General features: G+C 46.7%; 54 protein-coding genes, 1 riboswitch and 1 other annotated feature (1 of these 56 running past the window's edge). Of the genes, 14 read left to right on the top strand and 40 right to left on the bottom strand.

Translation table 11 applies throughout. The annotated features are described in order from the left end of the window. Nucleotides 1–1,031 carry the 5' portion of an aminotransferase class I/II-fold pyridoxal phosphate-dependent enzyme gene (locus tag LUCIF_RS09775; RefSeq protein ID WP_122627706.1) on the bottom strand. Its footprint begins 91 nt before the window's first position, so only the first 1,031 of its 1,122 coding nucleotides appear in the window; it begins with the start codon at nt 1,029–1,031; its stop codon lies off the left edge, out of view. Between the two features lie 156 nt (nt 1,032–1,187). Here LUCIF_RS09775 and LUCIF_RS09770 point away from each other — a divergent pair, with 156 nt between their 5' ends. Beyond that, on the top strand, nt 1,188–2,639 hold the full coding sequence (locus LUCIF_RS09770) for an aminotransferase-like domain-containing protein (protein ID WP_122627705.1): 1,452 nt from the start codon (nt 1,188–1,190) through the stop codon (nt 2,637–2,639). A 72-nt stretch (nt 2,640–2,711) separates the two neighbouring features. Here the strand turns inward: LUCIF_RS09770 and eutJ are convergent, their stop codons facing one another. Continuing rightward, complete coding sequence (gene eutJ, locus LUCIF_RS09765; protein ID WP_122627704.1) at nt 2,712–3,527, bottom strand: ethanolamine utilization protein EutJ; 816 nt, start codon at nt 3,525–3,527, stop codon at nt 2,712–2,714. Nucleotides 3,528–3,774: 247 nt separating this feature from the next. Beyond that, the gene (gene dapB, locus LUCIF_RS09760) at nt 3,775–4,593 is read right to left on the bottom strand and encodes a 4-hydroxy-tetrahydrodipicolinate reductase (RefSeq protein ID WP_122627703.1); all 819 of its coding nucleotides are present in this window, start codon (nt 4,591–4,593) and stop codon (nt 3,775–3,777) included. Nucleotides 4,594–4,809: 216 nt separating this feature from the next. On the opposite strand from dapB, the gene LUCIF_RS09755 reads away from it, so the two are divergent. Then, nucleotides 4,810–5,073, top strand: coding sequence for a GlsB/YeaQ/YmgE family stress response membrane protein (locus tag LUCIF_RS09755; RefSeq protein WP_207857366.1), 264 nt, complete (start codon nt 4,810–4,812; stop codon nt 5,071–5,073). Nucleotides 5,074–5,274: 201 nt separating this feature from the next. Here the strand turns inward: LUCIF_RS09755 and LUCIF_RS09750 are convergent, their stop codons facing one another. The 4 genes from LUCIF_RS09750 to aroF form a co-directional block, all read right to left on the bottom strand. Next, a complete protein-coding gene (locus tag LUCIF_RS09750) occupies nt 5,275–5,811 on the bottom strand; it encodes an ECF transporter S component (RefSeq protein ID WP_122627702.1) in 537 nt (178 codons plus the stop codon). 44 nt (nt 5,812–5,855) lie between these two features. Further along, nucleotides 5,856–6,770 (bottom strand): pyridoxamine kinase, encoded by a 915-nt coding sequence (locus LUCIF_RS09745; protein WP_207857364.1) that lies wholly within the window; start codon nt 6,768–6,770, stop codon nt 5,856–5,858. A gap of 208 nt (nt 6,771–6,978) precedes the next feature. Then, nucleotides 6,979–7,350, bottom strand: a complete 372-nt coding sequence (locus LUCIF_RS09740) for a hypothetical protein (RefSeq protein WP_122627700.1) — start codon at nt 7,348–7,350, stop codon at nt 6,979–6,981. 86 nt (nt 7,351–7,436) lie between these two features. After that, a complete protein-coding gene (aroF, locus tag LUCIF_RS09735; RefSeq protein WP_122627699.1) occupies nt 7,437–8,450 on the bottom strand; it encodes a 3-deoxy-7-phosphoheptulonate synthase in 1,014 nt (337 codons plus the stop codon). 521 nt (nt 8,451–8,971) lie between these two features. Here aroF and LUCIF_RS09725 point away from each other — a divergent pair. Then, a complete protein-coding gene (locus LUCIF_RS09725) occupies nt 8,972–9,229 on the top strand; it encodes a hypothetical protein (protein ID WP_122627697.1) in 258 nt (85 codons plus the stop codon). 53 nt (nt 9,230–9,282) lie between these two features. Here LUCIF_RS09725 and LUCIF_RS09720 read toward each other — a convergent pair whose 3' ends face one another. Further along, nucleotides 9,283–9,951: an HAD family hydrolase gene (locus LUCIF_RS09720; RefSeq protein WP_122627696.1), complete on the bottom strand. Its 669-nt coding sequence runs from the start codon at nt 9,949–9,951 to the stop codon at nt 9,283–9,285. 154 nt (nt 9,952–10,105) lie between these two features. Between LUCIF_RS09720 and LUCIF_RS09715 the strand changes: the two genes are divergently transcribed. Continuing rightward, nucleotides 10,106–10,675: a xanthine phosphoribosyltransferase gene (locus LUCIF_RS09715; protein ID WP_122627695.1), complete on the top strand. Its 570-nt coding sequence runs from the start codon at nt 10,106–10,108 to the stop codon at nt 10,673–10,675. A 42-nt stretch (nt 10,676–10,717) separates the two neighbouring features. Here LUCIF_RS09715 and LUCIF_RS09710 read toward each other — a convergent pair whose 3' ends face one another. After that, nucleotides 10,718–12,016 (bottom strand): aspartate aminotransferase type Ic, encoded by a 1,299-nt coding sequence (locus tag LUCIF_RS09710; RefSeq protein WP_122627694.1) that lies wholly within the window; start codon nt 12,014–12,016, stop codon nt 10,718–10,720. 393 nt (nt 12,017–12,409) lie between these two features. On the opposite strand from LUCIF_RS09710, the gene nrdJ reads away from it, so the two are divergent. Further along, nucleotides 12,410–14,419, top strand: a complete 2,010-nt coding sequence (nrdJ, locus tag LUCIF_RS09705; protein ID WP_122627693.1) for a ribonucleoside-triphosphate reductase, adenosylcobalamin-dependent — start codon at nt 12,410–12,412, stop codon at nt 14,417–14,419. A 142-nt stretch (nt 14,420–14,561) separates the two neighbouring features. After that, nucleotides 14,562–14,924: a hypothetical protein gene (locus tag LUCIF_RS26485; protein ID WP_207857362.1), complete on the top strand. Its 363-nt coding sequence runs from the start codon at nt 14,562–14,564 to the stop codon at nt 14,922–14,924. A 94-nt stretch (nt 14,925–15,018) separates the two neighbouring features. On the opposite strand, the gene nadC is transcribed toward LUCIF_RS26485, so the two are convergent. The 3 genes from nadC to nadA are packed head-to-tail and all read right to left on the bottom strand — an operon-like array spanning nt 15,019 to nt 18,318. Beyond that, nucleotides 15,019–15,849: a carboxylating nicotinate-nucleotide diphosphorylase gene (nadC, locus tag LUCIF_RS09695; protein ID WP_122627692.1), complete on the bottom strand. Its 831-nt coding sequence runs from the start codon at nt 15,847–15,849 to the stop codon at nt 15,019–15,021. Continuing rightward, nucleotides 15,842–17,398, bottom strand: a complete 1,557-nt coding sequence (nadB, locus tag LUCIF_RS09690; protein WP_122627691.1) for an L-aspartate oxidase — start codon at nt 17,396–17,398, stop codon at nt 15,842–15,844. Before nadB ends, nadC begins: the two co-directional genes overlap by 8 nt. 17 nt (nt 17,399–17,415) lie before the next feature. After that, entirely contained in the window at nt 17,416–18,318 is a 903-nt protein-coding gene (gene nadA, locus LUCIF_RS09685; protein WP_122627690.1) for a quinolinate synthase NadA, read from the bottom strand. Nucleotides 18,319–18,699: 381 nt separating this feature from the next. Here nadA and LUCIF_RS09680 point away from each other — a divergent pair, with 381 nt between their 5' ends. Further along, nucleotides 18,700–19,398 (top strand): hypothetical protein, encoded by a 699-nt coding sequence (locus LUCIF_RS09680; RefSeq protein WP_165865951.1) that lies wholly within the window; start codon nt 18,700–18,702, stop codon nt 19,396–19,398. 98 nt (nt 19,399–19,496) lie between these two features. On the opposite strand, the gene LUCIF_RS09675 is transcribed toward LUCIF_RS09680, so the two are convergent. The 6 genes from LUCIF_RS09675 to LUCIF_RS09650 form a co-directional block, all read right to left on the bottom strand. Next, nucleotides 19,497–19,958, bottom strand: coding sequence for a hypothetical protein (locus LUCIF_RS09675; protein ID WP_126720587.1), 462 nt, complete (start codon nt 19,956–19,958; stop codon nt 19,497–19,499). 409 nt (nt 19,959–20,367) lie between these two features. Further along, nucleotides 20,368–21,510, bottom strand: a complete 1,143-nt coding sequence (locus tag LUCIF_RS09670) for an HD-GYP domain-containing protein (protein ID WP_207857360.1) — start codon at nt 21,508–21,510, stop codon at nt 20,368–20,370. 71 nt (nt 21,511–21,581) lie between these two features. Then, nucleotides 21,582–22,142: an NUDIX hydrolase gene (locus tag LUCIF_RS09665; protein ID WP_122627687.1), complete on the bottom strand. Its 561-nt coding sequence runs from the start codon at nt 22,140–22,142 to the stop codon at nt 21,582–21,584. Between the two features lie 177 nt (nt 22,143–22,319). Continuing rightward, nucleotides 22,320–23,207, bottom strand: coding sequence for an AraC family transcriptional regulator (locus LUCIF_RS09660; RefSeq protein ID WP_122627686.1), 888 nt, complete (start codon nt 23,205–23,207; stop codon nt 22,320–22,322). Nucleotides 23,208–23,257: 50 nt separating this feature from the next. Next, nucleotides 23,258–24,499: a beta-ketoacyl-ACP synthase II gene (gene fabF / locus LUCIF_RS09655; protein ID WP_122627685.1), complete on the bottom strand. Its 1,242-nt coding sequence runs from the start codon at nt 24,497–24,499 to the stop codon at nt 23,258–23,260. Nucleotides 24,500–24,787: 288 nt separating this feature from the next. After that, a complete protein-coding gene (locus tag LUCIF_RS09650; protein ID WP_122627684.1) occupies nt 24,788–25,216 on the bottom strand; it encodes a GNAT family N-acetyltransferase in 429 nt (142 codons plus the stop codon). A gap of 130 nt (nt 25,217–25,346) precedes the next feature. On the opposite strand from LUCIF_RS09650, the gene LUCIF_RS09645 reads away from it, so the two are divergent. After that, nucleotides 25,347–25,589, top strand: coding sequence for a hypothetical protein (locus LUCIF_RS09645; protein ID WP_122627683.1), 243 nt, complete (start codon nt 25,347–25,349; stop codon nt 25,587–25,589). 75 nt (nt 25,590–25,664) lie between these two features. On the opposite strand, the gene LUCIF_RS09640 is transcribed toward LUCIF_RS09645, so the two are convergent. The 5 genes from LUCIF_RS09640 to LUCIF_RS09620 all read right to left on the bottom strand — a co-directional run bounded on the left by LUCIF_RS09640 (nt 25,665) and on the right by LUCIF_RS09620 (nt 29,544). Continuing rightward, a complete protein-coding gene (locus LUCIF_RS09640; protein ID WP_122627682.1) occupies nt 25,665–26,123 on the bottom strand; it encodes a GNAT family N-acetyltransferase in 459 nt (152 codons plus the stop codon). A 55-nt stretch (nt 26,124–26,178) separates the two neighbouring features. Then, nucleotides 26,179–26,985 carry an ATP-dependent sacrificial sulfur transferase LarE gene (gene larE, locus LUCIF_RS09635; RefSeq protein WP_122627681.1) on the bottom strand — a complete coding sequence of 269 codons (807 nt, stop codon included), beginning with the start codon at nt 26,983–26,985 and terminating at the stop codon, nt 26,179–26,181. Nucleotides 26,986–27,041: 56 nt separating this feature from the next. Continuing rightward, nucleotides 27,042–28,205: an aldo/keto reductase gene (locus LUCIF_RS09630; protein WP_122627680.1), complete on the bottom strand. Its 1,164-nt coding sequence runs from the start codon at nt 28,203–28,205 to the stop codon at nt 27,042–27,044. Nucleotides 28,206–28,239: 34 nt separating this feature from the next. After that, nucleotides 28,240–29,040: a DUF2971 domain-containing protein gene (locus LUCIF_RS09625; protein WP_122627679.1), complete on the bottom strand. Its 801-nt coding sequence runs from the start codon at nt 29,038–29,040 to the stop codon at nt 28,240–28,242. 168 nt (nt 29,041–29,208) lie between these two features. After that, on the bottom strand, nt 29,209–29,544 hold the full coding sequence (locus tag LUCIF_RS09620) for a hypothetical protein (protein WP_122627677.1): 336 nt from the start codon (nt 29,542–29,544) through the stop codon (nt 29,209–29,211). Between the two features lie 367 nt (nt 29,545–29,911). On the opposite strand from LUCIF_RS09620, the gene LUCIF_RS09615 reads away from it, so the two are divergent. Next, nucleotides 29,912–33,208 (top strand): DEAD/DEAH box helicase, encoded by a 3,297-nt coding sequence (locus tag LUCIF_RS09615; protein WP_122627675.1) that lies wholly within the window; start codon nt 29,912–29,914, stop codon nt 33,206–33,208. 316 nt (nt 33,209–33,524) lie between these two features. Continuing rightward, nucleotides 33,525–33,887: a response regulator gene (locus tag LUCIF_RS09610; RefSeq protein ID WP_122627673.1), complete on the top strand. Its 363-nt coding sequence runs from the start codon at nt 33,525–33,527 to the stop codon at nt 33,885–33,887. A 117-nt stretch (nt 33,888–34,004) separates the two neighbouring features. Here LUCIF_RS09610 and LUCIF_RS09605 read toward each other — a convergent pair whose 3' ends face one another. The 5 genes from LUCIF_RS09605 to LUCIF_RS09585 are packed head-to-tail and all read right to left on the bottom strand — an operon-like array spanning nt 34,005 to nt 38,572. Next, a complete protein-coding gene (locus tag LUCIF_RS09605; protein ID WP_122627672.1) occupies nt 34,005–34,247 on the bottom strand; it encodes an NAD(P)H-dependent oxidoreductase subunit E in 243 nt (80 codons plus the stop codon). Nucleotides 34,248–34,270: 23 nt separating this feature from the next. Next, the gene (locus LUCIF_RS09600; RefSeq protein WP_122627737.1) at nt 34,271–34,522 is read right to left on the bottom strand and encodes a (2Fe-2S) ferredoxin domain-containing protein; all 252 of its coding nucleotides are present in this window, start codon (nt 34,520–34,522) and stop codon (nt 34,271–34,273) included. A 5-nt stretch (nt 34,523–34,527) separates the two neighbouring features. Beyond that, nucleotides 34,528–36,216, bottom strand: a complete 1,689-nt coding sequence (locus LUCIF_RS09595; RefSeq protein ID WP_122627670.1) for a [FeFe] hydrogenase, group A — start codon at nt 36,214–36,216, stop codon at nt 34,528–34,530. Between the two features lie 3 nt (nt 36,217–36,219). Then, entirely contained in the window at nt 36,220–38,094 is a 1,875-nt protein-coding gene (locus tag LUCIF_RS09590; RefSeq protein ID WP_122627669.1) for an NADH-quinone oxidoreductase subunit NuoF, read from the bottom strand. Between the two features lies 1 nt (nt 38,095). Next, complete coding sequence (locus LUCIF_RS09585) at nt 38,096–38,572, bottom strand: NADH-quinone oxidoreductase subunit NuoE family protein (RefSeq protein WP_122627667.1); 477 nt, start codon at nt 38,570–38,572, stop codon at nt 38,096–38,098. A gap of 200 nt (nt 38,573–38,772) precedes the next feature. Here LUCIF_RS09585 and LUCIF_RS09580 point away from each other — a divergent pair, with 200 nt between their 5' ends. The 3 genes from LUCIF_RS09580 to LUCIF_RS09570 all read left to right on the top strand — a co-directional run bounded on the left by LUCIF_RS09580 (nt 38,773) and on the right by LUCIF_RS09570 (nt 43,687). Continuing rightward, on the top strand, nt 38,773–39,312 hold the full coding sequence (locus LUCIF_RS09580; RefSeq protein WP_207857358.1) for a folate family ECF transporter S component: 540 nt from the start codon (nt 38,773–38,775) through the stop codon (nt 39,310–39,312). 244 nt (nt 39,313–39,556) lie between these two features. Beyond that, nucleotides 39,557–39,651, top strand: a riboswitch (glycine riboswitch). 217 nt (nt 39,652–39,868) lie between these two features. Continuing rightward, nucleotides 39,869–41,038 carry an ABC transporter substrate-binding protein gene (locus tag LUCIF_RS09575; RefSeq protein ID WP_122627666.1) on the top strand — a complete coding sequence of 390 codons (1,170 nt, stop codon included), beginning with the start codon at nt 39,869–39,871 and terminating at the stop codon, nt 41,036–41,038. 441 nt (nt 41,039–41,479) lie between these two features. Continuing rightward, the gene (locus LUCIF_RS09570) at nt 41,480–43,687 is read left to right on the top strand and encodes a HelD family protein (RefSeq protein WP_122627665.1); all 2,208 of its coding nucleotides are present in this window, start codon (nt 41,480–41,482) and stop codon (nt 43,685–43,687) included. Nucleotides 43,688–43,763: 76 nt separating this feature from the next. Here the strand turns inward: LUCIF_RS09570 and LUCIF_RS09565 are convergent, their stop codons facing one another. The 9 genes from LUCIF_RS09565 to LUCIF_RS26040 all read right to left on the bottom strand — a co-directional run bounded on the left by LUCIF_RS09565 (nt 43,764) and on the right by LUCIF_RS26040 (nt 52,836). Further along, entirely contained in the window at nt 43,764–45,503 is a 1,740-nt protein-coding gene (locus LUCIF_RS09565) for a BamA/OMP85 family outer membrane protein (RefSeq protein ID WP_122627664.1), read from the bottom strand. Nucleotides 45,504–45,575: 72 nt separating this feature from the next. Then, nucleotides 45,576–46,181: a hypothetical protein gene (locus LUCIF_RS09560; RefSeq protein WP_122627663.1), complete on the bottom strand. Its 606-nt coding sequence runs from the start codon at nt 46,179–46,181 to the stop codon at nt 45,576–45,578. A 261-nt stretch (nt 46,182–46,442) separates the two neighbouring features. Then, on the bottom strand, nt 46,443–47,033 hold the full coding sequence (locus LUCIF_RS09555; protein WP_207857356.1) for an outer membrane beta-barrel protein: 591 nt from the start codon (nt 47,031–47,033) through the stop codon (nt 46,443–46,445). 201 nt (nt 47,034–47,234) lie between these two features. Beyond that, on the bottom strand, nt 47,235–47,921 hold the full coding sequence (locus tag LUCIF_RS09550; RefSeq protein ID WP_122627661.1) for an HAD family hydrolase: 687 nt from the start codon (nt 47,919–47,921) through the stop codon (nt 47,235–47,237). Between the two features lie 20 nt (nt 47,922–47,941). Then, the gene (locus LUCIF_RS09545; RefSeq protein WP_207857354.1) at nt 47,942–49,018 is read right to left on the bottom strand and encodes an HD-GYP domain-containing protein; all 1,077 of its coding nucleotides are present in this window, start codon (nt 49,016–49,018) and stop codon (nt 47,942–47,944) included. Between the two features lie 219 nt (nt 49,019–49,237). Then, the gene (locus tag LUCIF_RS09540; RefSeq protein WP_122627660.1) at nt 49,238–49,984 is read right to left on the bottom strand and encodes a bifunctional DNA primase/polymerase; all 747 of its coding nucleotides are present in this window, start codon (nt 49,982–49,984) and stop codon (nt 49,238–49,240) included. Next, entirely contained in the window at nt 49,969–50,520 is a 552-nt protein-coding gene (locus LUCIF_RS09535; protein ID WP_122627659.1) for a hypothetical protein, read from the bottom strand. The genes LUCIF_RS09540 and LUCIF_RS09535 overlap by 16 nt, the downstream gene beginning before the upstream one ends. 82 nt (nt 50,521–50,602) lie before the next feature. Beyond that, the gene (locus LUCIF_RS09530; protein ID WP_122627657.1) at nt 50,603–52,264 is read right to left on the bottom strand and encodes a tetratricopeptide repeat protein; all 1,662 of its coding nucleotides are present in this window, start codon (nt 52,262–52,264) and stop codon (nt 50,603–50,605) included. Nucleotides 52,265–52,677: 413 nt separating this feature from the next. Continuing rightward, entirely contained in the window at nt 52,678–52,836 is a 159-nt protein-coding gene (locus LUCIF_RS26040; protein ID WP_165865949.1) for a hypothetical protein, read from the bottom strand. A gap of 426 nt (nt 52,837–53,262) precedes the next feature. Here LUCIF_RS26040 and LUCIF_RS09525 point away from each other — a divergent pair, with 426 nt between their 5' ends. After that, complete coding sequence (locus LUCIF_RS09525) at nt 53,263–53,448, top strand: SAP domain-containing protein (protein ID WP_122627656.1); 186 nt, start codon at nt 53,263–53,265, stop codon at nt 53,446–53,448. A gap of 162 nt (nt 53,449–53,610) precedes the next feature. Here LUCIF_RS09525 and serA read toward each other — a convergent pair whose 3' ends face one another. The 3 genes from serA to LUCIF_RS26035 all read right to left on the bottom strand — a co-directional run bounded on the left by serA (nt 53,611) and on the right by LUCIF_RS26035 (nt 57,592). After that, nucleotides 53,611–55,191 carry a phosphoglycerate dehydrogenase gene (gene serA, locus LUCIF_RS09520; RefSeq protein WP_122627655.1) on the bottom strand — a complete coding sequence of 527 codons (1,581 nt, stop codon included), beginning with the start codon at nt 55,189–55,191 and terminating at the stop codon, nt 53,611–53,613. Between the two features lie 58 nt (nt 55,192–55,249). Further along, nucleotides 55,250–55,454: a binding site (T-box leader), on the bottom strand. A 47-nt stretch (nt 55,455–55,501) separates the two neighbouring features. Then, entirely contained in the window at nt 55,502–57,064 is a 1,563-nt protein-coding gene (locus tag LUCIF_RS09515) for an ATP-binding protein (protein WP_122627654.1), read from the bottom strand. A 357-nt stretch (nt 57,065–57,421) separates the two neighbouring features. Next, on the bottom strand, nt 57,422–57,592 hold the full coding sequence (locus LUCIF_RS26035; RefSeq protein WP_165865948.1) for a hypothetical protein: 171 nt from the start codon (nt 57,590–57,592) through the stop codon (nt 57,422–57,424). Between the last annotated feature and the right edge of the window lie 79 nt (nt 57,593–57,671).

Below are 57,671 nucleotides of genomic sequence, written 5' to 3'. Positions count from 1 at the left end.
CCCAGTTCAAATACATTTCCCGGAGCAATCAGCAGGTTCTTTTTCGCCAAAACTATTTCACAGAAGCGCTCAATGGGGATATTGAGCGTTAACTCCGCTAACGCCACCGAACCGGCTTGAGGTGGCAGCCAATTAAAATAGCGATTGTAGTGAGCGAAAAAATCCCGGGCAACGGCTAAATTATTTTTAATAATTTCCCTGTTCCCGGCAAGAATCTGCTCTCTGGCCCGCAACGCAATAAAAGCCAGTATTTCATCGGGAGCGCCGGAACAGATGGTAGTATAATCTTTTCTTGACCGCAACGCCTGTAAAAGCTCCCTGTCTTTTGTCATCAGCCAGCCCATTCTTAACCCCGGCAGTCCAAAGGACTTGGACAATCCGGCAAGGGTAATCCCTCTCTCATAACAACTTCCCACCGGCTTCAGACGTTGGTCTGGATCATATTCCGAAAGGCGGTACATTTCGTCCGAAAAAAGGTAAATTTCCCTTTCCCGGGCCAGGCTGATCAGGGCATCCAACTCGCTTTGGGATGGCAAAAACCCCGTAGGATTATGAGGGAAATTAATGACAATCAGTTTTGTTTTCCTGTTAATTTGGCTTCTCAGCCGGTCTACATCCAAAGTCCACCGATTATCTTGCCGTATTAGCGGCCATTTGGCAAGCGAACAATTCAGAGCACGCGGGATTTCATATAGTGACTGATATGCCGGGTCAATTACAATCACATGGTCGCCGGCCTGCAAAACCGTACTCAGCGCAATCAGGATTCCTTCTTCCGGAACAGTAACCAGAATATCCTCCGCCGTTATGCCCCGGTAAAGTCCGGCTATTTCCTCCCGCAGCAGCGGATGTCCCTGGGACTGAGTATATCCCAGCCGCAACCGGTTCCACAGTTCCAACCCTTCCACATCGGCCAGGGCAAGCAATTCGGATAGGCCCATACTTTCACAATCGGAGGTGCTCAAAAGGTATTGCGCTTTAAATTCGTATTCGGCAAAATAACGCTCCAGTTTAAATTCCCGCAAGTTCATGGTTGTCTTCCTCCTGTTATTAATTCATTTCTTTTCATTATAAAAAGAACAGTTCCTATCGTCTGCAACCAATTTTTCAATTGATAACCCAACCAATCCACTCAATCTTTTGCTATAATGAAAGCAATTATAACGCTAAATTGGAGGACTAATAAGGTGCTGGCTATTCATTGGAAACCCTGCCGGGAAGACAGGGTGCCGTTACATAAACAAATTGTCGCCTATATCACGGGCAAGATTGCCAGCGGTGAATGGCCCGTAGGTTGTAAATTACCATCTCAGCGCCTTTTAGCAGAAATTTTCGGTGTTAACCGCAGCACTCTAATCAACGCGCTGGACGAACTTTGTGCCGACGGTCTGTTAGCAGGCAGGCAGGGCAGCGGTATCCGAATCGCCAACAATACCTGGTCCCTGCTAACAGCAGCCCGTCCCGTTAATTGGGACGCTTACGTGGATAACGGAGTCCAACTGCCCAATTATCCGGTTATCCAGGAAATCAACCGTGCCGAATTTCTCCCCGGTGTAATCCGGCTGGGAACCGGTGAGCTTTCGCCAGCCTTCTATCCCCAAGAAATTATGACGGAATTAATGCACAACCTTCCTGCCAAAATCCCGTCCCTTGGTTATGAAGAACCGCAAGGTCTCTTTTTCCTGCGCCAACAAATCAGTTCTTACCTCCATACTCATGGTATTTACACCACGCCGGCATCTATATTGATCGTATCCGGCGCATTGCAAGCTTTGCAATTAATCAGTTTCTCGCTCCTGCCGCCGCAGGCAGCCGTATTGCTGGAGACTCCCTCCTATCTTTTTTCTCTCCGGCTGCTGCAGTCCATGCACATTACAGTACGCGGCCTCCCTATGGACAGCGCCGGCCTAAAAACCAGCGCCATCTCCGGTCAGATCCGGCCTAACCAGCCGGCCCTCCTGTATACGATTCCCTGCTTCCATAATCCCACCGGCATCTCCATGACGGCAAAACGGCGCCAAGAACTTCTGGCTTTATGCCGGCAAAAACAACTGCCCATTATCGAAGACGACGTTTACCGCGAATTATGGCTTGATTCACCGCCGCCTCCGCCCTTAAAAGCGCTGGATAAGGAGGGTCTTATCCTTTATGTCGGCAGTCTGTCCAAAACATTAAGCCCCGGTCTCCGCATCGGCTGGATTGCCGGCCCGGAACCCGTTATCGCCCGCCTGGCAGATATTAAAATGCAATTTGATTATGGATCCAGTTCTTTATCGCAATGGCTGGCGACAGAATGGCTGGCAGGAGACTTCTATCGCTGCCATCTGGAAAATGTGCGACGGCAGTTGAAAATTCGCCGGGATACGATGTGTAAAATACTGGAAGACCATTATACCGGTCTCGCGACCTGGGACATTCCGGCGGGAGGTTTTTATGTCTGGCTTAAATTAAATCGGCCGGCATCCCTGGCAAAACTTTTCAAGGCCGCTTTGAAAAATGGTCTTTTGCTCAACCCCGGAAATCTTTATGATCCTTTCTCACAGCAACATCTGCGCCTGTCTTATGCTTATGCCGGCCTTGCTGAAATCGAGGCGGGCCTTCTCCGTCTTAAAACCCTTCTCCGGAATTTATTAAAATGATCTCATGTCCCCAGAGCGCAAAAAAAACGCTGCGCATTTTTTTCAGCGCAGCGTTTTTCTCTTGGGTCTTTCTTACCCAAATAAAGCAATTCCCAAGGGGGTTACCAGTAAAGGATGCGGCGGCACTTCGACCTGCCTGCCGAAGGCTTTACTGAAGGCGCCGGCAAAACCGCTTAAATAAGCTGTCCCGCCTACTACATAGACCGGATATTCGGCATATCCGTCAAAGCCGGTCAACATGTCTTTCACAATGGTCGCCATTTTTTCGATAACCGGCATGATGACCGGAGTAATTTCACGATGGCGCCGGGAATCCTGTTTCATTTTCTCCGCTTCTTCGAAGGAAATATGATAAGCCCCCGCCAAAACCAGCGAAACGTGAGTTCCACCGGTAGGCTCATCAGCCGTAAAAACCAGTTCGCCATTTTTAAGAACGGCTATCCCCGTAGTCCCGCCGCCGATATCAACAACAATGCCATCCTTTATTTGCAGCACCTTCGCCGCTGCAACCGGCTCATCCACCTGGCAGACCGGCTCTAATCCCGCTCCGGCAATAACATGACTGCAGGCCTGAGCGTTGCGCCCTACCGTTCCCGGCGGAACCGCCGTGGCTCCCTTATCCAGCTTTACTCCCATAATTGTTTCCACTTCCGCCCTTAACTCCGCCACGATATTTATTGCCCCCCGGAAATCAACCACCAACCCGTCCTTCACTACCGAGGCCCAGCGCATACTGCCTGCCACGGGCATGCCGTTGCTGTCGGTTACCACCAGTACAATATCCGCAGTACCAAGGTCTACACCAACCTTATATGGGCCTGGCAGAGCGGCCGCCGTTTTGGATTCAATCCGCCGGTATAGCTCACAAATTTTTTCATATGGTTCCACATTATCCCCCCTGTTCTCTGCGGCAATTCAGGAATTTATTATGATAGATTCCGTAGGGGAAAATTAAATCCTGTTGCTAAACCGGTACTATTCTAATAAGTTATGGTATTCTGTTGCTTAAAAACACAAAGGCTACCAATCCCCTCTTTTTACAAGGTTGGTAGCCTAAACTGTATATTGGCCGCTTATCTCACTGTCATGATCCATGATGTTTTTTCATTACACCTCGGTTGTGAAAAAATTTCAGCTAAGCTAAGTCCAGTTCTTCAGCATGTTTTTCGTCATAAGATGCACTAACCTGCTTTTGTCGCTCCTGTCTTTCCTGTTCAAAAATATCCGTCATTTCATAAAAACCGGTTTTGCCGGTAATAAACTGCGCCGCCTTATAGGCCCCTTGCGCAAAAGCCACCCGGGAAAAAGATTCGTGCGAAATCTCAATCTTGTCAAACTCACCGCAAACCAGTACCTTGTGCTTGCCGATAATGCCGCCTGCCCTAACGGCCTGAGCCGGCACTTCCTGATTATTCATCAATTTAACTCGAATCTTATCGGCTATTTTTTTCGCGGTCCCGGACGGACGGTCTTGTTTATGCTTATGATGCTCTTCCAAAACTTCGAAATCATAATCACTCATCAATTCGGCGACAATCTCAGCCATTAGCATTAGAACATTCACACCATAGGTAATATTAGGAGCCATGATGACACCGATATTACCTTTTTCAGCAAAATTCCGTATCTTTTCCACTTCCGCCGGTTCATAACCGGTTACGGCAGTAACTACATTAGTTCCGGATTTAGCCAACGCATGAATGTTATCCTTAAGAAAATTGCTACTGGAAAAATCAATCAATACATCGGGCTGGTTCTGAAACAGCTTTCGTTCCAAATGATCACTCGTTTCAACTAAAATTCCCGTATCTTTGCAATTTAGTATTTCGCCTAGGTCTTTGTGGGCTTTACTGCTTTCCGGCCGGCACAATACCATATTCAATACCTTTTTTTGCCAAAGATACTCTGCCACGATTTTTCCAGTCCGACCCAAACCAACAAGTGCTATCTTCATGTATCTACCTCCCATCTTTTTACTGACAACCTAATTATACTATGCAGGATGTTAGACTGTCAAGAATTACCGTCCTTTATATTCATCTCAATTTTCCGACAATCTTCATCAGGTAAAATTTTCCCTGCCTAGAAAAAAATTTACGGATAAAAACTTGCTTGACCATCCAAACTATCTATAGTGTATTTTCTCAAATTTTAAAGGAGGAGCTTTTACATGATAACATCACTGCTATACTCAGCAATTATCGGCATTGTCGCCGGCTGGCTGGCCGGAAAAATTTCCCGCAACCACGGGTTTGGCGTCTGGGGAGATTTGGTTGTCGGCATTATCGGCTCATTTATCGGCAGCTTTGTATTGAACCTGGTAGGAATGCATACCTATGGGCTGATTGGCTCTATTATTGCCAGTACTTTAGGTGCCGTAATTTTGCTTTGGCTGATCCGGTTGTTCACCGGTGAGAAAACAGCACATGAATAGCAACAAAAGACCGCTAACGCGGTCTTTTGTTCATTTATCCCAAATTTCGCACCCCGAACTTATAGCGACAATATTTCTCCCAAATTATAGCCACAAAGTAATAATGAGTTTATATTTCGTTTAAAAATTTCTCAGTTTATCTTTCCCTGGAGAACTATTGCCGAATGAAAGATGCGAAAAGTGGGATTTATATGATTATTTTCAGCTCAATAGTTTCCGCAGTTTAGGCGATACCAGAAGAGCAATAACCAGCCCCGCGCCGGAAGTCATTAACGAGCTGGGTATATTGGCCAACGCGGTGGCCAGACTGCCCGTGACCTGCCACCAAGCGGCGATATATCCACCCAGAGTCCAAACAGCAGCCAGCAAACAACCTAAAAAAGCCCGGAGAAACCAGGTAGTTCGAAGCTGCCAGGCCGACGCCGCAGTTTCCGGCCATTTGCCCTTAGCAACAAGGCCGGCAATCAATCCGGCCACACCTTTAATAAAAAAGGACCACAATGTGTACGGCGAAAATCCCAGCACTAAGTCATACAGGGCGGAACCAATAGCGCCGGAAAGACCGGCATATACACCACCAAATACAATAGCCGTCATAAATAGAAACGCTGTTCCCAAATGAACCATGGCGCCGACGCCAAAAGGAATTTTTATAGCGGTTGCCACCGCGCACATGGCCGATAGTACTCCGATATATACCGAATCCCGTCCGTCCAAATTTCGTTTTTTTCTTATCATATAAAACCCTCCTCGTAATAAAGGCTGCCCCCCCATTAAGTATTTTAAGGATATAAGAATGGCAGTACCTTCTCCAGCAAAACGCCCTCCCGGACCGGCATCCCGGCCTGAAAGGTCGTCTTTACGGCCAATGCTACAAAATCAGACGCCTTAGTTATCGCTTGCAATAAATCCTCCCGGCGGAGCAAACAGCCCAGTAAAACACTGGCAAAAATATCGCCGGTACCGGGATAACGCACTGGAATCCAATCGGCGGAAACCTCCCAGAAAACGTTTCGCTCCCGTTCATATCCCAAATTCATTATTTTCTCATCGTAACAAGGTATACCGGTGATCACTACTTTCGCCGGTCCGAATTCGGCCAGCCGGGGAAGCCAGTCTCTGACTCTGTCAAGCTGCAGGACTTTATCCTGATAGGATTCACCCAGTAAAAAACAAGCTTCCGTATAATTGGGAGTAATCACATCTGCCTTACGGACCAAAGCCTTCATTTTCTTCTGCATTGCCGGTGTATACGTCGTATAAAGCCGCCCTTCATCCCCCATTACCGGGTCGACAACAATCAAGGGCCGGTTCCGGGAAAACTCGCTAATAAAGCGTTCGACAATCTCTATTTGCTGCTGAGAGGCCAGAAACCCGCTATAAATGCAATCGAAGAAAACGCCCTCCTTTTTCCAGTGAGCTAAAAAGGCCGGCATCCGTTCGGTGAAATCACAAAACTCCCAATCGGCAAAACCACCTAAATGAGTGCTTAACACAGCGGTCGGTAACGGGCACGCCTGGATTCCCATAGAAGCAAGGACCGGCATAATCACAGTTAACGAACAGCGACCAAAACAGGATATATCGTGAACCGCCGCTACCCGCGGCACTGAATGTTGCATGAGTTCTCTCCCTTCATACGTATAAATCATTTTCTTGCCAACTTCTTCTCTCAATAATTCTTCAATTCTTTCCAATTCTGCAACCCGTTCTTTAACTTAGTCACTTCCATAGCCGAACGCGATCCTTTCCCGCCATGAGGCAGACTCCGGTTTGTTGTATCGATTCGACACAACAAAACAACTTCCTTTTCATTCCAGTACCACAATTTTTAGAAAGGGGCATTGCATTAGCAAAAACACAGGGGTGAATCGTTAAGGACCCGCAAGCAGCGGGTCCTTAAGCTTACTCTTCCGATTGATCCGGCAAAGTTCCGGTACAGGTCATGCAACGCCGGTACAGCCGTCCGCATTGACGGCGCTGCTCACCCGTCGTCGCCGAATCCAGGCACTGTTGATACAACGACCGGCAACGGTGCAGGCAAGTTTCCGGCTCCGTCACAATTCCCCGCTGCAGTCCCTGATAATGATATTGCAATTCATCCATAGACAACCGATAATGCCAAAAAGCAAAACCGGATAAATGATTTGCCAGGGCAACCTGGAGCAAATCGGCATAATCCGAAGGCAGGCCGCCGTAATAACCTGCCGGGGCGTAGTAGCCGCTATAATTCGCGTACGACTGATAAGGATAGTTATAATAGGAACCGTTTGGCATCGTAATCTCTCCCCAATCTGCTGTCTACTTCATTTTATGAAAAGAAAACCGGAAGTGACACGTTAACGGAAAATGTAAAACAATCTTTATACGGCCCGGTTTTCAATGCGGGCAATCTGCTGTAAGGAAGACATCAGAGTAGCAAATCGTTCGGGTTTGATGGATTGCTGCCCGTCACATCTGGCATTGGCGGGATCATTGTGTACTTCAATAATTAAACCGTCGGCTCCGACTGCCACGGCGGCCTTCGACAGCGCCTCCACCATCCACCACATGCCGGCTGCGTGGCTGGGATCGACAATGACCGGTAAGTGGCTTAATTTCTTAATGGCCAGTACTGCGCTGATATCCAGTGTATTACGGGTATAGGTTTCAAATGTGCGGATGCCCCGTTCACACAAAATAATATTTTCATTTCCCTCGGCCATGATGTATTCGGCAGACATGAGAAATTCTTCAATGGTGGCGCTCAAACCCCTTTTTAGCAATACGGTCTTATTGGTCTGTCCCACAGCCTTCAGCAAATCAAAATTTTGCATGTTGCGGGCGCCAATTTGAATCACATCGACATCTTCTACGAATTTATCCAGCATATTCATAGACATGATTTCCGTTACAATCGGCAGCCCGGTAGCCTCCCGTGCTATTTTTAGCAGTTCCAGTCCTTCTTCCTTTAAGCCTTGGAAACTGTAAGGCGACGTACGGGGTTTAAAAGCGCCGCCCCGCAAAAAGCCTGCTCCGGCCGCTTTCACTTGCTGCGCAATTGTAACAATCTGCTGCTCGCTTTCCACGGAACAGGGCCCGGCAATAATGGCCAGCTTTTCTCCGCCGACAGATCGGCCGGCCACCTGAATAATTGAGTTTTCCGGATGAAATAAACGATTGACTTTTTTATACGGTTCCTGCACAAGCAATACCTTCTCCACATATTCTTTCGTAAGCAACCGGTCCCGGTCGATCTTCCTGGTTTCGCCCACAACACCGAGGATATTCTGGAAAGTTCCGTACGTGGGCCAGGCCGTACACCCTTCCCGTTCAATTTCCTGTTTCAATTCTTCCATTTGTTCCGGTGTAACAGACGGGTGCAATACGATTACCATAATCATTCCTCCTGCTTATTTTTTGCTAATGTGACCAAAAAAAATAAGACTCTCATGAGTCTTATTCAGTGTGCTTAAAATCGTTTAATTGATTCGCGGCATCTTCCGCTAAGTTCCACATAAGTACTCATGTCTAAACAATATATTGATTTTTTTCCAAGCAAAATAACCGGCGCTAAAAAAGTAGCCCCAGCTAAAAAAGTAAAACCATTGTTTATTTGTGACATTGAGCATGTGATTCAGCATAAGAGACCCTCCGCCTGTCACAAAGACAGTAAAACTTGTTGCGATTATTTTACCAAAACCGCCCATCACTGTCAACACCCATAGGCAGCGAAAATACATTCGGCAGCAAAACGTTAATACAAATAGCAAATTAAAACAACTTTGTCTTCAGGGCAGATACACCCGGCAAAACCGCGGAAGCACCACGCAAGAGAATACTATCATCCCGCAATGCCAGTCACTTTCCCACCCTTAATGCAATAGTATGTATAAAGAAAAAAAAGGAGGTTATTCGTTTGAACTCTTATGATAAAATGCTCAAATATGTGGTCGAAAAATTTCAGGCCGGAGTCTCACCCCTGCAGCAAATCGCCCGGAATCAGGAAACCCTGATTTCGCAAAATAGTCAAATCATCCATTTGCTGCATGCAATCTCATCAGGCCGCCAGCTTGTGCCGGAACCGGCAACCAGCGATGTGACGGACAGCAGCGCTGAGACCGCTGCCGTCGATGAGCCGGCAGCCGGCGAGGAAACTGCCGCCGTAAAATTCTAATAATCCCGCATTCTGTTTGCGCCCATTGACGCCCGGTTGTCAGGGCGTTTTTTTTATTTTTCCGGCAGTTTGGTAAGCAAAAGATTTCTTAGTTCCGCAATGGATTGCACCAGATGCGTGGGATGGGCCGCAGTCAGTTCCGCCAGCGACCCATAGCCGTACGCTACAGCGATGGAGTCAATTCCTGCCTCGTCCGCGCCAATAATATCATGTTTACGGTCCCCGACCATGACCACCTTGCTTTTCTCTACTCCGGCAAGCTGTTCCAAAATATATTCGATCACTTCCGCCTTTTTAATCCGGGTACCGTTCAGATTGCTTCCCGCTACCAGCGCAAAGTAAGGATCCAAGCCCCAATGCCTGATAATAATCTCCGCAAACTCAGAAGGTTTGGAGGTGGCCACAATCAGTTTTTTCTCTGCATCCCGCAATTGGTCCAACAGTCCGTCCATGCCGGGATATACCTTATTTTCATATACCCCTTTTACGGAAAAGTATTCCCGGTAATACAGCACGGCCTGGCGGGCCTGTTCCGGGGAAAAACCATAGTATTCTTCAAAGGAATCCGTAAGGGGCGGACCAATAAACGGGGTAAGCTCATCCAAATCGTGAACGGCAATACCGAACTTTTCCAAAGCATAATGAACAGACTTGGTAATCCCCTCCTTGGGGTCGATCAATGTCCCGTCCAAATCAAATAAAATGACCTCGTAATTTTTCATAACGTCTCCCATTAATTAGCTTAACTAATATGTAGTATTAGAAGCATTAATTTTTCTCAATAACCGGGGTATGCTACAATCCCATTATAATCAGAATGTCCCACTGGCTGTCAATATCTAGTTTCCTACCATTCATCGCACAAGGAGGTTCCTTATGGAACTATTAAAAAATAAAATTCGCCAGGAAGGTACCGTTCTTAATAATTCCGTCTTAAAAGTAGACTCTTTTTTAAACCACCAGATCGACCCGGTTCTTATGTTTCAAATGGGTGAAGAATTTGCGCACCGCTTTCAGGACGCGGGGGCGACTAAAATTTTAACGATTGAATCTTCCGGTATTGCCGTAGCCTTGGCTACCGGTTTTAAAATGGGCCTGCCCGTTGTATTTGCCCGCAAAAAAAAGTCGGTTCTCATGAATGAAGCAGCTTATACCGCCAAAGTTTTCTCCTTTACCAAAAAAGAAAGCAGTGAAATCACGGTGCTCAAAAAATTCCTGGCTGCCGGCGAAAAAATTCTCATTATTGATGATTTTCTGGCCAGCGGCGAAGCCGCTCTGGGCCTCACGGAGATTGTCCGGCAAGCCGGAAGCACCGTAGCCGGCATTGGCATTGTCATTGAAAAATCCTTTCAGGCCGGTGCGGCAAAACTCCAGGCTGCCAATTATCATCTGGAATCGCTCGTACGCATCGGTTCCTTCGAAAATGGCCAGGTCCTTTTCTTATAGCAATCCTCTTAAATATGGTTCCCCTACCAGGAGGCCTTGCCGCTAATTCGCGGCAAGGCCTCTTTTTGCCAGTTCCTGTTCTGTACTGACCATTTGAATACAAAGCACCAGCAGCTGCACGGCCTGCTTCAGTTCCGGCAGCGGCGGAAAGGTAGGCGCAATCCGGATATTTTTGTCTGCGGGATCTTTACCGTACGGAAATGTAGCGCCGGCAGCCGTAAGCGCGACTCCGGCAGTTGCAGCTTTAGCGACCACATTTTTGGCGCAGCCGGGCAACGTGTTCAAACTAATAAAATAGCCACCCCGGGGCTTGCTCCAACTAGCCAGTCCCTTACCGCCCAGTCCGGATTCCAGAAGCTCCAATACCAGCTCAAATTTCGGTTTAATAAGCGCCGCGTGCCGGTGCATCTGCGCCTCGATACCGGCCATATCCCGGAAAAACCGGACATGACGCAGTTGGTTCAGCTTATCCGGTCCAATGGTTTGGGCAAGCATTTGCTTCTTAAGCCAGCTAATATTGGCTTCGCTGCTTGCCAGCATGGCGATCCCGGCACCGGGAAAGCTAACTTTTGACGTTGAACTGAATACAAAAGCCCGGTTGGCATGCCCTGCCTGCTTGCAGGCAGCCAGTATATTCAGCAGCCGGTCCGGAGTGTCCGTTAGATGATGGACCGCATAGGCATTATCCCAAAAAATCCGGAAGTCCGGCGCTTTAGCCGGCATAGCGGCCAATCGCTTCACAACCGTATCGGAATAGGTAATACCAGTTGGATTGCTATATTTCGGTACGCACCAGATGCCTTTAATGGCGGGATCTGCCGCCACTAATTGTTCAACCTGGTCCATATCCGGCCCGTCATCCAGATAGGGGACAGAAATCATAGCAATACCGAAATGCTCGCAGATACCAAAATGCCGGTCATAACCGGGACTGGGACAAAGAAACTTTACCTGCGGCAATTTGCTCCAGGGCATCTCACTGTCCGGCAGACCGCACAATAACGCCCGGACGATCAGATCGTGCATCATAATCAGGCTGGAATTGCCTCCGACAATCACTTCCCGGGACTCGGCCTCCAAAATCGATGCGCAAAGCTCCTTTGCTTCCCGAAGGCCGTCCACGCCGCCATAATTCCGGCAGTCTGTCCCGTCAAAGCTCCGGTAGTCGTCTTCAGCCAGACAGGTAATCAGCCCGTTGGAAAGGTCCAACTGCTCCACACAGGGTTTTCCGCGTGACATATCCAGGGTAAGCTTTTGCTCCCGAAATTTTTCGTAATGGCAGGATAATATGGAATAATGTTCTTTTAGTGCCAAATCCGGCATTTTCTCCAATACATTCATTATGCATCGCTCCTTTTATTCTTACTTATTATACGGGATTGGTTAAACCGGAAACAATAGATTGACGCAATGTATCCTGTATTCTCGGCACATGGCGCAGGGCACGAGGCGCTGAAAAACCGCTAAGAATGATAGCCAAGTGCTTATCCCTATAGAATAAATAGTCTTTTTGTCAGTTCCGTTTATTTACTTCACTCATCTACAGCACAATATATATGGTTATAATACTAAAACAAATACAATATATTGAGTACAATGCTGAAAAAAGGCTAAAGTTGCCACAAAAGTGATTATTTGAGACTTTCACCCGGTTTGCAAAATCCACGGACTTGCATTAACCTTGAACTAGTGTTATCTACTAATAAGGAGTATCGTTTGAGGAGTGAATGATCCATGTTAAGTTTGTCCGCAGCAGAAATTGAAGAGTTAAACAAAAAAGTTCAGTTCGGAGTCTTGGGCAAAGCCGTTTATGAGCGTACCTATTCACGGATTAAACCGAATGGAGAAAAAGAAACCTGGCCGGAAACCGTCCTGCGGGTCGTAAACGGTAATTGCAATTTAGTGCCGGAAAGATATATCGAAGCAGGAGAACGGGAAAAACTGTTTCAACTGATTTATCAGTTTCAGGCCATCCCGGCCGGACGCAGTTTATGGGTTTCCGGCGTTCCGGGACGGCAGTTTCTGTTTAATTGCCACAATAGTTCCTGGACAGAAGACATTTCCGGGCATTTTACCTTTTTATTTGACGAACTATGTAAAGGCGGCGGCGTCGGCAGTAATTATTCCTGCCGTTATATACAACACTATCTCCCGGTTCAAAACCGTTTCGACTTGCATATCGTTTGTTCGCAAAATCATCCCGACTATCTGTCGGTACAAGATAAATTGTCCACCAAATTTTCAGCGGACTGGACAGGTTCTATTTCCATAGAGGATTCCCGGGAAGGCTGGGTACAGGCATTAAAAACTTTATTGCAATATTTTTGGTCCGAACCGTTTGAAGAAAGAGAAGTCATTTTTGATGTTTCCAATATCCGGGCCAAGGGTTCGCGGATTAAAGGCTTCGGCGGCATCGCCTCCGGGCCGGTCCCGCTCATCGTCATGCTGCAGAATATTGCCGCTTTATTAAATGCCCGTTATAGTCAAAAGCTGACCTCCCTCGATTTTATGCTGCTGGACCATTTAATCGCCGCTTGCGTTATTTCCGGCAATGTCCGCCGCAGCGCCCGTATGAGCATCAAGTCCTGGAAAGATCCCGACATTCTGGATTTCATCAATTGTAAACTGGACGAGTCTTCTCATTGGACTACCAATATTTCCGTAGAAATTGACGACGATTTTTTTAAAGCCTGGAAAAAGGGCAATAAGCATGCAAAAACAGTTTTTAATAAAGCCGTCGAAGCAATGCTGACCCGGGGTGAACCCGGCTTCTGGAACCGTTCTTTATCTCAGGTCGGCGAAACCGAACCGGAACGGATTGAAAGCACCAATCCCTGCGGTGAAATTGCTCTGCAGGGATTTGAAAACTGCAATCTGGGGCATATCAATCTGGCCGGTTTTGATGATGAGCAGCAGCGACAGGAAGCATTCCGCCTCATGGCCCGTTTTTTAATCCGTAATACATTCGGCGACATTCTTAATAAACGGCAAAAAGAAATTGTGAGTAGAAACCGCCGTATCGGCGTTGGTTTCTTCGGCTATCAGACCTGGCTGGTCAAAAACGGCATCAAATATTCCGAATCTCATCACAATCAATTTGTCATTCATTCCCTGAAAAAATATTACCAGGTCGTGCGCAACGCCGTACGGGAGTATGCTTTCGCCCTACGCATTCCCGAACCGGTAAAAGTAACGACCATCGCACCTACCGGTACGATTGCACTGTTGCCCGGTGAAACAACCGGCATTCAGCCTATCTATACCCGGTACGGAATTCGCCGGATCCGTTATGCCGATAATGATCCGCAACTGACCGAATTTGCCCCCCAGGATATCGAGCAGGACATTTATTCAGCAACCACCAAAGCGGTAAAATTTTATTATAAAGACCGGCTGGTGGAAATCGCCGAACACTTAAACTTTGACGTGAAAGACCTAGTAGAACAGCAGGATGAAATTCATTTGGCGGATATGCTGAGTGTTCAGGCCATGATTCAGGATGTCTATGCGGATAATGCCGTTAGCTTTACGGCCAATATTCTGCCGGGTTCACTGACCAAAAAAGAAATTAAGGGAATTTTACTTTCTTATTTACCACGGCTGAAAGGTACAACCATTATGGTTGATGAAAGCCGGCCCCAAGCCCCGTATGAACGTGTCAGCGCTGCGGAATTTGAAAAACATAACGGCTTAATCGGGCATGGCAACCTGGAATGTACCAATGGCGCCTGCCCGATAAAATAAGAAAGACCGCATAAACGGTCTTTCGGCTCGTGACGCAGGGCTCAGGGCATTTCCTCCAGCTCTTTTTTTACATAACAAATTCTTGGCACTGTGCATAAGATATAATAACGGATCTATAAATTTTTATGTTGGAGGTATTGCGATGCAACCTTGTATGCCCAGTTGCCGGAGAAGATGTGTGGGAAGATTTACGACGGAATACAAAGTCTACGAAAACTGCTGCTATGACGTGGTAAAAGTATGTTGTCATTGTGGCTGCGAGTATAGCCATGATCATGAATGCTGCCCGCGCTGCGGTATGACCGCCGATGATCCTCCCCGTTTCGGCTTTGGCCGATTCGGCGGCTTCGGCCGGTTTGGCGGCTTCGGCGGTTTCGGAAGATTTGGCCGGTTCGGGCGATTTGGTTTTCCTTTCCGAAGAAGATTTTTCCCGCCCTTTGCATTTTCTCCCTTTTTCTTTCCCTTTTTCCCTTTTGAAGAAGAAGAGGAAGAAGATTTTTACTAAAAATTCTGTTGTTCAACAAAAGATTTACCAAAAGGAATCATCTGCTTCTCAAAACCTCCCGGTTCTAATAAGCCGGGAGGTTTTCAGTCTGTCACTATTCCAGTTTCATGCTGATATCGGCCGCTTTTACGGAATGCGTCAATGCTCCGCTGGAAATGACATCCACACCGGCAATACCCAGGGCGGCTACCTTTTCCAGCGTCACATTGCCGGAAACTTCAATCAGGGCCCTGCCGTCCACCATTTTTACCGCCTGTTGTATTGCCGCCAGCGGCATATTGTCCAGCATAATCACATCCACTCCGGCCGCCAATGCCTCAAGGATCTGTTCAGGCTTCTCGGTTTCGACCTCAATTTTTACAAACGGGGAAACATGGCGGCGAACCTTTTCTACCGCCGGCAGAATTCCGCCGGCAGCCTGAATATGGTTATCTTTAATCATGACCATGCCGTCCAGTCCGTACCGGTGATTCTTGCCGCCGCCCATTGTTACGGCGTACTTTTCCAGCATTCGTAAGCCAGGTGTTGTTTTGCGGGTATCAACAATCACCGTACCGGACCCCTGGAGTGCTTCCACATAACGGCTGGTTTCCGTGGCAATGCCCGACATGTGCTGCAACAGATTCAGTGCCACCCTTTCCCCTGCCAGCAAAGCCCTGGTAGGTCCCTCAAGCAAAGCAATCCTTTCTCCCCCGTTGACCCGGTTACCGTCCGCAAAATGCGGTATAACTCTTACCCGCTCGTCGAGGAGAGCAAAAACGGCGGCGAACACGCCGATTCCCGCTAAAACGATTTTTTCTTTCGCCAGCAAGTATCCCCGGGAAACATGCTCCTCACCGAAGATTGCCTCGCTTGTAATATCACCCAGACCGAGATCCTCATTCAGAGCCCGCCGTAATAATTCATCCAAGGCCAGTTTATTCATCCAGCACCGCCTTCTTTCCCCATTGATGTATAATATGCCGGTTAAAATCCGCGTCATTTTTCCGGGGATAGTCGGACCGGTAATGCGTTCCCCTGCTTTCCCGGCGGATTATGGCCGCCTCCAGCAGCATTCTCGCCAGCAGCAATGAGTTGAACTCCTGATACCATTCAGCAGTTAAAGACACATCATATTCTTCCGGCCGGCATTGCAACTGCTCCAGTAAAGATTTCATCGCTTCTTCCCTGCGGACGGCCCCGGCAGCTCGTTCCAATTCCGCCCCCAGCCTTTGACAGTTAATCCGGCAGCCTTTCTCCCCGGTTTTGTCGGGAATTTCCGGTCGAACCGTCCGGCGCAGTTCCTGTTCGATCGCTATGGCGGCTCTGCGACCGAATACAACGCTTTCCAGCAGGGAATTGCTGGCCAGCCGGTTGGCGCCATGCACCCCCGTAGCTGCGGCCTCCCCGCAGGCATATAACCCGTCTAATGTCGTTTTGCCCCAAAGGTCGGTCAAAATACCGCCAATTGCATAATGCGCCGCCGGCGCGACGGGTATCAAATCCCGTTCCAGCAAATATCCGGCGGACTCTAGTTCCGCGTAAACCTGCCGGAACCGATCGGTCAAAAATTTCCTGCCAAGATGTCTGGCGTCTAAATAAACAAATTCTTGCCCTGCCTGCTTCATTTCTTGCAGGATGGCCCGGGAAACTTCATCCCGGGGCGCCAATTCCCCATCCGGATGATATGCCGTCATAAACCGTTCGCCAGCCGCATTACGCAGCAGCGCGCCTTCTCCCCGCAAGGCCTCGGTCAAAAGAAATACTTCGCGGCCGGGAGCTGTAAAGGTAGTCGGATGAAATTGGACAAATTCCATATCGGCAATCACCGCTCCCGCCCGGTAGGCGGTGGCGATTCCGTCACCGCCGGCAGCGGGATTGGTTGACCGGGCAAATAATCCGCTATAGCCGCCGGTGGCGACGACAACCGCTCCGGCCTGCAAAACGACAACCTGGCCGTTATATAACAAAGTACAGCCGCAACACTGCCTGTCTTGCGTTAAAATCCCGGTCAGAAAACAATTCTCCCACCGGTCTATATTTACCCGCCCGGGCATCGCTGCCGCCATAATTTCGGCAATGTGCTTCCCCGTATAATCGTAATAGTGGACAATACGGCGGCGGGAATGACCGCCTTCCCTGGTTAAATACAAATCAGTCTCCTTATGATTAAAATCCGCGCCAAGAGACTGCAAAAACTTCAGTGCTGCCGGTCCTCCTTCCACCATCACTTTTACTGCTTCCGGCCGGCATAAACCCCGGCCAACCCGCAGCGTATCGGCAATATGTTCCTGGAAACTATCTTCCTTGCCGATAGCGACCGCCATCCCTCCCTGAGCCTTATAAGTACTGCTGGCACTAAGCCGCTCCTTACTGACCAGCGCCACCTTCAGTCCGGGATTGAGGGATAAAGCGGCTGCCATCCCGGCAATCCCGGAACCAATAACCACCACATCATAAACCTGGCGGTCTTCTGCGGAATTCCTGTAAAACATATCTCACCACTCCGCCGTTATGCTAATTCCAGCATCTTATTCAACATACTTTGAGCCCTGTATGCCAGTTCCGCCGGCACTTCGATTTCATGCCGGCTGGTAAGCAGCGCTTGATATACGCTGTTTAGTCTGGTCATTTTCATATTCGGACAGATTAACCCGGGATGCAATAAATAGAATTGCTTTTCCGGACAGGAATCGTTTAAATTATGTAAAACCCCGGCTTCGGTGCCTATAATAAAGACTTTGGCAGTAGATTGTTTGGCATAATTGATAATCTCCGAGGTACTGCCGGCAAAATCGGCCATCGCGACGACCGCCGGCTCACATTCGGGATGAATTAGAATTTTGGCTTCCGGATATCTGGCCCGGACGGATTCGACATCCGCCGGCTTTACTTTGGCATGGGTGCGGCAGTGGCCCTGCCAAAGAATCAGTTCTTTATCGGGAACCTTTTGGGCAACATACTGCCCCAAATTTTCATCCGGCACAAAAAGAATCCGGCGCTCCGGCAGAGACCTGACAATTTTTACCGCATTGGACGAAGTGCAGCAGATATCGCATTCCGCCTTCACCTCCGCCGAAGAATTAATATAACAAACAACCGGTACGCCGGGATACCGTGCTTTCATTTCCCGCAAGCCCTCCACCGTAATCATATCCGCCAACGGGCAACCGGCGCCACTCTCCGGCAACAGCACCGTTTTTCGCGGCGACAATATTTTGGCAGTTTCGGCCATAAACCGAACGCCGCAGAAAACAATCACATCTTCTTTCGTATTGGCCGCAATCTTGCTTAAATAGAATGAGTCCCCCACATAATCGGCGACTTGCTGTACTTCCTCCAACTGATAGTTGTGGGCTAAAATCACCGCATTGCGTTCTTTTTTAAGCCGACGCACTTCCGTTTGCAAATCCATACCTGTGACACTCCTTTTAGCCGGAGACACCGCCGGACTGCTGCGGTTCCCGCGGACAGTCCCCCATAGCTGACTCTTAGGCTAAATTTACGCTAAATCATAGCATATGTAATTTATATATTATTCTATACATATGTCATTACAGCTGTCAATACATATTACTCAAAAACTGTTTGTTAAAAATTTATGACCTCTCATCCGGCAGCAATAGAAATTAAACGTTTATTTTCTATTGCCGGCATGCAAATAAAGGGAATATAATCCAGGAGAAGGAATTATATATAATTATATTCCGGTTATGCTGTGCCGGAGTGCAATATTAAGGAGAAAAGAGTGATTGCAATGATAAAAAGTCTGATCCGTACCCTACTCTGCTGCATAATGCTTTGTTTTCTTTTCGTAGGACCGGTCTACGCGGCTGCGGCCGGCACCAACGAATGGGATATCCCCTTCCTGGGCACGATGGCCAAACCGGATGGATTCGTTGCCGTGGATATTGAACAATGGGCCAAAGACCTTACTGCTTTATATCCGGCCAAAAAAGATAAAAAAACACAGCCGGCGGCAGCAGTCAAGGTGCCTGCCAATTCCCCGGTAAAAATGCCCACGGATTTGAAACTTTATCAGCTACAGGTAAGCGACGGCAAAGTTTATCATATTGCCGGTGCCGTCGCCCTAAGAGATGACACCATGGACGGAGCGAATTATTTTTTTTCGGCGTTTAAAACCGTGCAGGCACAACGGATTGAAGAAATCAACCGCAATATTACCGCAAATATCCGGTCCATTCAAGACGCCGTTGCAAAAACAAATCTATTTACCTTCCAGATTTTAGACCTGTCGCTGTTTAGCCGGCTAAACCCGAACGGCGGCAACGACGCAATTTACACTGCCAGCGGCCGCGTAATTGTCAACATGAACGGTTTGATTATGCCGATGCATGGGAAAGTATATGTCGCCAAAAGAGATGGCAGGCTGGCTGCGTTGCTTATATTTACCTATGACTCAGACGGAAAATTCTGGGATACAACGGCAGATCGATTAATGACTTCTTTAAAATACAACAAGAAAGACCGCTGACGCGGTCTTTCAGTCTGTGGCGCAGGGCTCGCTCCTTGATTGGTAAGGACTTTCGGCTCTAACTTATAAATTCCAGTGTATCTAAAAGAAAACCGGAACTACCTCTCAAATTCTATGGCGGTAAAAGTAACCGGGCCAATTACCGTTGCGGCACTGCCGGCATCCGGTAATTCCGCTGTGAGGAAGTAAGAGAACGGTCTTGTTAACAAGGTATCAACATGACTAAAAGAGCTAACCCGGCTGTTGTCAGCAGTGCTTGACGCGCTGTCATCGGCACTGAAAATTAAAGCGCCTGTCACAGGGGCACCACGCCAGATTCTAAATAACACATCAACCCGGGCTAATCCCGTACCGTTAGTTACAGCCAGCCAGCCGACAGTTGCCGATAATAATACGGTATTCCGGCAGTCGGAACGCAGGGTAAGTGAGGCCAAGGTGGTCGGCGTAGGCGACAATGTGAGAGGAATGGCTACACTGCCGCTGACATTATTAGGCAGGACAAAAAACCGGAACCGCTCAACTTCATTATGATGATGAGTCATCTCATCGTGTCGATTCACCCTTAATCACCTCCGTTACTATATCTATTAACATAATATTCATCGCTCCTGTCGATTGTTACGGAAGGTCCGCATGAAAATAATTTTTCCCGACACAGTATCCTTGTTATCAAGAAAGACCGCTTAGGGCGGTCTTTGCAATCGGTTCCAATCCAATTCCAAGAATCGTGTAATAAACTATAAATGCTCGCTGAATATATTATTCTATTTGCCCTCCTTTTTAGAGGGCTATTTTTTATTTAAAAAATCTTTCTTTTTACAAATCTTTACTTCAATGAGGGTTTGTCACATTTTTGTCACAATTTGCCGTTAAGATAATAAATGCGATAACAATTACACACGTTTTCTACGATTGACCCCCCACCGTTTGATGGGGGGTACTTTTTTTAATCTGGGAAACCGGCTCTTATCAGGCATCAGCCCCTCTTTTGGTATTGTCGTTATAGACGCGGTCGGCATATGCCTTAGTGTAACTGAAATAAGGATCCTCAAAATCAACAATGAACAGTTCCGGATTCTTTAAAAGATCCAGTTCAACGACCTGATTGACTGGTTTACCATCCTTGTCTGAAGTAATGCGAACGATGGGAGTTGTTTTATTTTTTATGCCTACACCAAGAATCACGCCGTTCTGCTGATTGTTAAGCCGTACCGTCTTACCCATCGGGTAAATGGCCACATTTTGGTTAAAATGGTCGATAATAGCCGGGTTAAAATAGTCTCCCGCGGCTCTATTCAGAATGGCAACGGCAAAATATACCGGCGTGGGCAGACGGTGCGGCAGCCCCGTAATTAAACGGTCATAAACATCGGCAATGCCGATAATCTGCGCATACTCGGAAATGGCTTCTCCCTTAATGCCCATGGGATAACCGCTGCCGTTCCAGCGTTCGTGATGCTGAAAACAGGCGTTAATGACATTATCGGACAAAGCGGGGTTTTCCCGTAGGATCTCCAAAGAGTAGAATGAATGCCGCCGGTATTCCTCCCTGGATTCTTTTGACAAATATTCAGGAAACTGCAGCGCTAACTGCCGGGAAAATTTAATTTTCCCAATATCATGGAGCATGGCTGCCAACCCCAGCTCATTTAACTGGCTAGCGTCATATCCCATACCCATTCCGGTCATAACTGACAAAATGCAAGTATTAACGGCATGAGAAAACATATATTCTTTTTTGCGGCGGATGTCCAGAAGATAAAGCATCTTTTCCGGGTCCCGGCCAACCCGGTTAATTATGTCGGCGACAATGTCCTTTACTCCCTCTAGATGTATTCCTTTACCAACCCTAAACTGATTGACTTGCTCCCGGGCAGCTTTCACGGCTTCCTGCCGTTGTTCCTGGTCATAGATATTTCCTTCCCTATCAGCCGTGCCTTTAACTTCCGGGTCCCCAATAAACAGGGAGGTAATTCCGTTTCTACGCAGATATTCAATATACCGTTCCTTCATTTCTATGCCCTCATGAAGTAAAACCGTACCATCATCTGCAATAAGCGGTCTTGTTAAGGACACGCCCGGCCGTATCTCCTCCAGCGTTATTTTTTGCATAGAACCACCTCCCACGATAAGCATGCCGTCCACCGGTTCTACTATATATATCGAAAATTAAGGAAAAATACTTAAAATAATTTCCTAAGCTTGGCAATTATTTTGTTGTAGACTTTCCGCATATGTGGTTCATTGGAATATATAGTTATCTCGTCCATAGGAATCCACTGAACACCGCTATTCTCGTCGGCTTTAACAATAAGCCTTTCTTTCTCATCCGCCTCAATCAGAAAGGCAACTGATAAATGCACATGAGCCGACACATATTCTTCTCTTTTGATATGCCCGGCTACCGGGAGTACATCCAAGGAGAAGATCTTCTCCGTCAACGGGCGAATCCGTTTCACACCGGTTTCTTCCGTTAATTCTCTCATCGCGACGGCTAATAAATCGGTCTCTCCGTCCGCGTGGCCGCCTGTCCATGACCAGCTATTATATATATTATGATGTACCATTAACACTTTATTTTTGGTTTTATTAACAGCAAAGGCCGAGCTTGTTATATGGGCAAGCCGGTTATTCCGGGTCAAAATATCGTCAAAACCGGCAATACAATCTAAAATCATTGCCTGGTCCTTTTTTTCCTGTTCATTGAAAGGGTCGTATTCTTTTATTAATTCAATCCAATCCATTTCTTTTTCCCGCTTTCATCTAAAATTCACCAAAAACAGGACGATACAATAAGTATTATATAATTTTCTGTAAAAATACAAAACGCCTGCTAAATCAAACTAATTTTCACAGGCGTTTTGTAGTCAATACACTGCACATCTTCTTGAAATTGGATTCCTTTTTTCAATTTTGGCCATTTAATTTTTATTGGCATCTGCAATCGGCTGATATATATCCAACTCACAGTAATTATCTTTGGATAATTGGGTATCAATATATTCAAACCGGAATGTATCGGCAAATTTATAACCCGACTTAAAAATCCATTTAGAATACATGTGAACCAGCAGGCGTCCTACCTGTCTGCCGTTTATGTCGTCGGGACGAAAAAAGCCGACAAAACGAAAAACTACGTATTTATGGGCGGGTATGGAGATTCCTTCCATTCCCGCCGGTATATGATTTAGATCCTGCACTTGAATGGACGGCATATAATAGATACAGCCGTTTTCATTATCACTCCAGTCCGTATAGCCGAAGTAAACTCGCGAATCAACCGGATTGGGAATCCGCTGCTTATGATTATAGAAGAAATCCCGCCCATAAAGGTTGGCAACTTTGTCGCCGGACTTGCTCATAATCTTATGCTTTACACCAGTCAGGAAAAATCTTTGTTTAAACATAAATGACGGTTTGTATACCACCGAATTACTGACTGATAAAATTTCATCTACGTTTATTTTCTCTTGAATGTTGAGTGACACCGGTTCCGACCTGACTTTCAGGGGTGTAACCCCAAATTTTTTCCGGAATGCTCTAATATAGGACTGTTCATAATCAAAACCATAATCCATGGCAATGTCTATGATCCGTTTATTCGTATCTTTCAGTTCGCCTAGGCTGGATGAGAGTTTGCGGGATTGGACATAATCCATTAATGGTTCTCCCGTCAATGATTTAAACATCCTATGCAAATAATATTTTGATATTCCACAATACCCGGCGACGTCATCCAGGGAAATCTTTTCATAAAGATTGTCTTCAACATAACGAATACATTCTGCGATGGTTGCCTTTAAATCCATTGGACATCCTCCCTCCTTTAAACAACTATCGCCCAGTAGCGGATAAACGCTTATAACATTTCACACGCTTTTAGAACCAAAGTTGCATTCTGTCCCCCAAAGCCAAAGGAATTCGTAAGCGCATGGGTAATCGCCGCTTTTTTCCCCTGGTTCGGAACATAGTCAAGATTACATTCCGGATCGGGACTTCTATAATTTATCGTGGGCGGTATAAAACCGTCTTTAATGGCATAGGCGGTAACAATCGCCTCAACAGCTCCGGCAGCTCCCAGCAGATGGCCGGTCATTGATTTTGTCGAGCTTACGGCCAACTGACCGGCGTGACCGCCAAATACAGACTTTATGGCGGCTGTTTCGGCTTTATCGTTTAACTCCGTTGAAGTACCATGAGCATTAATATATTGAATATCCTCCGGCGGCAAACCGGCATCAGCCAAAGCCAGCCTTATACACTCGGCGGCGCCTTCACCGCCCGGGGCAGTTGCCGTTATATGGTAGGCATCATTGGTACAGCCATAACCTGCCACCTCGGCAATAATATCCGCCCCTCGCTTCAGGGCATGATTCAATTCTTCGAGAATCAGCACTCCTGCTCCTTCCCCCATAACAAATCCATCCCGCTCCCTGTCGAAAGGCCTGCAGGCAGTGTTAGGGTCCGGGTTCCTGGTCATCGCTTTGCTGGCGCAGAACCCGGCCATAGCCAGGCGGGTAATCGGCGCCTCCGTTCCGCCGGCGATCATAATGTCGGCGGCATTTCTTTGGATTAATTTATAAGCATCGCCAATGGCATTGCTGGAAGAAGCACAGGCGGTCACAACACATTCAACAAATCCTTGAATTCCATACTTAATGGCAATCATTCCCGCCGCTATATTGGGCAGCATCATCGGCACCATGAAGGGACTGATCCGGTCCGCCCCCTTTTCCAGTAACACACGGTGCTGATTCTCCAGTGTTTCCAGTCCCCCTATGCCCGAACCGACTATCATGCCGGTCCGCCGTGACTTAATTGCAGCATCGCTTAATCCCGAGTTTTCAAGCGCCATTTTCGTCGCCGCCACGGCATATTGGGCAAACCGGTCCATTCGCCGGGTTTCTTTTTTATCCATAAAATAACCGGGATCAAAGTCTTTTATTTCCGCCGCAACCTGCGTAGGGAAGTCCGCTACATCAATCCTTTCAATCCGGCTGATGCCGGAATTCCCGCTTTTTACGGAATGCCAAAGTTTATCCGCCCCCATCCCCAGAGAAGTAACCGCTCCCATTCCCGTAATTACCACACGTTTATGCATCGTCTAATCCTCCTTTATTTGACTCTGGTCTTACCAAATAGGCCCCAAACTGAAATCCTTACTTACTGTAACACGCAGCCGCAATTAAAAATGAACAACTTTTGCTTTTTGTTTATTCAAGAAAGCCCCAAAGGGTCTTTAAGTGGAAGGAAAGTATTTTACTTTTCGATTGTAAGAAGAATGTGTTATTTTTAGAAACAACCCGAAAAGTTATACTTTCCGATCCCATAAAGGAAAGGCCCGAACCTCAAGATGGGTTCGGGCCTTTATTCCTTTGCGTTGTGACATTCAAACATCCCGGGAAAGAATATGCAAGTCATTTCGGGTAAGAAAACCGGTCTTATGCCAAAAATTCATACCCAGATGATTATCTTTGAAAACAAACAAATGACATTTCCTTATCCCCGCCTGTTTAAGCCGGCGAAAACAATTTTCGACTAAACGGCGGCCAATTCCGTTCCTCCGGTAAGCAGCATTTACCGTTAAGTGATGGAGGTAGCCTCGTCTGCCGTCATGCCCGCAGAGTATGGCGCCGACAATCTCTTGCCCTCCGGTTTCAGCGACAAAACTCAACCCGGCATTTCGCTTTAGAAACAGACTGATATTTTCCTGCGTGTCGGCATCACTCAAGCCAACTCCCTCAGTACTTGACCAAAGCTGCCAGACCTGGGCATAGTCCTCAATCTTCATTTCCCGGATTGTTATTTTATTCTCCATAGTACCGCCTCCCTGTTGCAATGTAGGACACTACTTTTTAATGTAGTGTTTACCCGGAGTTAACAATGACTAAAATAAAACAGTATATAATGTATACATATGAACCGTTAAAAGAAGGGTTGGGATCTGTATGGCCATATGGCATATTGACATGGATGCTAAAGATTTTGTGCACTATCGCAAAAGGCTTATTAACAGAGGGTTTATTCCAACTAATTACTTTTCAGTAAACGGGTTTAATATAGTGAAGATGAGAAAGCTGGCAATTGCCGGAAAAGTAGATGCGCTGCGCTGTGTCGTCGGTAAATCCGTCAGGTGGTACTATCGCGAAGACCAGGCCGAATTGGCCCGTCTTCGTGGAGAATTGCAGTAAAACCCCGTCAAGACGAATAACGAAATAGATACCCCTGTAGATTCGGCCGGAATTTACAGGGGTTTTGTCAATTTTCTATTTCTCCGGCGAAAAAAGGAAGCGGGGAATTTTACGGTCTTTGACAACAAGTGACCTTACTTCCCCCGCCGGCAGCGCTCCCATTTTGACATAAAAATCTTTCACCTGCGGGCCGGACAGGATTGTCAGCTCTTTAATGCCCAGCTTATTGCACGTATTAACCATGTGATTCCATAATAACTTTCCATAGCCTTTGCCGATGCTTTCCGGCTCAATATAAAGATATTCCAGGGAGATTTCGCCGGGTCCGATTAAAACACCATAGAAACCAATAATTTCTTCATTCTCTTCGATAACAAAGGCTGGGTTATGCCCGATAAAATCCTCCGTTACTTTATAGACGGATGTAAACTTCTCCATATAGCCGGAATCATAGCCCCAGTAAGCCTCGGACCGAACGGCGATGGCGGTTAATGTCTTACAATCCGCTTTCCTGGCTCTTCGTATCCCCGGCATGATCGTGCCCCCTCACCGTTCCGTCTTTCCGCTTGTTTGCCAGGTTAACTACAACTTAAGATTCCGGCAACGTTTCATTAAAGCTGCCTACCCGGTATCCTTCCAGGTCCAGCGTTATGTAACGAAAACCAAACTTCCTGAATTTCGCGGCAATCTGATCCAGGATGGTCTCATTAAATAATTTGCACCGGTCCTTAGCAGGCACTTCAATCCTGGCCAGATTATCGTGGCAGCGCACCCGGACGGCTTTAAAACCCAAATCCATCATATATCTTTCGGCACTTTCGATTTTCACAAAATCCTCTACTTTTAATTCAGTGCCGTAAGGTATTCTGGTAAGCAGACATGCATAAGGCGCTTTATCCCAAGTGCCCAGACCTAATTTTTTCGACAAGGCTCTTATTTCCGCTTTGCCTAATTTACACTCCAGGAGAGGGCTTTTTACATTGAGTTCCGCTAAGGCCTTCAAGCCCGGCCGGTAGTCACCGGTATCGTCGAAATTCGTCCCGTCAATAACATAATTATACCCTTCCCGTTCAGCAAGAGCCTGGATCATGGCAAATACGGCCTTCTTGCAAAGATAGCACCGGTTTTCCGGGTTATTCCTGATTTCATCAATAATGGGCGCTTCTATGATTTCGTACCGGACGCCTAATTCGGCAACCAGCTTGCGGGCCTCTTCAATCTCCCATCTGGGAATATACGCTGAAAGGATGGTTACTGCTTTCAGATTATCGCCGAGGGCTTCCTGCGCAGCCTTAAGCAGAAATGTGCTGTCCACTCCGCCGGAGAAAGCTAAAACAACCTTTTCCATCTTCTGCAAATACTTAATTAGTTCCGTATATTTCTCATTGTTTATCATTCGTTATCTTCTCCTGCTGTTTATAGTGCTGCAAGCAGCAATTAAGGTATAAACTTCTATTCAAAAAGCGCTTGTACCTTTTGCAATTCCTGCCGGACGGCAATTCCCTGCGGGCAATGGTTTTCACAGTTGCCGCATTCCACACATTTCGAAGCATGGGCTTTTGAATCCAGTCGGAAGTTATACATAAACTTATACCGTTCTTTCGTTTCCGGCGTTCCGCCGAAAACCGAATAATCGTTGTATATTGAGAAACAGCCGGGAATATTTACTCCCGCAGGACAGGGCATACAATAGGCACAGGCCGTACAATTCACTTTTATTCTTTCTTTATAGAGAGCTTTAACCTGCTCAATAATCTTCAGTTCTTTCGCGGTTAGAGAATTCGGCCGGGCGGTTTCCGCCAATTTTACATTTTCCGTTACTTGCTCCAGTGTTGTCATGCCGCTTAAGACAACGGAAACTTCCGGATGGTTCCATACCCAGCGTAAACCCCATTCCGCCGGCGTTCTTGGCACATCGGCCTGCCGGAATAAATCCAGCGCTTCCGTGGGGAGACCGTCAGTAAGCTTGCCGCCCCTTAACGGTTCCATAACGGCAATGCCCAATCCTTTTTGTGCTGCATACATCAGGCCTTCTTTCCCTGCCTGGTAATTCTCGTCCAAATAATTATATTGGATCTGACAAAAGGACCAGTCATAATAATCGATGATTTCTTTAAACAAACCAACCCTATCATGGAAGGAGAAACCTGCATATTTAATTTTGCCGTCTTTGACAGCCTGGTCCAAAAACTCCGTAATTCCTGCCTCTTTTAAAACAGGCCAGGTATGCGACCCCAGGGTATGTACCAGGTAAAAATCAATTGTATCCGTCTCCAGCCGCTGCAATTGCTCATTTAAATAACGGTCCATATCGGCTCTGGATTTTATCAGCCAACTGGGAAGTTTGGTCGCTAACTTTACCCGTTCTCTGTAGCCATCTTTAAGTGCTTTGGCAACAAAGGGTTCACTCGCTCCGGCATGAGTAATGCCGTTACCATGGTAAGGATAGGCGGTATCCACGTAATTTACGCCGTTATCAATTGCATAACGGATCATTTTTATCGCTTTATCTTCATCGATTTTGGTCGGGTCGTTCCCGAGAACAGGCAGCCGCATGCAGCCAAAACCTAAAACAGAAACCGGTTCCTTTGTCTTCCCATAGGTTCTGTATAACAAAACAAACGCTCCCTTCGATATTATGATAATAAATTTATTCTATATCTTCAAGTGCACTCGAAGTCAAGCCATAGTCACCCACTCTGGCAATGTCCAGACCAAATTCCCGTTCTTTTTTTCGGGCTTTATAAAGAGTGATTGGCAACAGTCTGTTTTCTAACAGCCCAATCAACTCCGCCAGTTTCTCATCAGGCATGCAGCAGCCGGCAATAACGCCCACTAGCAGTTCCGGCGGAAAAGGTATTTTCGCTTTGGCTTTGTTAGGCATTATCACCCGGTATTCTTGTTCATATTGCCAATCGACGGCTTTAATACAGAAGCGGTTGATACTCAGTTCAGCATCGGAAGCGGAAATGTAGTTCAGGCTGGGATATTCGGCATAATAACTTACTTTACTGGCACCGAATCCCCCGGAATTGGAGTGGTTGAACTCCAGGCAGATTCCTTTATGATTATCGGCGTAATGAGACCACATAACAATATTACGGTTTTCCGCACTGAAACAGCATATCCCCATTGCTTTGCGCAATACATCGACAATATTCTTTTCAAAATATTGTTTTCTTTCCCGCAAACTCATTTTAGCCAATGTGTCGCCGATTGCCCGCTGTTCCTCTTCGGTCAGGTTTCTGTTATGAACGGCGGCAAAGGCCCGCTTAAACCGCTCCAGCCATTTTTCCATTGCTCCATCCATGTCAGCCAAAACAACATTGCCGTCAAAAGGGTCATTAAAACTTTCCGCCGAATTAAAATATACCCTGTTCTCCAGCAGTATATCTTTGGCGTAATCATTCCAGGGACAATATTTGTACAACTTAGGTGGTCGCGTCTCCATTCTGCAGCCCTCCAAAATCACAATTGGCAACAATGTAGTATGCGGCTGAACCGGCAATTCTATTCTGTGAGAAAAACCGCTATGCGGTCTTTCGGCTCATGGGGCAGGGCTCGGGGTACGACGGGAAAATCCCCGGAAAAATAAAATGAGGGGGATTATCCCCCTCAGCTACGCCTTTATATCAATGTGACTGCCCCGGCTTGGGTCCTTGCCCGCATCTTCTTCCTCGTTGCTGTGATTTTGGTATTTTCTATTTTCCTGGTTATCATCCGCCTGCTGTTCGTTGGCGTGTTGCTCCTTGAAATGTTTCTCCCGCTGTACCCTGCCTTGTTCGTTTTTAGGTACATTTTGTATTTGGTGCAGACGTTTATCAGCGATTTGCTGCAATTGTTCGGCAAACCCCTGCTGCTGTAATGTATTTTGGTGTTCGGCTGCATGCTGGTTTTTACTAACCGTTGTCGCCTGAGGCAGGATTGTTTGCATGTCCAAGGGCCGAATACTCATAAATATCAACTCCTCAAATAATATAAGAAGTGGGCAAATAGTACCGTCAATTACTAAACAAGGCTATTTGTAACAAAAATATATTTATAAATATTATAAACCTAAAATATCGGAAAATCATTTTATTTGTATAAAATTCGGATTAAGCAGTGTTAATGTTATCATTGACAAATTATAATAAAGAGGAGACAAAATAGTAGACCCCCACCGGCGTGAGGGTCTATGACAAGGAATAAAGAGGAGATCTCCAACATTTATTTTATCGACAAATTATTATAAATAGATAATAGGACTTTTGCCCTACAACAAAAACTCTACCCTGGCACAACCCGTAGGCAACTAAGAGATTAAGGAGATTAATCCGTGTATGATAACAGATCAATGGATTAAAACAGCGGCAGCCGGTTCCGCATCGTACAGCCGGGGCTTTCTCTACTATCGCAACCACTATGTTCGGCAATTGCAATTGCTGCCCGGCGGACAAGGGTTTTGGGCCCAGGTGGAAGGCGGGCAGCTTTACAATATTGAGGTACAGTTCGACCAGAATAAAAAAATCACCCATTACAGCTGTGACTGTCCGGCTTTTTCTTCTTACCCGGGAGCCTGTAAACATCTCGTCGCCGTATTCATGACTCTCCAGAAGAACTGGACTCAGTATTTTCCGGAAGAAATAATGGTTCCGCCGGCTCAACCGCTTCCTTTCTCGCCGGAACAGAGGCAGAAAACTTCGTTATCATCCCGGGCAGTGCGGAAGCTGTTAACATTTTTCACGAATGAGGCCGCCGGTTACTCCGGTCCTACCGGCCAAACTCCTGCCAAACTCCTGCCGACTCTCTTTTTTTCGTTAAACGGCGGACAAAAAAACTGCTGGCTGGAATTCACCATCGGCAATGAACGGATGTATATTCTGAAAGACATTACCCAGTTTTTGAACGCTGCTACAGGGGATGAAAAAATTATTTTTGGCAAACATTTTGTTTTTGAGCCGCGCACAACCCGTTTTGATGCCGTATCACAAGCTTTGCTGCAACTAATGCAGCAAGCCTATTTAGAGGACAAGCAGCGTTCGTCCTGGTCTTACTCTTCCACTTCCTGTTTTGCGAATCCCCGGCAATTTAAAATGACCACCTCCAACCTGCAAAAATTTTTCACTGCCGTTGCCGACAGGCCCTTTCCTATGGTCATTAACGGCAATCCGGTCCATGGGGTCAGAATTAACGACGGAAGGCCTCCCTTAAACCTGGAGGTGAAAATGAGCCGGGAGGGGCTGCGGCTTATTCCCGTCTTGGATGGCAATATGTTTTACGGCTTGGATACTAATTTCGAATATATTTATTACCATCAGGTTATTTATAGAGTGGATGCAGATTTTTCCCGGTACATTGGACCGTTCCTAACATGTCTGAATGAAACCCAGAAAAATGAAGTGCTGATTTCCTTGCCGTCGGCCTCCGACTTTTTCTCCGCTATGCTTCCTGCACTTAAGACCATCGGCTCGGTTACACTGGATAGCGAAATTTATGCCCGCTTCCGGCAGGAACCGCTTGAAAGCCGCGTTTATCTGGACCGGTTTGATGCCGGAATCAGTGCCCGTATTGAATTTCACTACGGCGAAACGGTCGTCAATCCGGCCGCTTCCTTTCCTCAGACGGAAATCCAAGACAATGATCTCTGGCTAATTCGAGAGACAGCGGCAGAAAATCAATTGCTTACGCTATTCCGGCAATATGGCTTTCAACGGCAGCAAGACATCTTCGTTCAGCCTGTTGAAGAGGCCGCCTATCAATTTTTACGGCAAGCATTGCCTGAACTAAGGGATTTGGCTGATATATATTACTCGGATCGTTTAAAAACAACCGGGATCAGACTCCCCGGCCGGATCGCCGCCGGGGTCAGACTGAATCCGGCCAGCGATATGCTTGAATTTTCCCTGCAATATGAAGATTTGTCCTGCCAGGAACTTTTCGCCCTATTAGAAGCGTATAAACTCAAGAAAAACTATCACCGTCTGCCGGATGGTACGTTTATTCCACTTGACTCCCCGGATTTTCAGGCAGCCGCTTTTCTGATCGACCAACTGGGCCTCCGTCCGTCAGACCTCGAAAAGCAACAGGTCGAACTCCCCAAATACCGCGCGCTTTACCTTGACAGCCTGGCTCGGGAAGCAGCCGACTTTCCCCTGGAACGGAATCATGCTTTTAAAAAATTAGTACAGGACATCAAAGAACCCCGGGATACGGACTATCGACTTCCCCCAGGTATCCACACCAACCTCCGGAGCTATCAAAAGACGGGGTTTAAATGGCTGAACTCACTCGCCGAGTATGGACTCGGCGGTATTTTGGCCGATGACATGGGGCTGGGAAAAACACTGCAGGTGCTGGCCTTCCTGCTGGCAGCGAAAGAAAAAAAGGCAGGACCATCCCTTGTTATCGCCCCCACTTCGCTCCTTTACAACTGGCAGGAAGAAGCCGCTAAATTTACCCCCGGCTTAAAAGTAACCGTCATCGCCGGCCAGCAGGCCGAGCGGTGCGAACAGCTTCAGGATTTTAGCCGGACCGACCTGTTCGTAACCTCTTATGGTCTTATCAAAAGAGATATCCGGTTTTATAAAGACAAAGAATTCCGCTATTGCTTTCTGGATGAAGCCCAGCATATAAAAAATCCGCAGACTCTCAGCGCCAGAGCCGTCAAGCAGATTCGGGCCCAAAATTGTTTTGCCCTGACGGGAACGCCCATTGAAAACACCTTAACGGAACTTTGGTCCATTTTTGACTTTTTAATGCCCGGTTATTTGTTAAATCATGCCTCCTTTCTTCGCCGTTTTGAAATTCCTATCGTAAAAAACAAAGAGGAAACCGCCCTCACTAACCTTAAATGGCATACGCGACCTTTTATTCTGCGGCGGATGAAAAAAGAAGTGTTGCATGAACTGCCGGAAAAAATTGAAAGCAAGCTAAGCTCCGAAATGACGCCGGAACAGTCTAAGCTTTACGCCGCCTGGTTGCTAAAAGCACGAACCGAATTTGAAAATGAAGTACAAGCAAATGGTTTTGAACATAGCCGGATCAAAATTCTGTCCCTTCTCACCCGGCTGCGCCAAATATGCTGCCATCCGGCCTTATTCGTTGAAAATTATCCGGGCGGCAGCGGCAAGCTGGATCTGCTGGAGGAAATACTCAGCGAGGCGGCCGGCAGCGGACACCGGGTGCTGCTCTTTTCCCAGTTTACCGCTATGCTGCAGTTGATCCAACAACGGCTGGAGCATCGCCAAATTTCTTATCACTATCTGGACGGCACAACCAAGGCGGCAGACCGCATCAAACTGGTCCATTCGTTCAACGCCGGAGAAAGGGAAGTGTTTCTGATATCTTTGAAAGCAGGAGGAACCGGCTTAAATCTCACCGGGGCCGACATGGTCATCCATTATGACCCCTGGTGGAATCCGGCCGTTGAAGAGCAGGCGACCGACCGTGCTTACCGCATTGGTCAAAAAAAATCCGTACAAGTATACAAGTTAATCACGAAGGATACCATTGAAGAAAAAATTTACCTCTTACAACAGAAAAAAAAGGAGTTGATCGACACACTGATCAAACCCGGCGAAAATTTTCTCAACAAAATGAACGAAACCGAAATTCGGCAATTGTTTGATTCAACCTGAAAAATCATTAGACCTGCCAAGTCCCGGAAAAACACCGATTTTGAGCCAATAATATTTTCAGGAAGGGACAAAATATCATTTAGCACCATAAGTCAGTACCTTTTTGGGCAACTAACGCTTCCGGAGGTCTCCCGGAGGACACCGGCCTTGCTAAATAATCCTACCCGGTAATACATCTGTGAATTGGGATTCTTGACTTCAAAGACAGAATGTCATACAATTTTGTAATCAGTGATGAACTAAAACGCTATAACCGGTTAAACCCATACATATTATTTTTGACCAATATTATAAGAAATAAAAAACAGGAGGCTTTATGGCCAAAGTATTAATTGTCGACGATGCGGCATTCATGCGAATGATGCTGAAAAACATTCTTACCCAAAATGGTTATGAGGTAATTGGCGAGGCCGCCACCGGGGAAAAAGGAGTCATCCAGTATAAGGAACTTCGTCCCGATGTTGTCACCATGGACATTACCATGCCCGATATGGATGGGATTACGGCCGTGAAAGAAATAAAAAAAGTTGATCCGGCCGCTAAAATTATTATGTGCAGCGCCATGGGGCAGCAGGCAATGGTCTTCGAGGCAATAAAATCCGGCGCCGCCGATTTTATTGTTAAACCGTTCCAGCCCGACCGGGTGCTGGAATCACTCCGTAAAGTTCTCGCCAAATAAGAAAGACCCAAAGGGTCTTTAAATGGAAGAAAAGTATTTTACTTTTCGGTATTTTAAAAGATGAAAGGTGCAGTTCTCCCCCAAGGCGGAGCTGCACCTTTTTCATTCCTTGCCACTTTACCTTTCAGACAGGTAATCATGAATTACGGCCACTAAACGGCCCGGGGTCATATCCGGCAGCACAGTGCCGTTGATTCGTACGCTCGGCCCTTGATGGCAGCTTTTCAGGCAGGATACTTCCCGTAATTCAATCCGTTCCCGCTGATCCGGCGGCAAAGCCGCAACGGCTTCCAGCAGATCCTGTGAACCCAGCAGATGGCACGATGTTCCCTCGCAGATTTCCAGAGTCAACGGTTTCATTCATAAATCCTCCGTAAGAATGATCATTTTCCTATTGCCGGCAAAATGTTTTGGCTAAAAAACTCCCGCGCGGTCGCTCCGGAAACGCTCTGCACTTCGCCGGCATCAACCCGTACGGATACTGCTTCCGTACAATGACCAAGACAAAACACCGCGTCAATCTCCACCTGATCAGCTAATCCGTATTCTTCGACCAGCAGCTGAAAGGAATTGATTACATTATAGGATCCCTTGATGTGGCAGGCACTGCCGATGCAAACTTCAATTTTCATCATCCCGCTCATCCCTTTCTCCGATAATCCACATGGAGCAGTTTATGCACCTTTCCTTTGAGTAAACCGCCATAAAGCGCCATGATCACCGGGTTTTCCTCCGAGCGTTTTATATTGCTCATCCGGTCAGCCTCATAAAGTCCCGCGCTCCGGTTCCATTTCCCCTCGCCGCCAATAAACGGTTGTCCTGCCCCGCAGATGCAGCCGCCGGGACAAGCCATGACTTCCACAAAATCATATTGTTTTTCGCCCTTTTGTATTTTTTTAAGCAGTTGAGCCGCATTTTTGAGCCCGCTGACGATGGCGATCTTAACTTCCCTTCCGGCAAAATCCAGGCTGGTTTCTTTTACACCCTCCAACCCCCGGACACCGGTAAAAGCGATAGCCCGCAGGGAAGATACCGATTTATCATCGGAAATACGCCGGATTACCGCTTCGGTAACGCCGCCGGTTACCCCGAATATTACGCCGGCGCCGCTCGTGGTCCCAAAAGGCATATCGACCGCTTCCGGTTCGATTTCCGCAAAAACAATGCCCGCTTCCTTAATCATCTGAATCAGTTCCTGGGTGCTAATGACATAATCCACATAGCGGACTCCGTCTTCGATAAATTCCTCGCGGGCCGCTTCCTGTTTTTTCGCGGTACACGGCATAACAGCCACCACTACCACCCGCCGGTGGGAATGACGGTATTGCTCTTTGAGAACCGCGGCAAACATCTGCATCGGTGAACGGCAGGTAGAGATGTTCTCCATCAATTCGGGATGATTTAATTCAGCGTATCTTACCCAAGCCGGACAGCATGATGTAAATAACGGCAGCTTCTCACCGCTTTCCAGCCGGAACATAAATTCTCCGGCTTCTTCCAGGACCGTAAGGTCGGCACCGGTGGACGTATCAAATACCTCGTCAACTCCCATCCGCCTTAAAGCGGCAACAATCCGTCCCATCACATTTTCGCCTTCGCCAAGGCCAAGTTCTTTGCCAATACCGACCCGTACGGCGGGAGCGATCTGAACAACCACTTTAGTGTCCTTATCACTGATTTCCTGCCACAATTTTGCCGTGTCATTTCTAACAACGATCGCACCGGTTGGACACACGGCCGCGCACTGACCGCAGCCGACACAGTTCGTATTGGCAATCGGTTCATCAAAGGCCGGACTAACGCACATCCGCGAGCCGCGAAATGCGAAATCAATGGCGCCGACATTCTGTACTTCATCACACACCCGCACACAGTCGCCGCAAAGTATACATTTACTTTTGTCCCGGACAATCGCAAGGGACGAAGTATCCATGTCGGCATCTCCCGCCGTATTGCTGAACCGCACCTGTTTGATGCCAAAGCGCCGGGCGAGTTCCTGGAGCTTGCATTTTCCGTTTTTCTCACAGGTTGTACAATCGCGGCAGTGGTTGGAAAGAAGAAGCTCGAGTATCATTTTCCGGTACTTCCGCAGCCGCGGCGTATTGGTGCGTATTTCCATCCCGGGTTTGGGCGGTGTCGAACAGGCGGCGTGAATAGTACCCCACTTGTCCTCTACAACGCACATACGGCAGGCGCCGTAAACGGATAACTCCGAATAGTAGCAAAAGGTCGGCAGCTCAATGCCACCTTTCCTGATCACCGCCAGAATATTCTGCTCACCGGCAATTTCCACCGGCATATTGTCGATTATCATAAACTCCGTGCTCACGTGTCAGTCCTCCTTTACGGCTTTGAACGCGCATGCACTCACGCACGCCCCGCACTTAATACATTTGCCGGTATCAATTTGGAACGGTTCTTTGATCCGTCCGGAAATGGCTCCCACCGGACAGACCCGGGAACACTTGGAACAGCCGCGGCAAAGTTCCCGGTCAATATAGATCTGTTTTAATTTCCGGCAAGTCTTGGAGGGACACCGTTTGTCCAGCACATGGGCTTCATATTCGGCCCGGAAATTTTTGACCGTGCTGATTACAGGAAGGGCGGCAGTCTTGCCCAGACCGCACAGCGCGGTCGACGAGATCATATCGGCCAGTTCCAGAAGCATGTCAATATCCTCCGGTTCACCCTGACCGGCAACAATGCGTTCCAATATCGCCCGCATCCGTTTCGTACCTTCACGGCACGGCACGCATTTGCCGCACGACTCATTCTGGGTAAAGTTCATAAAGAATCTTGCTACCTCAACCATGCAGGTGTGTTCATCCATAACTACCAGCCCGCCGGAGCCGATCATCGCGCCGGCTTTTTTCAACGAGTCGAAATCGAGCGGCAGGTCAAGATGTTCCTTGGTTAAGCAGCCGCCGGAAGGCCCGCCGATCTGTACGGCTTTGAATCCCGCCCCGGCCCGCATGCCACCGCCAATCTCATAGATAACCTCGCGCAAGGTCGTCCCCATGGGTACCTCAACCAGACCGGTATTTTCAATATTTCCCGTCAGCGCAAACGCTTTCGTACCGGGGCTATTTTCCGGCCCGATCGCCCGATACCACTCGGCGCCGTTTTGAATAATCAGCGGCACATTGGCAAAGGTCTCCACATTGTTAAGCACCGTGGGTTTGGCGAAAAGGCCCTGTTCAACCGTTCGCGGCGGTTTTACCCGCGGCATGCCGCGCTTTCCTTCAATTGACGCAGTAAGGGCGCTTCCTTCGCCGCAGACAAAAGCCCCGGCTCCTTTGCTTATTTTAATATCGAATTCCCGGCCGGAACCCAAAATATCCGTGCCCAGCAAACCGTATTCCCTTGCCTCGGCAATTGCCGTCTCCAGACGGCTAACCGCCAGCGGATACTCGGCGCGTACATAAATATATCCCGCCGTAGCCCCGCAGGCTATGCCGGCTATCATCATTCCCTCCAGCATCCGGTGCGGATCGCCCTCCATTATGCTCCGGTCCATAAAAGCGCCGGGATCTCCTTCATCGCCATTGCAGACGATATATTTTACCGCCGCCTTCTGCCGTTTGACCTGGGCCCATTTGCGGCCGGCCGGATACCCACCGCCGCCGCGCCCCCTTAAATTAGACTCCTCAATCACTTTGACAATTTCATCGGGACTCATCCTAAACAGAGCCTTTTCCAATGCCGTATAGCCGCCGATAGCCAAATATTCTTTAATGGAGGTGGCGTCAACATGCCCACAGTGTTCGAGCACCAACCGGGTCTGTTTTTTGTAGAAAGGGATCTCTTCCTGGGTCGGATAGGTCCGGCCGTTCTTTTTATAGGCCAGCCTGTCGACAAACCGGTCCCCCAGTATCGACTCCGCCAGAATCTCGGCGCAGTCTTCCTGCTTTACTTTTATATATAACCAGCCCTGCGGTTCAATTCTTACCAACGGCCCCATTTCACAAAAGCCGTGACAGCCGCTCTTTTTTACTCCGATTGAATCATGCTGCGGTTCTTGCTCCAGACTTACCGCGCAGGGTATGCCCTTTTCCTGAATCAATCTGACAAACTCGGCATATATGTCGAGTGATCCGCCCGCCACACAGCCCGTTCCGGCGCAGACAAGGATCTTCTTTTTCTGCGCTGCCAGTACTTCTTTATAACTTGCCACTGCCTTGTTAAGTTCTTCCCTGCTTGAAAGCATCTTAGTTTTCCTCCTTGAGCTTCGCCAGAAGTTCGCTTGCCTTATCCGGCGTCATGGCGGCATATACCTTGTCATTAACGGTAAGCACCGGCGCCAGCCCGCACGCCCCGAGACAGGATACGGTTTCCACGGTAAACATGAGGTCTTCCGTAGTCACTTTTGTTTCGGAAAGCCCGAGTTCTTCTCTCAATCGTTCAAGAATCGGAATCGACTTCCGGACATGGCATGCCGTTCCGTCACAAATCTTGATTACATGTTTACCCTTCGGCTCGAGGGAAAAATTTTCATAAAAAGTAGCAACACTGTATATTTTGGCCGTACTAAGGCCGAGTTTGGCCGAAAGATACGAAAACGCCTCCTTAGGCAGGTATCTGTATTTTGCCTGCGTATCCTGCAATATGGCTATAATATTGCTTGGATCATACCTGTATTTTTTCAGAATTTCATCCATCTCCGCCAAATCAATCACTCCGTGCATAACAGACCTCCCGACAGATATTGTGAATTTTTTATCATACTTTTAGTGTACCTGATCCCCAAAATGATTGCAATGTAAATTTGTGAATTTTTTCTCTTATCAATACTTTGTCTGCCTTTTTTGCCGGCATGATAGCATCTTCGCTGCCAAAGCTTTATAATTAAGTAATATCTTCCTTCCACTCTTAAGAGGTGATAAAAGTGAACTTTCTTTTTCCGGCCGGCCATTGGTCAAAGACCAGAAACGTCGTATTGGCGGCTATGTTTATTTCTCTTACTATTGTTTTAACTCATATTCTCGCAATCCAAACCCCCTTCATTCGCATTGATCTGGCCTTCCTGCCGGTTGCCGTTTATTCCCTGCTTTTTGGTCCGTTTGCCGGGGCAGTCGTTGCGGCTGTCGCCGATATTCTGGGATGCTTATTATTTTCCCCGGGACTCTTCTTTCCGGGATTCACGCTCAGTGCTTTTGTCTCCGGGATTATTTATGGTTTATATTTTTTCAAACGGAAAATAACTTTGTCGAACATAATTGGGGCAAGCCTCACCGTCTTTTTATTAATCGATGTCGTTATGAATACGTTATGGCTGTCAATTTTGTATCATAAAGCCGCCCAAACTTTTATTACCGGACGTATTATCAAAGGATTACTTATGCTGCCTGTCCATGTAATTCTTATTTATATGGTTTGCCAACGCTTACTGAATCCGGCCCGGTCCCGCTTATTTAAGAATAGCTAGTGGTCTGTAAACTCTAAAGCTATAGGATGAATTGAAGAACTATAGAATTGGGGGTTACAGACCACAAGGGCCCGGAGTAAATTATTTATTGTATTTTCCATTTCCGTATATTAAAATAATGTATGTTACTTATTTTGCATAAGTTAATATTTTCACCGTATGAAGCTTAACGGAAGAGTGGTCAAAGACCCGCCGAAGGAATAACACTCTCAGGCGCTTAGAAATCTAAGTAAGAACCGTTAGCAGACGGTACTCTGGAGAGACCCGCAAGGGCGCCGAAGGGGCAATATAGCGCAGAACGCTATTAAATCTCTCAGGCAAAAGGACAGAGACGCTTAAGCATGCCTAATAAAAGAATTAGGGCTTTGTTTTTCGGCGTCTTCTCCGGAGTCAAATCATTATTGATTTGACTCATTTTATTTTTATTGGTAAAAGGAGAGGGTAATATGGGCTGGTTAAAACCGGCTGAACCGGATTGAGCAGCTGCGCATTGGTCTCCCATAGCGCAGCATAGAAGACAGAGTAAAAACAGGTATGGCAAAAGGAGCGACTATTTATGTATAAAACTGGTTTTAAACTAACGGCAATCATAATGGCCATGTTATTCATGGCGGGATTTCTGGCCGGCTGCGGCGGCAGTCCGGCTGCGAACACGATTAAAATCGGTATTCTGGACGAACTGACCGGCGGCAACGCCACTATGGGCACCTCGGCGGCAAACGGCGCGAAACTGGCGATCAAAGAGGCCAACGCCAAGGGAGGCGTGCTGGGAAAACAAATTCAGGCTGTGATTGCGGATAATAAAAGTGAACCCTCTGAATCGGCGAATGCTATGACAAAATTGATAACCCAGGACCAGGTCGCTGCGGTCACCGGAATCTTCGCCAGTTCGAACGCCATCGCGGCTTCCAGCGTAGCCGAAGCCAATAAAGTTCCCTTTTTGGCGGCAGGGGCAACCAATCCCAAGGTTACCGTCGACGACAAAACCGGCAAAGTGAAAGACTACACCTTCCGCGTGTGCTTTATTGACCCTTTTCAGGGAACGGTAGGGGCTAACTTTGTTCTTAATACGTTACAGCTAAAAAAAGCCGCCCTGTTAATCGACAACAGCAGTGATTACAGCAAGGGACTGGCCACCTTCTTTAAAGACGCCTTTACCAAGGGTGGCGGCAGTATTTTAGCGGAGGAAGCCTACTTGCAAAAAGATCAGGATTTTAAAACGATCCTGACGAAGATAAAAGCCTTGGATCCCGAAGTTATCTATGTGCCGGGCTATTATGAAGAAGTCGGCAAAATTGTCAAGCAGGCCCGTGAACTTGGAATTACTGTGCCCATTGTCGGCGGCGACGGCTGGGATTCGCCAAAACTGGTGGAAATTGCTTCGGCGGCGGCCTTAAACAATACCTATTTCACCAATCATTATTCGATCGACAATCCCAGTGCCGCCTCCAAGGCCTTTGTTGAAGCGTATAAGAAAGAATACGGACAGGCGCCGGACGCACTGGCTGTATTGGGTTATGATGCGGCTAACGTACTTATTGACGCCATCAAGCGGGCCAATAGCGCCGATCCAGCCAAGATTCGCGCCGCACTGGCCGCTACGAAAGATTATCCGGGCATAACCGGAGCGATTACAATCAATGCTACCCACGATGCCGTAAAAAATGCGGTCATTATTGAAATGAAGGACGGCAAACAAACGTTTAAAGCAACTGTCAAACCGTAGCAAGAAAGAACTCGGACAAGTTCTTTCGGTCCATGGCGCAGGGCCCAGAGCGCCAAAGGCCCCGTCGGAAAGAAGCATCTGCCTAGGCAGAAGAAACGTCACTTGACGAGCGGAGGTTACTACCCTTTTCTTTTAAAAAGCTCCCGTTGGCACGGGAGCTTTTTACCGTTCTTGCAGAAACTTGTAATCTGCTAAATAAATGGCTATAATAAATAGTACCGATTTTAGCTCGGCAGCCAATTGTAATTCTTAACACTTCGTTTAGTCTGATTATGGCCCGGAAAGGATCTTTCCGGGTTTTTTGTGGGATCAAAAAGTATAACTTTTCGGGTTGTTTCTAAAATAACGCGTTCTTCTTAAGAAACCGAAAAGTAAAATACTTCCCTTCCATTTAAAGACCCTTTGGTTCTTTCTTAGCTCTGTCGGAGACAAGGAGGCATTATGACTGAGCAGCACCCGGACTTTGCGGCGGAAACACAGCATTTAGCAAATACAGTCAGCGAAATGAAACAATTGATTAGCGACTTGCAGGAGGACATAGACGGCCGGCTCCATCTCATGCATAAATCCTTCTCCCATAAAGACGAAATCAGCGCCGCTGTGCATGCTATGTTGCGCAGCAATCATTCCAGGAGAATATACGACATTGAAGAAGCTCTTCCCGATCCTTACTTTGGCAGAGTTGATTTCCGGGAGGACGGGGCCGGGGAATTCGAAAGTTTCTATATTGGACGTTGTAAAATCGCCAAACTGCAAATCGAAGGTCCCCGGGATATTCTGGTATTTGACTGGCGCGACCCGGTTTCTACCATTTTTTATGAGTGTTATGGCGGCCGGGCCGCTTATGAAGTTCTGGGCCGGTACCGCTACAGCGGTGACGTACGCTTAAAAAGGCAGTATAAAATTGATAACGGCATCTTGAAGACCATAGTCGATAACTATATTATGGAACAGGTCCTGGCACGGCAGCAGGAAGCCTTTCTGGGCGATCCACTTCTCTCGGACCGGCTTCGCCAGGGGGCAACCGACAAACTCAAAGATATTGTCACTTCGATCCAAGCCGAGCAGAACCGGATTATCCGGGAACCCCTGAATCAGGTCACAATCATTCAGGGGGTAGCCGGCTCGGGCAAGAGCACCATCGGTCTCCACCGTCTCTCCTACCTTTTATACAATGAGAAGCTGGATCCCCAAAAGCTGATTGTGATTGCGCCCAACCGTATTTTTCTTGATTACATCTCGGATTTACTGCCGGAAATTGATGCGGCCGATGTGCAGCAAACAGTCTGGGAGGATTTGCTTTTTACCATAATCCGTAAGAAATTCAACGTTGCCGCCGACCGCCGGCTGGATTTGGTCCTGGCCGGGGAAGATAAAACGCAGATTGCTTTGTTGGAGAATACGGCCAAGCTGAAAGGGTCTCTGGACTTTCTCCCTATTATTGAGTCGTATCTGGAACACAAAATAAAAAAATTTTGTCTCAAGTTGGCGGACATTCGCTTATTTAATGAAAAATTGGTTATTCCGTCCAAGGAGCAGGTGGATAAATTCCTGGCAGATGTAAAAGCCCCTTATAACGAGCGGTTGAACACGCTTACCCGTTACATCACCTTCCGGATAAATAACTATGTGGAAGTTGTCGAAGCCCGGGAGAGAAAAGGAAAAAGCGCCGGGGAACAAGGAAAAATATTGCGTCAGGAAGCGGATGCTTTTCTTGCCACCCATTTTAAGCGCTGGCACCCGCTTGATTTATTTACCGCGTACCGGGAGGTTTTTACGGATAAAAGCGCTTTCAAAACAGTGAGGGATCGGAACTATGACACCGATGCCATCCGCAATTACTCCTTAAATATCCTGAATGCAGACCGGATTGAAAGGGATGATCTTGCGCCACTGGCCTATCTTGCTTTATTGATTGACGGCTGGAATCATAAACTTAAGTTTGACCATATTGTGGTAGATGAAGCCCAGGATTTGAATGCGTTGGAATTTGCCGTTTTAAAGAAGCTGTCGGCCAATGGCTCCTTCACGATCATGGGGGACCTGTCCCAGGGCATCCATTCCTATCGCAGCATCAGCAGCTGGAATGTGCTTTTGCAAGATGTTTTTGCCGATGCCCGGACTCAATACCGGGAAATCCTTCATAGCTACCGTTCCGCCAAAGAAATTATCGACGTTTTCAACCGGGTCATGCCTAAGGGCCATTCCCGGGCCATTCCCGTATATGAAACCGGCCGCCGGCCAACGGCGGAAAAAATTATTTCCGCGGATCAGGGACTGCGTCGTGTGATCGAAATGATTAGAACCTTTGCCGGCCGGGGCGCCCGGTCAATCGCCATTATTACTAAGCTGGAAAAAGACGCTGCCTGGTTATACGAGGGCTTGCTGCAAACGGCAGCGGCCAACCCGCTCGATTATCCGGTTCATCTTATCTCCGGACAGGAGGCCTGCTACCGCGGCGGAATCTCCGTCCTCCCCGTTTCCCTGGCCAAGGGGCTGGAATTTGACGGCGTTATTGTCTGGAATGCTTCCGCCGCCGAATTCACAACTTCCGCCGCCGATGCCCGTCTTCTATATGTGGCTTTATCCCGTGCCATGCATAACCTGCATATTATGTATCAGGGAACGCTGACCCCTCTGCTTAAATGAAATAGTAAGATGTAAATAGCCCGGGCAAAAGCAATGCTGCTTTTGCCCGGGCTTCTTATGGGAAAATACAAACACATTAAAATTGGCCACCGAAACCAAATTGATACCGGATTCCTTCATCGCCATAAGCCATATAAAGCCGGATTGGGCCAATAGGCGTGTTGACCAGCACACCGGCGCCGATATCGTATTTGAGCCCGCCTACGCTGTAATCACCTTCCCAGGCATTACCGGCGTCGGTGAAGAGAACCCCCTCGACCTTTTTGACAATCGGATAGCGATACTCAATGGTGGCGGTAAACATTTCCTTACCTGTAAATTCCTCATCTTTGTAACCGCGCAACGTGTCGATACCACCAACGTAAAATTTACTGATATCGGGTACGTTCCCCGTAGCGTAACCCGCCGTCGTGGCAAGGGCCAGCGTTTGTTTGCTCCCAACTTTAAAATATTGGCTCGCCTGAAGAGTATACTTATTGTAGTCAAATTGCCCGCCAAATACATTCCCGGCAAATTCACTGGACAGAAAGACCCGCTTGCCTTCGGTCGGATCAAAAATATTGTCGCGGGTATCATAGACTCTCGACAGCGTCATACTATGAACGATTCCGAAATTATTTTTGAGATAATCCGAGTAATCGGTGTCAGTTAAGTAATTCACCGGTCCGGAAATATATTCCTGATAAGTATCTTTTCTGTTGGTAAATTTAATATTGTATCTTACATATTCTCCCTGCGGCCGGCCCAGAGAGAGGCTAAATCCCTTCGACCGCCGGTAGTAGTCCGAACGCAGTGTTGTGGAACTGCCGTCATATCCATAATCGTTCCATTCGTTAACCGAATTAAACAAGTCAACACTGAAGGAAGTTTGTTTGTCATCCATCCAGGGATTGGTATAGCTAAAATCCCAGCCGGTGCCGGCCTCGCTGGATATCCCGTGTTGAAAAGTCAAATTCACTTTATTGCCGGTTCCCTTAAAATTGCTGTCGCCAATGCCGTAATAAACGCCAAATCCGTCGGTTTGACTGTAACCTCCGCCGATCAGAAAGTTCCCTGTCTTTTGTTCTTTCACATCAACCTCCGGTACAACGGCATTGGGTTCCCGTCCGGGATTCAATTTCATATTTACATCTTCAAAAAAGCCCAGATTATAAATTTTCTGCAGACTCCGTTTCGCATCGCCTGCGTTAAACGGCTCTCCTGCTTTTAATTTCATTTCCCGGGTAATTACGTACGGCTTGGTCTTTTCATTTCCCTTAATTACAATACCCTCAACGGTCCCCTCATTGATTGAAACCGTCAGGGTTCCATCCGGATCCATAGCCAGGTCACTTACCTTGGCCAAAATATACCCCTTATTATGGTAATCCTGTTCAATTGCCCGGGCATTCTCATTCCACGTTTTAGTGTTAATCGCCCGGCCTTTGCTTAGCGTAATCACACTTTTCAGTTGGTCCATTGAAACCTTGGTATTGCCTTTAAAAACGACATTCTTTAAAACCGGGTTTTCGGTTACAACATAGGTCACCTTTACCCCTTCGGGCACGTCAGTAAAATTGGCCGTCACATTGTAAATATCACCCATCTCATAAATAGACTGCAGGTCCTGATGAATCTTCTCCGGATCAAACAGATTTCCCGGCTTGATTCGGACAACCGCCATTATGCTATTTGCCGGCACAGTTTGTTCACCGGCAATCTTGACGTCGATAATCGTTTTACCTGTATAATCTGAGGCATAGGCGAAATTTCCGGCGCTAAACACGGTAATTAAAAATGCGACCGCAAACCATCCCAAATAGATTTTTTTCTTCACTGCACTGCTCCCTACACTTTTTTTAAACGGATATCGGCTAAAAAATTCTAAGATATGCTGCAGCCCCTTAGGCTAAGGACGACCCGGCCCCGGACCATGCGGACCGGGAAATCCATAAACAGGATGGAAGTGCCACCACCAAAAATCCCCGCCAAGGATAATTACCGTCCGGTCTTTGGGTTTATCAGGGTCTTGGTCATGACGGAGGGTAAATTTGCAGTTATCCGGGTGCCACCCCTCATTCCCAATAAATATCAAGTTGGGATCCATCTTATCTCCATCCATGGATAGATTGAACGTCACATAGGTTCCCTCGTCAACATGCAGGTCAATTCCGCTATCTTCGCCGGCAGTTGTAAGTTGGAAAGCTATTTTCCCCCGATTGCCGCTGATATGAAAGAAGTCGTCCGGCCCTGCCGTTTTTTCCAAGATGTCCTCGAATGCGCCGTCCGTATGAATACTGCCGCTAAATACATGCTCTTTGCCTGCACTGGTGGTCCGTAAGTGCAAACCGTCCTTATCCTGCCAGATAAAATAACCTGTGCTTTGGCCCGGGTTGAATGCAGCAGGCTTGCCGTCCAGCTTAAGGGAATACGAGTACGCCGCCAAGGCATTACCGGCGGTGAAACAAAACAAAATAGCTAACAATACCGGAATTAAAGCATTTTTTATTTTCATAAATAGCTCCCCCCTTACTTTTATTGAATCAGTCATAAGTTACCGCCACCGCCCGCCATGCGTTAACAGTTTTATTTTACCTATCCTTTTTAGCAAATTCTTGTCAGTTTGGTTACAGTTTGGTTACAAAAATATAAAAAAAACCGCTGATGTGGTTTTCGGCTCATGGCGCAGGGCTCGGGCAGCCATCCCGGAAAAGGATCGTCTTGTCAAATTTAAGGAAAAGGGGCTGACCGGTTACGGTCAGCCCTCTTACCAAAATTATAATTTATAACTTATACCGCCAATCAGTCCTTTTACTTTTATATCGTCGGAACTGCCGTCGCTATAGGTCAGCCCTTTATATTTTGTATCCCGGTAACCCAGGTTAAATTCCGTATCTTTAGCCAATTGATAGCTGAGACCCAATTCATAGCCCCCCACGTGGTTACCGGCGGTATAGACGGCGTAGGCTTTCATATTTGGCGCAACCGGAATATTGCCGGCAATCCCGGCTACAAAGCCCCTATGCTCGGAACCGCCAATTATCTGCGTCTGAGAAATGCCGCCGAAGAGGGAAACTTTGGCTACCAAATCAAGCACATTATCCACTAAAAATAATTGCTGCGCCTTAATCTCATCGCTGCCATTAAGGGAATTTTTCATTTTAAAGTCATCAAACGTATATTGCCCGGAAAAGCCAAGACCAAGTCCGGCCGCCACATCGTAGCCGACTCGCAGGTTTCCATCCGAATCCCCACTCGAGGCGGATAAACTGGGCGCACTAAAGTTCAATCCAGCCGAGACTTGCCCTAAAGAACAGTCTGCTACAGGACTGGCCATGCTGACAGCCGATGTTGATACGATCATCATAAATACCAAGCACAAAATTTTCCTCATTTTCATGACACCTTCCTTAGTTTGATTCTTTCTATAATATAGTATCGAACCATCGACTTAGAATTCCCTTTGAAAAGCTGCAGCTAACTTAAAAAAAACATGTTTCTCCGCTTAAATTCCTAAAAAAAAGACCGCTTAGCGCGGTCTTTCGGTAATTGCCAGACAGGGTCCGGCTCAAACGGCGAAATGGGTTGCAGAATCCAATTCCGCCAATGTGGTTATTGTTTCAAATTGAAGGCCACCCTCAGCGAACTTTACGTCATCCATCCGGTTCCCGATCCGGATAATCTTACCAATTTGCGCTTTGGCTGCAGCCTGAATTCCCGATAAGGAATCCTCGACGACAATGCATTGTTCCGGCCTAAGCCGGAGTTTTCGCGCCGCCTTTATATATACATCCGGCTCCGGCTTGCAGGGCAGCGTTCCGTCATCGTAAACAATTTCATCCATAGTAAACCAGTTACCGAGATTAAGATGTTTAAAATAAAAAAGTAAATTATTCTTGCCGGCACTCGTTCCAATGGTCATAGGAATTTTTTTTGCCGCCAGGATGTCCAGCAGTTGTTGCGCACCGGGTGACAAACAGAAACCGGCTCCTTCGTCTAAGCACATAGCCCGGTACATTGTTTCCTTTTGCTCGGAATATTCATTGCATTCCGCTAAGCTGACTTCCCGCTGCAACAAATATTCAATAAAACTTTTGTTGCTTCTCCCATGCATATGTACCAATATCTCTTCTGCTGTGAGATCCCGGCCGCAAACCGATATGGCAAACTGACGCCAGGCCCTTTCATTCAAATGGGAATCAAACAACAAAACTCCATTAAAATCAAAAACGATCCCTTTACATTTAGCAGTCATACGTTATTCTCCTACTTTTGTCAAGATGTCGTTATTTCCTCAAAATCCACGATAAAGAGCTGTGGATTTTTCCTAAGGTCAAGCTCTAAAAGCTGGTTTACTTTGGTCCTATCTTCACCGGACACGATGCGGACGATGGGAGTTGTTTTACAATTTTTGTCGACATCAAGAATTACCGCGGTCTGATTGTTATTCAGTCTTACCGTCGTGCCAATAGGGTAAAGGGCAATATTCTCATTAAACTTTTCGACGATGGCCGGATTAAAATATTGTCCGGCCGCTTTATTAAGAATGGCAACGGCATAGTATACAGGAGTTGGCCGGCGGTAAGGCGTACCGGCAGTCAGCCGGTCATACACATCGGCAATACTGATAATCTGAGCATATTCCGATATGGCGCCGCCTTTAATTCCCAGAGGGTACCCGCTGCCATCCCAGCGTTCATGGTGCTGAAAACAGGCATTGACAACATTGGCGGATATGGTTGAGTCTTTCCGCAGTATTTCCAGCGTGTAAGACGGATGTTCCCGGTATTCCCCCTTTTCTTTCAGTGTCAAATGACCGGGATTTTTCTTGGCTAATTTGTAAGGAAATTTGATCTTGCCAACATCATGCAGCATAGCTGCTAAACCCAGCTCTTCCAATTGATTGCCGTCATAGCCCATGCTAATACCGGTCATAACTGACAAAATACATGTATTGACCGCATGGGAAAACAGATAGTCTTCCTTGCGGCGGATATCAATAAAATGAATCATATTTTCCGGCTTTTGCGCCAGTTGTTCAATCATATCGGCGACAATGGCTTTCACTTTACCGAGTTTTATGCCCTGACCGACATGAAAATCATTGACTGCCTCCAAAGCGGTTTGTACCGCCTCCTGCCTCAGTTCCGGCCCAATGACATCCTCCACAATGATATCCCGGGTCTGTGGCTCTTCCACATAAAGATAGGTAATCCCTTGCTTGCGAAGATATTGAATATACCGGTCTTTCATTTCAATTCCCTCATGCAATAAAACCGTGCCGTCCGGGGCAATGAGCGGTCTGGACAGATACATCCCCGGCTGTATGTCATCCAATAATAAGCGGCGCATATAACGACCCCCCAGTCTCAAACTATGTTGCCTATATAATATATCGAATTAGCGGCAAAATACTTAATAGAAAAACCGCTGACGCGGTCTTTCGGTCCATGGCGCAGGGCTCGGGACGCAAGGAAACCGTCTGAAATCATTCCGGACAAATAATCCCGGCAGAAGGATCGTCTTATCATAAGCGGGGTTAGTGGCAACGGTACAAGGCGTGGGCGCAAATCAGGTCATCACCGCATTATATGCTTTAGCAAAGCTTTCCCTGCTTATCGTCCCGTTAATCAAATAGTCCGCAAAATATTGCCAGGAATGTTCTTCGTTCACAATGCCGGTCTTGGTTCGGATGTAACTGAATATTTTGTTTTTGACGTGTTCAGAACCAAATAGCCGCAATGATGAGCGGTGAATAATTTTATTATTCGGGTACATATTCAGTTTAATTTTGTTGTAATCATAACCGTTTTCATGTAATCCCGCCAAGGTCCTCGCTGCCATTCGCAGCATGAAATCATATAATTGATTATTATCTACCGGTTCATCCAGGCGCGTCCAAAAATGATACCCTCTGCCGCTGGTAGTAACCAAAGGCTTCATGTCCAGCTCTTCCAAATACCCGGTTAAAAGACCGGCGGCAATGCCTATTTCCGGTTTGGGAGCCGTATTGCTCAGTTTATAATTATGGTCCAGATTGAAACAAAATGTATTATTCGCCGCCTCGTTAAAATACAAACATACATTACATCCCTTATTCACATGTTCCTGTAATAAATAATTCAGTTGTTCTTCCGATACATTCGATAATTTATATTTATGAATCAGGCCGGACGCCAATTCACCATATTCCAATAGTAAGCCGGTTGATAGCAAACGATCCAAAAAATCAAAACCATATTCTCTGCTCTCCAGCTTCAGCTTGCCCGTTTGCATGGTACTATAGAATTCTTTGAGCAATTTTACTCTTGTATCCATTGTTTTACCTCTTCAAAGCGATTGAATCCTCTGGCTGTCCCTTTTTCAACCTTTGCGTGTTTTTCCATAATGGGGTAAAACACATTGATGCCATAATCTTTACCATGTAAAATGTTCAGATTGTCATCGTCGATTAAATATTTTATGTTCCACATCTTGCAAAAGACTATTTTATTCTGGGCCGTAAAACAATAATCATAAGGAATTTCATTGTCACTTAACCATAGCTTGGAATACTCAACCGCTCTTCGCAAATCCCTGGCGGTACAAATAACAATCCGCCAATGATTCGCTTTTAACCATTGCATAAATTGGATCCCGTCAATTCTCGCTTTGGCCAGTTCATGACACTGTTGATGGATTTGATAACGAAAATAGGAGTAATCATTACAAATCAATTCACTTTCATCCGTTACGGCCTGCCTTACCATAGCAAGATATTGATTGAACTTTTCCGGCGTTAATCCATAGGAGTCGCTATAAACAAAATTCGTATTGCGCAATGTTTCCGTAAAATTATTTAAGGTATCGTCCAAATCAACAGCAATTGTTTTTATAAGACCGCCCCTTCCGGCTTTTTTTAATCGAATTAGTCCGGCTCACCCGCCCTACCGCAGATTACCTTTTATCTAAGGCTCTTTTTAAGTTTTCTTTGACCCTGCCTAAAACTTCCTGCCAGTCCCCAATCTTACTCTGCCGAAAAAGCTGCACAGTCGGATACCAGGGACTGTCGCTGCGCTCTAACTGCCAGCGCCAGTCAGGGGCAAACGGCAAAAGCAGCCAGGTCCGTTTTCCCATCGCACCCGCCAGATGAGCCACCGCCGAATCGACGGTTATTACCAGATCAAGATTTGCTATCAACCCGGCCGTTTCAGCAAAATCAACCAGTTCTTCGGTATAACTAAAAACCGTATATGGCGATTTCTCCAGTTCCCGGGCCCGGCTCCCGGTCTGTAAACTCACCCAGATTACGTTAGTAAGACAAAACAAATTATTAAATAAATCAAACGGGATCGAACGGTTGCGGTCATTATGGTGCCTGGGGTTTCCGGCCCAGACAGCGCCCACCCGGTAACGCTTCCTTTTATCGCCCTGACTAAGAATTTGGTGCCACTTCAAGGTAATGTCGGCACTTGGTTTTATATAAGGAATACCCTGGGGAATTTCCGCCGTTGTGGTATTAAATATTCGCGGCAAACTGGGCAGCGGACAGGCAAAATCGAAGCTTTCCGCCGGCATATTTTCTCCCCTATGGACCTTCAAGAAAGGAAAGGACGAGATAAACAGCCGCTGCAGCGGCTGTTGAACCCACAAAACAAGCTCGCCGGCCTGATCGGCCACGGTTTGAGCATACCTTGCGAACTGCAGCGTATCGCCAAACCCTTGCTCATAGTAAAGTAAAATCCGGCGTCCCCTAAGATCTTCCCCCTGCCAGGCAGGCGCCTGCGGCTGATCGGCTCCATAGTTTATTACCACCCTTGACTTATCATACTTTTCCCAGCCCTTTTCATATTCCCCGCGCAGTAAATATAAAACCGCCAGCGAAAATTCAGCCTCAAAAAAAGCGGGATTTTGCTGAATCGCCCGCTGAAAGCAGGTTTCCGCCTTATCAAGATTATTGATGCTCATTAGAAGAACACCCAAATTGTTATAGGCCTCCGGATAAGCCGGCCGCAACTGGATAGCCCGGCAGAAGCAGGCTCCGGCTTCTTCCACCTGACCGCTGTCTTTAAAAATCAAACCTAAATTATTATATACTTCCGGATAATTCGCCTTCAATTGAATGGCCCGGCCAAAACACGCCTTCGCTTCCTCGAAACGGTTCTTACTTTTGAAAACCAGTCCTAAATTATTATAAACCTCCGGATTTTCCGGGTTTAACTCGATAGCCCGACGAAATACGTTCTCCGCTTCCTCCAAATTTTGTTCCCGCACATAGATAAGACCCAGGTTGATATAAGCCGCCGCATAGCCGCTTCGCCGGCGAACCGCCGCCAGCAAACATTCCCTGGCCTCTTCCAGGCGGTTAAGCTGCAGCAAAAGCACCCCCAGGTTGTTATAAGCCTCCACATATTCCGGATTCAGCCCGATAGCCTGACGAAATGAATCTTCCGCTTCTTTGTATAATTTTTCTCTCAACTGTATGTCTCCCAGATAATTATAGGTCTCCGGGTCAGCGGGATCCTGCTCCAGAGCCCGGCGAAAAGCCGCCGCCGCTTGCTGCCATTCTCCCTTAGCCGCTAAATTCAACCCATGTTTTACCTGCATTTTGTTATTCATAGAAGTGCCCCTTCTTTACATCCCGGCTTTAGGTCCCGCCATTTTCAACACAATTCGGCAAGAGACCCTAAATTCCTGCCTCTTTAAAATCAACCAGCATTTCCATTCCAGCCATCTATCCGGTGAAATAGAGCCAATTATACAAGATAACCCGTTAAAATTATCCTTTATGACGAATCAACCATAAATCACGGTAAATAAACGCCTTAATCTTTTTATTTTACCGTTTCGATAATTTAACTATAATCAAGCCTGCTTAAAAAGATGCAGATACTAGGCGCGGCGAGCATTCGAACGAGGCGTACTCAGGCGTACGTTGAGTGAGAACGCGCAGCCGCAACAACGTTAGGTCCCACATTTCGCAATTATTGTCAAGTGTTATAGGACTGCGAAAAGTGGGATTGATGCGCTTTTTAAGCAGGCTCATAATCAGAAATGATAAAGAGGGAGGTGAACATCACGTCTACTGTAACAAATGTTTCGAATTCGGCTACGGTAACAACGACCGGCAGTACTTCTGCTACTGACAGCAGCGCGAATACCGGCACCACTGCTACTTCTTCGTCTACCAATTCGGCCGCCTACGAATTAACCGCGAGTCTGGCTTCTGTATTGCAGCTTTCCGGTCAACAACTTTCCAGCCTCACTGCTTCCAGTTCTGATTCAGGTTACTCCACGATGTTTAAGGCTGCTGCGGCGTATGATTTGTATAGTAAATTAACCCCTGCCGAACTCCAATACATACAGAACACAACTAACGATACTACAGGTTCTTCAACTGACTCTGATTCTACTAGCGTTTCCGGTTCCGGCAGCGACTCCACTAACGAATGAAAGACCGCTGATGCGGTCTTTCGGTCCGTGGCGCAGGGCTCAGGGCACGGTTAACAGCGATCCCCGTTAATCGTTTAAATTAAAAAATAATATTCTGGAAGGAATTTCCAAAATAAACCGCGAAAATTCATTTACGTAAGCTTTTTTATCGGGAGGGCAATAAAATGAATTTAGCGGAAGTAAAAGAAAAAGCCAAAAAAGTGGGTATTAACGTCAAAAAAATGAAGAAGGCTGAAATAATTCAAGCAATCCAGGCCAAGGAAAATAATATTCCCTGCTTTGGAACAGCTACTGATTATTGTGATCAGGAAGAATGCCTCTGGCGCAAGGATTGCCTTGGGCTAAAATGAAAAAAGGGTTGTCTCATTTGGGAGACAGCCCTTTTTTCAGTAACAGAAAGTATAACTTTTCGGGATATTCTTATACAAGCTGTTTTTTGTGAAATGCCGAAAAGTAAAATACTTTCTTCCTGCTTGAAGACCCTTTGGGTCTTTCTTGCATTATTCTTATTTTCACAACTTTACCAGACGTACTTTTACGACGCCTTCCACACCGCCGATAAACTGCAGTGTCTCTTTTGGCACGTCCGAATCGACGGCAAGCACCATCATGGCGCGCTTATCGGAAGCCAGACGTCCTAGCTGCATAGTGGCAATATTCACTTTACTGACGCCTAAAAGAGTTCCAATTTGCCCAACAATACCCGGCTTATCAATGTTTTCCGCCATGAGCATATACGCGGACGGGGTCACGTCAAATTCATAGCCGTTCAGTTCAACAATACGCCCGCCGCCTTTTCCCAAAACAGTCCCGCTGATCGTAAAGGTCTTGTTTTTGGATATAATTTTGACCTGGATTAAGGCCAAGCAATTGCTTTCCGCCGATTCCCTGCTTTCGGTTACGGTAACGCCCCTGCTTTCGGCGGTCAGAGCGGCATTAACATAGTTGACTTTTTCTTTCAGTACCGGTTCAAAAATTCCTTTCAAAATTGCTAACGTGAGCATCGACGTTTCCAAAGCGGCAACTTCACCGCTATAGGTGATCTCAACTTTTTCCACCGCTTCTTTTTCTAATTGATAGTAAATCTTACCTAAGACTTCCCCCAGTTGCAGATACGCTTTTAGCGTTTCCAGTTCCTGGCTCTGAATCGTAGGCAAATTAACGGCGTTCGGAACCATTTCACCCCGCAGCGCGCTGATCACTTCCTGCGCTACCGTTATGCCGACATTGTCCTGGGCCTCTACCGTATCCGCCCCCAGGTGCGGCGTAATAATTACATTGTCAAAGTCCAGCAATGGAGAGGTAGGATTCGGCTCACCCACCAAAACATCAATTCCCGCGCTGGCAACAATCTTTTCCTTTAATGCCTCTTCCAGGGCCTGTTCATCGATAATCCCGCCCCGGGCGCAGTTTACAACCCGCACACCTTTTTTGGCAACCCGGAATTGATCTTTACCGATCATTCCCATAGTTTCCTCGGTTTTGGGAGTATGAACGGTAATGAAATCGGCTTCTTTCATTAATTCTTCCAGATTTTCTTTTTTTTCAACGCCATATTTCTTAAACCGGGCATCACTAATATAAGGATCATAAGCAACCACATTCATGCCAAATGCTTTTAACCGGGTGGCCACCAAAGAACCAATACGGCCTAAACCTACAATTCCCACAGTTTTATTTAATAATTCGACTCCTTTTAAATTGGACCGGTCCCAAACCCGTTTTCCGAGCCTGGCATGAGCCTGGGGAATATTCCGGCAGGAGGAAATTAAAAGTCCGATTGTATGTTCCGCTGCTGATACTACGTTCGATTCCGGCGTATTCACCACAATGATTCCGCGTTTGGTCGCGCCTTCCATATCAATATTGTCCACGCCGTTACCGGCCCGTCCTACGACTTTTAATTTTGTGGCCCGACGGTAGAATTCTTCATTAATTTTTGTTACGCTGCGGACAATAATTGCATCATACTCACCAATCACTTTTAACAGTTCTTCCCGAGAAAGCTTCGTATTAACGTCTACAGTCATTCCCTCATTCATTAATTTTTCAATTCCTTTTTCCGAAATCGTTTCCGCCACTAAAATTTTCATTTTTCTTACCCCTCCGCTGGTTTATTTAGGAAAATAAAAACCCCCGCACTTAGCAATTGCCAAGGACGGGAGTAATTTCTCACGTGGTGCCACCTTCTTTTGTCATCCGGGACTGACCTTTTCGATGCTAACGGTATCAAACCGGACCAGGTTATTTCCCTGTCTGCTCCGAAGTGGATTCAACAAGACCGGATACCAATTCACACTGTCCATTGGCTCTCTGAAACCTTCTCTTGTTTACTATTCTTCATCTCAGCTTTTCTATATTATACATAATTTGTAATAATAGTATCACAGGAAAGAACATTTGTCAATTCATTAGATTCTTTTCACTAGTAGGAAACGTAATAAAAAAGGATGTTCCTTTCCCTACTTTGGATTGCACCTCAATTTTACCGGCATGCCTTTCCACAATACTTTGACAGATTGCCAGTCCAAGTCCGGTTCCGGTATCTTTGGTTGTAAAAAAGGGATCAAAAATCTTATTCAGATAATCGGCCTCAATGCCGCAGCCATTATCGGCTACTATTAATTTTACCGCATTCGCCGACACTTTGGTTTCAATCCGTAAAAGCCCTTTCGGCTGCATAGCCTGAATGGAATTACGGGAAAGATTAAAGAGCACCTGTTTTATTTCCTTTTCATTCAGCAACAGTTCGGGTACAACTTCAGCCAAATTCAATTTGATTTCTATGCCCGATTCCGCCGCATCGGCTTGAAGCAGCGGAAACGTACCCGCTATGATATTGTTTAAATTACAAATTTCCTTAGTAACCGTTTTATTTCTCGCCAAAGACAAAAAGTCGGTAACAATTGTGTCAATCCGGTTCAGTTCATTCATGATTATGGAATATCTCTCCTGCAAATCCGGCTCTGCCTTATTGGTCAGGACTTGAAGGTATCCCTTAACGACGGTCATCGGATTTCTGATTTCGTGAGCTACGCCGGCGGCCATTTCCCCGATCAGCTTCAGCCGGTCAAGTCTGGCATATTCATTACGCAAGTTCTCCAGCTCACTGATATCCTGGTAATAAGCAATTGCGCCCACAATGTTATCGGTATTATACTCCTTAATGGGATAGGCACTAATTAAAAAAGATTTGTTCCGGTCCTGGCGAAAAAAACCGTTTATTTCTTCGCCATTTAATGCCCGGGCAATCAATGCCTCATCCGAATCATCCAGCCCGCCCGCATCAAGATGACTGTTGATTACCATTTTCAGTTTATCCGTAATGTCAGGCAAAAGTTCGGCAGCCAACTGGTTAGAGGCGATAATAAAACCGTCCCGGTCAACAGTCAGAATCGCCATAGGCGCCGTATCGATCATTTGTTGTAAGCGCTGTGATTCATCCAGATATTGTATTGTTAATTGTTTTTGCACCGTTTCCGATTCTTTACGCTGGGTAACATCTCTTACTACACTAAAAACCGCATCCACGACATGATGCTTATTAAATACGGGATTTAAAAAATATTCCAGATAACGGATCCCATAAGGAAATACGGCCCGAGTGACCTGAGACGTCGGGATTCCCAGCATAAATACTGTTTTTAAATAAGCTTCAAAAGGAATCATCATTTCTTTGGAAAGTTTCAATTCCCGCCAGTTTTTGCCAATCATGTCCATTTGTTTTAAACCAAATAATTGTGCGCCTGAAATACTGGCATACGTAAACCGGCAATTCCGGTCAAGAATAAATACACAATCATGGCTAAAAGAGATAATTCTGCCGAACGACTCCGATTGATTGTTAATTGCATTCGATAAGGCAGTCAATTCGGTTTCAATAACGTTTCTATCTGAAGTTAACCGTTCAAGCTGCTCATCAACTTTTTTTAATTTTTCTATATACTCCTGGATAAGTTGCAACATCGGAAATAGCTCCTCTGTTAAAATACATATAATTTGCTAAATTCTACAAAAGATGCCATAATTACTCTTTTTCCAAAATAAATTTTATTATATCCTAATATTTTTTACAAGAAGGAGATTGGGATTACCGGCATTGACAAAAAGCGCGGCTAGAAAAATTAAAAACCTTCACTCAGTAAGAACTTCAAGTTTTCGATAAAACCTAAGATCGCCACGCTGCACTCCGTTTCGCTCGCGATGACATCCCATTTTTCCTGTCATACGAGGAACAGAGCGACGTGGCAATCTCTTAAGAAGCGACTTTGTCTACAGTCTGAAGCCCTCACTCAGCAAAGGCTTCTCTCTATGATGACAACATTAAGAATTGACAATTTCATTTATAGGTTCTTCAACATTTCTTCGGCCAAAAAACCACCCGTTACCGTTAAAGCAGCAGAAAAGCAGAATTAGAATAAGTAGGATCCAGATTCCGCCACCGCCAAAACCACGGCCAAACCCGCCAAACCGTTCTAAACCACCAAAATCCATATATACTCCCTCTTTCCTTTTATTCCACTTCCCACCGTCCTCTTTAGTTCAGGAGGTGAAATGTGGGTTTAATCCTTCT

Origin of the sequence: Allolucifera butyrica, from assembly GCF_900476375.1 — a bacterium.
GTDB classification, from domain to species: Bacteria; Bacillota; Negativicutes; order Sporomusales; family UPPP01; genus Lucifera; species Lucifera butyrica.
Note: the sequence above shows the minus strand (reverse complement) of the source record. Positions and strands in the feature narration are given on the sequence as shown.

Coding starts and splice junctions, on each gene's coding strand:
- dapB (WP_122627703.1), bottom strand. CDS start 4,593: ATGAAGATAGCACTTGTTGGTTTGGGTCGGACTGGAAAAATCGTGGCA.
- LUCIF_RS09755 (WP_207857366.1), top strand. CDS start 4,810: ATGATAACATCACTGCTATACTCAGCAATTATCGGCATTGTCGCCGGC.
- LUCIF_RS09750 (WP_122627702.1), bottom strand. CDS start 5,811: ATGATAAGAAAAAAACGAAATTTGGACGGACGGGATTCGGTATATATC.
- LUCIF_RS09740 (WP_122627700.1), bottom strand. CDS start 7,350: ATGCCAAACGGTTCCTATTATAACTATCCTTATCAGTCGTACGCGAAT.
- aroF (WP_122627699.1), bottom strand. CDS start 8,450: ATGGTAATCGTATTGCACCCGTCTGTTACACCGGAACAAATGGAAGAA.
- LUCIF_RS09720 (WP_122627696.1), bottom strand. CDS start 9,951: ATGAAAAATTACGAGGTCATTTTATTTGATTTGGACGGGACATTGATC.
- LUCIF_RS09715 (WP_122627695.1), top strand. CDS start 10,106: ATGGAACTATTAAAAAATAAAATTCGCCAGGAAGGTACCGTTCTTAAT.
- LUCIF_RS09710 (WP_122627694.1), bottom strand. CDS start 12,016: ATGAATGTATTGGAGAAAATGCCGGATTTGGCACTAAAAGAACATTAT.
- nrdJ (WP_122627693.1), top strand. CDS start 12,410: ATGTTAAGTTTGTCCGCAGCAGAAATTGAAGAGTTAAACAAAAAAGTT.
- LUCIF_RS26485 (WP_207857362.1), top strand. CDS start 14,562: ATGCAACCTTGTATGCCCAGTTGCCGGAGAAGATGTGTGGGAAGATTT.
- nadC (WP_122627692.1), bottom strand. CDS start 15,849: ATGAATAAACTGGCCTTGGATGAATTATTACGGCGGGCTCTGAATGAG.
- nadB (WP_122627691.1), bottom strand. CDS start 17,398: ATGTTTTACAGGAATTCCGCAGAAGACCGCCAGGTTTATGATGTGGTG.
- nadA (WP_122627690.1), bottom strand. CDS start 18,318: ATGGATTTGCAAACGGAAGTGCGTCGGCTTAAAAAAGAACGCAATGCG.
- LUCIF_RS09680 (WP_165865951.1), top strand. CDS start 18,700: ATGCTTTGTTTTCTTTTCGTAGGACCGGTCTACGCGGCTGCGGCCGGC.
- LUCIF_RS09670 (WP_207857360.1), bottom strand. CDS start 21,510: ATGCAAAAAATAACGCTGGAGGAGATACGGCCGGGCGTGTCCTTAACA.
- LUCIF_RS09665 (WP_122627687.1), bottom strand. CDS start 22,142: ATGGATTGGATTGAATTAATAAAAGAATACGACCCTTTCAATGAACAG.
- LUCIF_RS09660 (WP_122627686.1), bottom strand. CDS start 23,207: ATGGATTTAAAGGCAACCATCGCAGAATGTATTCGTTATGTTGAAGAC.
- fabF (WP_122627685.1), bottom strand. CDS start 24,499: ATGCATAAACGTGTGGTAATTACGGGAATGGGAGCGGTTACTTCTCTG.
- LUCIF_RS09650 (WP_122627684.1), bottom strand. CDS start 25,216: ATGGAGAATAAAATAACAATCCGGGAAATGAAGATTGAGGACTATGCC.
- LUCIF_RS09645 (WP_122627683.1), top strand. CDS start 25,347: ATGGCCATATGGCATATTGACATGGATGCTAAAGATTTTGTGCACTAT.
- LUCIF_RS09640 (WP_122627682.1), bottom strand. CDS start 26,123: ATGCCGGGGATACGAAGAGCCAGGAAAGCGGATTGTAAGACATTAACC.
- larE (WP_122627681.1), bottom strand. CDS start 26,985: ATGATAAACAATGAGAAATATACGGAACTAATTAAGTATTTGCAGAAG.
- LUCIF_RS09625 (WP_122627679.1), bottom strand. CDS start 29,040: ATGGAGACGCGACCACCTAAGTTGTACAAATATTGTCCCTGGAATGAT.
- LUCIF_RS09620 (WP_122627677.1), bottom strand. CDS start 29,544: ATGAGTATTCGGCCCTTGGACATGCAAACAATCCTGCCTCAGGCGACA.
- LUCIF_RS09615 (WP_122627675.1), top strand. CDS start 29,912: ATGATAACAGATCAATGGATTAAAACAGCGGCAGCCGGTTCCGCATCG.
- LUCIF_RS09610 (WP_122627673.1), top strand. CDS start 33,525: ATGGCCAAAGTATTAATTGTCGACGATGCGGCATTCATGCGAATGATG.
- LUCIF_RS09605 (WP_122627672.1), bottom strand. CDS start 34,247: ATGAAACCGTTGACTCTGGAAATCTGCGAGGGAACATCGTGCCATCTG.
- LUCIF_RS09600 (WP_122627737.1), bottom strand. CDS start 34,522: ATGATGAAAATTGAAGTTTGCATCGGCAGTGCCTGCCACATCAAGGGA.
- LUCIF_RS09590 (WP_122627669.1), bottom strand. CDS start 38,094: ATGCTTTCAAGCAGGGAAGAACTTAACAAGGCAGTGGCAAGTTATAAA.
- LUCIF_RS09585 (WP_122627667.1), bottom strand. CDS start 38,572: ATGCACGGAGTGATTGATTTGGCGGAGATGGATGAAATTCTGAAAAAA.
- LUCIF_RS09575 (WP_122627666.1), top strand. CDS start 39,869: ATGTATAAAACTGGTTTTAAACTAACGGCAATCATAATGGCCATGTTA.
- LUCIF_RS09570 (WP_122627665.1), top strand. CDS start 41,480: ATGACTGAGCAGCACCCGGACTTTGCGGCGGAAACACAGCATTTAGCA.
- LUCIF_RS09560 (WP_122627663.1), bottom strand. CDS start 46,181: ATGAAAATAAAAAATGCTTTAATTCCGGTATTGTTAGCTATTTTGTTT.
- LUCIF_RS09555 (WP_207857356.1), bottom strand. CDS start 47,033: ATGATGATCGTATCAACATCGGCTGTCAGCATGGCCAGTCCTGTAGCA.
- LUCIF_RS09550 (WP_122627661.1), bottom strand. CDS start 47,921: ATGACTGCTAAATGTAAAGGGATCGTTTTTGATTTTAATGGAGTTTTG.
- LUCIF_RS09545 (WP_207857354.1), bottom strand. CDS start 49,018: ATGCGCCGCTTATTATTGGATGACATACAGCCGGGGATGTATCTGTCC.
- LUCIF_RS09540 (WP_122627660.1), bottom strand. CDS start 49,984: ATGGATACAAGAGTAAAATTGCTCAAAGAATTCTATAGTACCATGCAA.
- LUCIF_RS09530 (WP_122627657.1), bottom strand. CDS start 52,264: ATGAATAACAAAATGCAGGTAAAACATGGGTTGAATTTAGCGGCTAAG.
- LUCIF_RS09525 (WP_122627656.1), top strand. CDS start 53,263: ATGAATTTAGCGGAAGTAAAAGAAAAAGCCAAAAAAGTGGGTATTAAC.
- serA (WP_122627655.1), bottom strand. CDS start 55,191: ATGAAAATTTTAGTGGCGGAAACGATTTCGGAAAAAGGAATTGAAAAA.
- LUCIF_RS09515 (WP_122627654.1), bottom strand. CDS start 57,064: ATGTTGCAACTTATCCAGGAGTATATAGAAAAATTAAAAAAAGTTGAT.
- LUCIF_RS26035 (WP_165865948.1), bottom strand. CDS start 57,592: ATGGATTTTGGTGGTTTAGAACGGTTTGGCGGGTTTGGCCGTGGTTTT.